This window comes from Terrimicrobium sacchariphilum, from assembly GCF_001613545.1.
Lineage (GTDB): Bacteria > Verrucomicrobiota > Verrucomicrobiia > Chthoniobacterales > Terrimicrobiaceae > Terrimicrobium > Terrimicrobium sacchariphilum.
The window spans coordinates 1489987-1547657 of sequence record NZ_BDCO01000002.1; the positions used below are offsets into that span (position 1 = coordinate 1489987).

Annotated in this window: 53 protein-coding genes (1 of these 53 running past the window's edge); 26 read left to right on the top strand and 27 right to left on the bottom strand. The window is 60.2% G+C overall.

Annotated elements, in window-relative coordinates; genetic code table 11:
* Positions 1-471, top strand: the 3' portion of a protein-coding gene (locus TSACC_RS07055; RefSeq protein WP_075078665.1) for an Hsp70 family protein. 1167 nt of this gene lie to the left of the window's left edge; 471 of the gene's 1638 nt are visible here — the last part of the coding sequence; the start codon falls outside the window, past its left edge; the stop codon is at positions 469-471.
* Here TSACC_RS07055 and TSACC_RS07060 read toward each other — a convergent pair.
* On the bottom strand, positions 468-1496 hold the full coding sequence (locus TSACC_RS07060; RefSeq protein WP_075078666.1) for a serine hydrolase domain-containing protein: 1029 nt from the start codon (positions 1494-1496) through the stop codon (positions 468-470). The two genes, TSACC_RS07055 and TSACC_RS07060, sit on opposite strands and share 4 nt — an antisense overlap.
* Before the next feature lie 9 nt (positions 1497-1505).
* Entirely contained in the window at positions 1506-3623 is a 2118-nt protein-coding gene (locus TSACC_RS07065; protein ID WP_237763912.1) for a right-handed parallel beta-helix repeat-containing protein, read from the bottom strand.
* Between the two features lie 218 nt (positions 3624-3841).
* Here TSACC_RS07065 and tal point away from each other — a divergent pair, with 218 nt between their 5' ends.
* The 4 genes from tal to TSACC_RS07085 all read left to right on the top strand — a co-directional run bounded on the left by tal (position 3842) and on the right by TSACC_RS07085 (position 8140).
* A complete protein-coding gene (gene tal / locus TSACC_RS07070; protein WP_075078668.1) occupies positions 3842-4819 on the top strand; it encodes a transaldolase in 978 nt (325 codons plus the stop codon).
* Entirely contained in the window at positions 4816-5436 is a 621-nt protein-coding gene (locus tag TSACC_RS07075) for a hypothetical protein (protein ID WP_075078669.1), read from the top strand. The genes tal and TSACC_RS07075 overlap by 4 nt, the downstream gene beginning before the upstream one ends.
* A 28-nt stretch (positions 5437-5464) precedes the next feature.
* On the top strand, positions 5465-7510 hold the full coding sequence (locus TSACC_RS07080; protein ID WP_075078670.1) for a CPBP family glutamic-type intramembrane protease: 2046 nt from the start codon (positions 5465-5467) through the stop codon (positions 7508-7510).
* A 90-nt stretch (positions 7511-7600) separates the two neighbouring features.
* Positions 7601-8140, top strand: a complete 540-nt coding sequence (locus tag TSACC_RS07085; RefSeq protein WP_075078671.1) for a carbohydrate binding domain-containing protein — start codon at positions 7601-7603, stop codon at positions 8138-8140.
* Positions 8141-8360: 220 nt separating this feature from the next.
* Here the strand turns inward: TSACC_RS07085 and TSACC_RS07090 are convergent, their stop codons facing one another.
* The 5 genes from TSACC_RS07090 to TSACC_RS07110 all read right to left on the bottom strand — a co-directional run bounded on the left by TSACC_RS07090 (position 8361) and on the right by TSACC_RS07110 (position 15250).
* The gene (locus TSACC_RS07090; RefSeq protein ID WP_084400267.1) at positions 8361-9461 is read right to left on the bottom strand and encodes a hydroxyacid dehydrogenase; all 1101 of its coding nucleotides are present in this window, start codon (positions 9459-9461) and stop codon (positions 8361-8363) included.
* Between the two features lie 143 nt (positions 9462-9604).
* Positions 9605-10630: a LacI family DNA-binding transcriptional regulator gene (locus tag TSACC_RS07095; protein WP_075078672.1), complete on the bottom strand. Its 1026-nt coding sequence runs from the start codon at positions 10628-10630 to the stop codon at positions 9605-9607.
* An 80-nt stretch (positions 10631-10710) separates the two neighbouring features.
* Positions 10711-12372: a glycosyl hydrolase family 28-related protein gene (locus tag TSACC_RS07100; RefSeq protein ID WP_202815920.1), complete on the bottom strand. Its 1662-nt coding sequence runs from the start codon at positions 12370-12372 to the stop codon at positions 10711-10713.
* Positions 12373-12392: 20 nt separating this feature from the next.
* Positions 12393-14321 (bottom strand): GH92 family glycosyl hydrolase, encoded by a 1929-nt coding sequence (locus TSACC_RS07105; RefSeq protein ID WP_075078673.1) that lies wholly within the window; start codon positions 14319-14321, stop codon positions 12393-12395.
* Complete coding sequence (locus TSACC_RS07110) at positions 14321-15250, bottom strand: polysaccharide deacetylase family protein (RefSeq protein ID WP_075078674.1); 930 nt, start codon at positions 15248-15250, stop codon at positions 14321-14323. The genes TSACC_RS07105 and TSACC_RS07110 overlap by 1 nt, the downstream gene beginning before the upstream one ends.
* Before the next feature lie 125 nt (positions 15251-15375).
* Here TSACC_RS07110 and TSACC_RS07115 point away from each other — a divergent pair, with 125 nt between their 5' ends.
* Entirely contained in the window at positions 15376-16752 is a 1377-nt protein-coding gene (locus tag TSACC_RS07115; protein WP_075078675.1) for an acetylxylan esterase, read from the top strand.
* Positions 16753-16845: 93 nt separating this feature from the next.
* Here TSACC_RS07115 and TSACC_RS07120 read toward each other — a convergent pair whose 3' ends face one another.
* The 6 genes from TSACC_RS07120 to TSACC_RS07145 are packed head-to-tail and all read right to left on the bottom strand — an operon-like array spanning position 16846 to position 23505.
* Positions 16846-17586 carry a hypothetical protein gene (locus tag TSACC_RS07120; RefSeq protein WP_075078676.1) on the bottom strand — a complete coding sequence of 247 codons (741 nt, stop codon included), beginning with the start codon at positions 17584-17586 and terminating at the stop codon, positions 16846-16848.
* A gap of 13 nt (positions 17587-17599) precedes the next feature.
* Positions 17600-18271: a hypothetical protein gene (locus TSACC_RS07125; protein WP_075078677.1), complete on the bottom strand. Its 672-nt coding sequence runs from the start codon at positions 18269-18271 to the stop codon at positions 17600-17602.
* Positions 18268-21636: a hypothetical protein gene (locus TSACC_RS07130; protein ID WP_075078678.1), complete on the bottom strand. Its 3369-nt coding sequence runs from the start codon at positions 21634-21636 to the stop codon at positions 18268-18270. Before TSACC_RS07130 ends, TSACC_RS07125 begins: the two co-directional genes overlap by 4 nt.
* Entirely contained in the window at positions 21620-22387 is a 768-nt protein-coding gene (locus tag TSACC_RS07135; protein ID WP_084400270.1) for a prepilin-type N-terminal cleavage/methylation domain-containing protein, read from the bottom strand. The genes TSACC_RS07130 and TSACC_RS07135 overlap by 17 nt, the downstream gene beginning before the upstream one ends.
* Entirely contained in the window at positions 22356-22841 is a 486-nt protein-coding gene (locus TSACC_RS07140; RefSeq protein WP_075078680.1) for a hypothetical protein, read from the bottom strand. Before TSACC_RS07140 ends, TSACC_RS07135 begins: the two co-directional genes overlap by 32 nt.
* Positions 22804-23505 (bottom strand): pilus assembly FimT family protein, encoded by a 702-nt coding sequence (locus TSACC_RS07145; protein WP_075078681.1) that lies wholly within the window; start codon positions 23503-23505, stop codon positions 22804-22806. Before TSACC_RS07145 ends, TSACC_RS07140 begins: the two co-directional genes overlap by 38 nt.
* Before the next feature lie 307 nt (positions 23506-23812).
* Between TSACC_RS07145 and TSACC_RS07150 the strand changes: the two genes are divergently transcribed.
* Positions 23813-25183 carry an acetylxylan esterase gene (locus TSACC_RS07150; RefSeq protein WP_169809567.1) on the top strand — a complete coding sequence of 457 codons (1371 nt, stop codon included), beginning with the start codon at positions 23813-23815 and terminating at the stop codon, positions 25181-25183.
* A 7-nt stretch (positions 25184-25190) separates the two neighbouring features.
* On the opposite strand, the gene modB is transcribed toward TSACC_RS07150, so the two are convergent.
* From modB to TSACC_RS07175, 5 genes are read right to left on the bottom strand one after another with little or no spacing between them, the layout of a single operon-like run.
* Complete coding sequence (gene modB / locus TSACC_RS07155; protein WP_075078683.1) at positions 25191-25856, bottom strand: molybdate ABC transporter permease subunit; 666 nt, start codon at positions 25854-25856, stop codon at positions 25191-25193.
* Positions 25856-26626 carry a molybdate ABC transporter substrate-binding protein gene (gene modA / locus TSACC_RS07160; protein WP_075078684.1) on the bottom strand — a complete coding sequence of 257 codons (771 nt, stop codon included), beginning with the start codon at positions 26624-26626 and terminating at the stop codon, positions 25856-25858. Before modA ends, modB begins: the two co-directional genes overlap by 1 nt.
* A gap of 4 nt (positions 26627-26630) precedes the next feature.
* Entirely contained in the window at positions 26631-27524 is an 894-nt protein-coding gene (locus tag TSACC_RS07165) for an ABC transporter substrate-binding protein (protein ID WP_237763913.1), read from the bottom strand.
* Complete coding sequence (locus tag TSACC_RS07170) at positions 27506-29032, bottom strand: prepilin-type N-terminal cleavage/methylation domain-containing protein (RefSeq protein WP_075078686.1); 1527 nt, start codon at positions 29030-29032, stop codon at positions 27506-27508. The genes TSACC_RS07165 and TSACC_RS07170 overlap by 19 nt, the downstream gene beginning before the upstream one ends.
* Positions 29029-29928, bottom strand: coding sequence for a PEP-CTERM sorting domain-containing protein (locus TSACC_RS07175; protein WP_202815921.1), 900 nt, complete (start codon positions 29926-29928; stop codon positions 29029-29031). Before TSACC_RS07175 ends, TSACC_RS07170 begins: the two co-directional genes overlap by 4 nt.
* Positions 29929-30219: 291 nt before the next feature.
* Between TSACC_RS07175 and TSACC_RS07180 the strand changes: the two genes are divergently transcribed.
* The 12 genes from TSACC_RS07180 to TSACC_RS07235 all read left to right on the top strand — a co-directional run bounded on the left by TSACC_RS07180 (position 30220) and on the right by TSACC_RS07235 (position 44628).
* On the top strand, positions 30220-31368 hold the full coding sequence (locus TSACC_RS07180) for an XRE family transcriptional regulator (RefSeq protein WP_084400274.1): 1149 nt from the start codon (positions 30220-30222) through the stop codon (positions 31366-31368).
* A 219-nt stretch (positions 31369-31587) separates the two neighbouring features.
* Complete coding sequence (locus TSACC_RS07185) at positions 31588-33168, top strand: sigma-54 interaction domain-containing protein (protein ID WP_075080607.1); 1581 nt, start codon at positions 31588-31590, stop codon at positions 33166-33168.
* 13 nt (positions 33169-33181) lie between these two features.
* On the top strand, positions 33182-33979 hold the full coding sequence (locus TSACC_RS07190) for an NAD(+)--dinitrogen-reductase ADP-D-ribosyltransferase (protein ID WP_075078687.1): 798 nt from the start codon (positions 33182-33184) through the stop codon (positions 33977-33979).
* Complete coding sequence (locus TSACC_RS07195) at positions 33979-34920, top strand: ADP-ribosylglycohydrolase family protein (protein ID WP_075078688.1); 942 nt, start codon at positions 33979-33981, stop codon at positions 34918-34920. The genes TSACC_RS07190 and TSACC_RS07195 overlap by 1 nt, the downstream gene beginning before the upstream one ends.
* A gap of 215 nt (positions 34921-35135) precedes the next feature.
* Positions 35136-35960: a nitrogenase iron protein gene (nifH, locus tag TSACC_RS07200; protein WP_075078689.1), complete on the top strand. Its 825-nt coding sequence runs from the start codon at positions 35136-35138 to the stop codon at positions 35958-35960.
* A 9-nt stretch (positions 35961-35969) separates the two neighbouring features.
* Positions 35970-37637, top strand: coding sequence for a nitrogenase molybdenum-iron protein alpha chain (gene nifD, locus TSACC_RS07205; RefSeq protein WP_084400275.1), 1668 nt, complete (start codon positions 35970-35972; stop codon positions 37635-37637).
* Between the two features lie 36 nt (positions 37638-37673).
* A complete protein-coding gene (nifK, locus tag TSACC_RS07210) occupies positions 37674-39047 on the top strand; it encodes a nitrogenase molybdenum-iron protein subunit beta (protein WP_075078690.1) in 1374 nt (457 codons plus the stop codon).
* 35 nt (positions 39048-39082) lie between these two features.
* Complete coding sequence (gene nifE / locus TSACC_RS07215) at positions 39083-40459, top strand: nitrogenase iron-molybdenum cofactor biosynthesis protein NifE (RefSeq protein ID WP_075078691.1); 1377 nt, start codon at positions 39083-39085, stop codon at positions 40457-40459.
* On the top strand, positions 40456-41844 hold the full coding sequence (locus tag TSACC_RS07220) for a nitrogenase component 1 (RefSeq protein ID WP_075078692.1): 1389 nt from the start codon (positions 40456-40458) through the stop codon (positions 41842-41844). The genes nifE and TSACC_RS07220 overlap by 4 nt, the downstream gene beginning before the upstream one ends.
* On the top strand, positions 41841-43133 hold the full coding sequence (gene nifB / locus TSACC_RS07225; RefSeq protein WP_075078693.1) for a nitrogenase cofactor biosynthesis protein NifB: 1293 nt from the start codon (positions 41841-41843) through the stop codon (positions 43131-43133). Before TSACC_RS07220 ends, nifB begins: the two co-directional genes overlap by 4 nt.
* Before the next feature lie 15 nt (positions 43134-43148).
* Entirely contained in the window at positions 43149-43454 is a 306-nt protein-coding gene (locus TSACC_RS07230; protein WP_075078694.1) for a (2Fe-2S) ferredoxin domain-containing protein, read from the top strand.
* A 7-nt stretch (positions 43455-43461) separates the two neighbouring features.
* Complete coding sequence (locus tag TSACC_RS07235) at positions 43462-44628, top strand: hydroxymethylglutaryl-CoA lyase-like TIM-barrel protein (RefSeq protein ID WP_075078695.1); 1167 nt, start codon at positions 43462-43464, stop codon at positions 44626-44628.
* An 11-nt stretch (positions 44629-44639) separates the two neighbouring features.
* On the opposite strand, the gene TSACC_RS07240 is transcribed toward TSACC_RS07235, so the two are convergent.
* A complete protein-coding gene (locus tag TSACC_RS07240) occupies positions 44640-44867 on the bottom strand; it encodes a hypothetical protein (RefSeq protein WP_153811320.1) in 228 nt (75 codons plus the stop codon).
* Positions 44868-44921: 54 nt separating this feature from the next.
* Between TSACC_RS07240 and TSACC_RS07245 the strand changes: the two genes are divergently transcribed.
* Both TSACC_RS07245 and TSACC_RS07250 read left to right on the top strand, forming a co-directional pair.
* The gene (locus TSACC_RS07245; RefSeq protein WP_075078697.1) at positions 44922-45374 is read left to right on the top strand and encodes a hypothetical protein; all 453 of its coding nucleotides are present in this window, start codon (positions 44922-44924) and stop codon (positions 45372-45374) included.
* Between the two features lie 35 nt (positions 45375-45409).
* Positions 45410-45583, top strand: coding sequence for a ferredoxin family protein (locus TSACC_RS07250; protein ID WP_075078698.1), 174 nt, complete (start codon positions 45410-45412; stop codon positions 45581-45583).
* Here the strand turns inward: TSACC_RS07250 and TSACC_RS07255 are convergent.
* Both TSACC_RS07255 and TSACC_RS07260 read right to left on the bottom strand, forming a co-directional pair.
* Positions 45580-45879, bottom strand: coding sequence for a hypothetical protein (locus tag TSACC_RS07255; protein WP_075078699.1), 300 nt, complete (start codon positions 45877-45879; stop codon positions 45580-45582). The two genes, TSACC_RS07250 and TSACC_RS07255, sit on opposite strands and share 4 nt — an antisense overlap.
* Positions 45880-45889: 10 nt before the next feature.
* The gene (locus tag TSACC_RS07260) at positions 45890-46843 is read right to left on the bottom strand and encodes a polyphosphate kinase 2 family protein (RefSeq protein ID WP_075078700.1); all 954 of its coding nucleotides are present in this window, start codon (positions 46841-46843) and stop codon (positions 45890-45892) included.
* Positions 46844-47122: 279 nt separating this feature from the next.
* Between TSACC_RS07260 and TSACC_RS07265 the strand changes: the two genes are divergently transcribed.
* The 4 genes from TSACC_RS07265 (at position 47123) to TSACC_RS07280 (ending at position 51764) form a co-directional block, all read left to right on the top strand.
* Positions 47123-48436: a vWA domain-containing protein gene (locus TSACC_RS07265; RefSeq protein ID WP_153811321.1), complete on the top strand. Its 1314-nt coding sequence runs from the start codon at positions 47123-47125 to the stop codon at positions 48434-48436.
* Between the two features lie 121 nt (positions 48437-48557).
* Positions 48558-50339: a sensor histidine kinase gene (locus TSACC_RS07270; RefSeq protein WP_075078702.1), complete on the top strand. Its 1782-nt coding sequence runs from the start codon at positions 48558-48560 to the stop codon at positions 50337-50339.
* Positions 50336-51028, top strand: coding sequence for a response regulator transcription factor (locus tag TSACC_RS07275; protein WP_075078703.1), 693 nt, complete (start codon positions 50336-50338; stop codon positions 51026-51028). The genes TSACC_RS07270 and TSACC_RS07275 overlap by 4 nt, the downstream gene beginning before the upstream one ends.
* Positions 51029-51131: 103 nt before the next feature.
* Positions 51132-51764, top strand: a complete 633-nt coding sequence (locus TSACC_RS07280) for a hypothetical protein (protein WP_075078704.1) — start codon at positions 51132-51134, stop codon at positions 51762-51764.
* A 378-nt stretch (positions 51765-52142) separates the two neighbouring features.
* Here TSACC_RS07280 and TSACC_RS07285 read toward each other — a convergent pair whose 3' ends face one another.
* The 6 genes from TSACC_RS07285 to TSACC_RS22670 all read right to left on the bottom strand — a co-directional run bounded on the left by TSACC_RS07285 (position 52143) and on the right by TSACC_RS22670 (position 56761).
* Positions 52143-53897: a flotillin family protein gene (locus TSACC_RS07285; protein ID WP_075078705.1), complete on the bottom strand. Its 1755-nt coding sequence runs from the start codon at positions 53895-53897 to the stop codon at positions 52143-52145.
* A gap of 39 nt (positions 53898-53936) precedes the next feature.
* Positions 53937-54617 (bottom strand): YqiJ family protein, encoded by a 681-nt coding sequence (locus tag TSACC_RS07290; RefSeq protein WP_075078706.1) that lies wholly within the window; start codon positions 54615-54617, stop codon positions 53937-53939.
* A complete protein-coding gene (locus TSACC_RS07295) occupies positions 54614-55285 on the bottom strand; it encodes a PspA/IM30 family protein (RefSeq protein WP_075078707.1) in 672 nt (223 codons plus the stop codon). Before TSACC_RS07295 ends, TSACC_RS07290 begins: the two co-directional genes overlap by 4 nt.
* Positions 55286-55290: 5 nt before the next feature.
* On the bottom strand, positions 55291-55791 hold the full coding sequence (locus tag TSACC_RS07300) for a hypothetical protein (RefSeq protein WP_153811322.1): 501 nt from the start codon (positions 55789-55791) through the stop codon (positions 55291-55293).
* A 355-nt stretch (positions 55792-56146) separates the two neighbouring features.
* Positions 56147-56284: a hypothetical protein gene (locus tag TSACC_RS22365; protein ID WP_237763914.1), complete on the bottom strand. Its 138-nt coding sequence runs from the start codon at positions 56282-56284 to the stop codon at positions 56147-56149.
* A 261-nt stretch (positions 56285-56545) separates the two neighbouring features.
* Positions 56546-56761, bottom strand: a complete 216-nt coding sequence (locus TSACC_RS22670) for a helix-turn-helix domain-containing protein (RefSeq protein WP_084400593.1) — start codon at positions 56759-56761, stop codon at positions 56546-56548.
* A 162-nt stretch (positions 56762-56923) separates the two neighbouring features.
* On the opposite strand from TSACC_RS22670, the gene TSACC_RS07315 reads away from it, so the two are divergent.
* The gene (locus tag TSACC_RS07315; RefSeq protein WP_153811323.1) at positions 56924-57499 is read left to right on the top strand and encodes a hypothetical protein; all 576 of its coding nucleotides are present in this window, start codon (positions 56924-56926) and stop codon (positions 57497-57499) included.
* The last annotated feature ends 172 nt before the right edge of the window (positions 57500-57671 follow it).

Here is a 57671-nt window from a genome sequence, read left to right on the forward strand (position 1 = left end):
AAGCTCGGTGAGTTTGTCGTCTCATTTGCCCCCGCTCCACGCGGTCAGGCCAGGGTGGGAGTACAGTTTGAAATCGACGCGAATGGGCTGCTCCAGGTCCTCGCCCGCGATATCGCCACCGGAGTCGATACCAAGGTCGCGATCGAGAGCGCGGTCGAGGTGAGCGACGAAGCGGTGGAAAAGATGCTGGAGGATTCCCTCGAGCACGCCTTTGAGGACATGGATGAGCGGGTCTTTACCGAGGCGACGATCAAGGCCGACGAGATGCTGCCCGCTGTCGACAAGGCTCTGGCGGCGCTCGGTGACAAGGTGCCGGAAAGCGACCGCGCCGCGATCCTGGCCGCCGCCGGGGCGGTGCGCAGCGCAAAGGCGGAAAAGTCGCTTTCCAAGCTGAAGGCCGCCCTGGCCGATCTCGACAGGCTGACTGAGCCGCTGGCCGCCCAGTTGATTGAACTGGCGATGGGCAGCTAGTTCTTCGCCGTCTTTCCCGAGGGGCGGAAGTAAGCGGCGAGAAACTCTGGATCGCGGAAGCCGGATTCCCGACCCTGACGTACGATGATCAGGCTTTGCGAGGGAACGATGTAGACCCTCTGCCCGTAGGAACCCACCATCGCGAGGAGGTCTGTCGGAGCCTCCCGGGAAAGACAGGTGCGATTCCATTCCTGACGGCCCAATCCCGCCGAGATGGCCTCCTCCACATCTCGGGAGACGGCATCCTTGACGGCTGCCAGCGAGTTGTTCCAAAGACCTCCGCCATAAGCGGGATTGGCGTCGGAACCTTGTACCGCCTCGCGGAAAACCGGAGACGAGAAGATCGGGAAAATCCAGCGCCAGCCTTCCTTGCGCACGACCTGTCCGACGGCAAGGAGTTGAGTGGCGCAGGCATGAGCGCCGGCAGAAAAATAAGGAGTTCCTTCCCTGTCCCGTCGCCATCCCGCGATGGGAATGCCGAGCGGTTGCAGCAGGACGGAGTTGATCCAGGGAAGCGGAGGCTGCTTCAGCTTGCGGGCCAGGACAAGCTCTAGAGCTTCGTAGTGAGCAGGGCCATAAGCGAAGGTTGTGCCTGGTTTTGCTACCGAGGATAGCCTGGCGACGGCAGTCTGCTTGTCCTTGAGGTTCGGGCGGTAGAAGGTTTCATAACCGGGGTTCAGGCCCGAGGTTTGGTCGAGGAGTTGCCGGATCGTGATGTCGCGTTTCCGGGGATCATTTTTCCATTCCGTGATGGCATCGCTGGCGCGTTCGTCGAGCTTGAGCCAGCCCTTGGTGATGGCGGCCATCGTCCCCATGGCGCAGAGAGTCTTGGTGATACTGTAGACGTTGGGCGGTTGCACGCCGGTCGAGGTCCTTCCCCGGCTTACGAGCGTCCTGCCGTCCTGCCAGACCAAAAGTGCCGTCTCGCCATGTCGGGCGGAGTAGGCGGCGGCAGAGTGGGGGTCAGCCTGAGCTACCGCTGCTGAAAACAGCGAAATGATGATAAGGACTCCGATCGGCTTCACCCGAGGAGTTTACTTATGTGAGTGATGTGCGCGACGGGAAATTGCGCCTCCCTCGATGCGCGGGGCGGCTTCCTTGAGCCGACGGTAGGCGAAGGATTCCCGCCAGAGTCCCCATTTGGTGAGGTAGGGCTTCTCGCAATGCACGCACACCATCGTGCGGTCCAAGCCGTGGACCCACGGATTTTCCTTGGAGCATGAAGGGCAGAAAGAGGAAAACGCCGGCATGCGGTCGGTTGCATTCCGGAGCAGTTTATCCATGGGCAGGTCCAGGTCCTGCGCTTCCATCTCGCAGTCGAAACGCTCCAGCCGGCCGCAGCGCTCGAGATAAAGCCGACGTGCACGCTGGTACAGGGACAGGACACCCTCAACCGAGGTGAATCGCCGATCCATACGGTCCGAATAGAAATGAAACGCCAGCAACAAGGTGAGCGCGGCGTCTGAACTCAGCGTAATCCCGTCGCGAATGCAGGCCTGGGTGAAGAGGTTGGTGAGCTCGACGGGGCCGTAGGAGGCGAAATTGATGATATTGGAGAACGCGAGCTGGATAGCCGGACTCAGACGGAGCACACGCCGGATTTCCTCTCGTTCGCCCTCCATGATCACGAGACGCTCCGGGTCACGGGTGAGATTCTCGATGAGAGTCCGTACGGCAGCCGTGGTTGCGGTGGTGAAACCGGTTGCTTCGCGGGCGCTAAGAAACAAAGCGCCTTCCTTGGGTAGTTGATCGATGCCTTCCTCCAGTAGCTGGTCGATCGTGACGCGATGAAGCTCCGGGCTGTGGATGATGCTGAAGACATGCAGCGCCTGGGCCAGCATGGCTCCGGCGCTCTCCTCACCCACGGACTTCGGGCCGATAAGAGCGGCGTGAAAGCTCTGGGTCGTCATCGGGAAACCTCGCAACCCGCGCCGGTAGGCGGCATGAGCCTGGCGAATGATCCTCTCGAGCTCGGCCCGGACGTTCTCGTGGCTCACGGTCTGATTCAGAGCCTCCATGAGCGCGTCCATCGCAGATCCAGCGCGTTTTTCCACCGTGTCGGGATCGGTTACACTGGAGTCGATGAGTTTGCACTCCTCCAGGATCAGGTCATTCGACCTGAGGATGGCGGTAGGCGGTTGGCCGGTGAAAGAACTCAGCTTGATGACGCCTCGGCAATCCGAAGCCGAGAGAGCCGCACCGGTGATCGACTGGAGGGAAAGATCCGTCGCCTCGATATGGCTCATCTGCGCATCCACGGCGATTTCCGAAGCAGACTCCAGGCGGGATCGAAAGAATTCGAGACGAGCTTGATTCGCCGTAAGCGCAATGGTGGCCTCGGGGCGAACGAGGGAGTGCTCCATGAGAAGCGAGCCACCGGTGATGTTGATCTGTCCGCAACGTGCCGAGGACTGCTTGTCGAAAGAGCAGGAGCGGAGATGCAATTTGCTCGATGCGAGGCCTGCGGAGATGATGCTCGCGGCGTGGTGCTCGGAAAAGTGGGTGCTGAGCAGACGCACCTCGGGGCAGTCCTGAAGGTAAAGCCCGACGCTGTTGCCGCGGAGGGAGAGACCCTCGGCGTAGACCGTCGAGGCTTCTGCGAAGATGCCCGCACCGAGTTCATCTGCACCCGGTTTTGCGGCACATTGCTCAATGCGGCTGGCGTAAAGGGCGCAGGTGGAGCCATGGCGTACAGCCACGCCCGCGTGGCAGCCCGAGACCGCAGTGCGGAAGAGCTCAGAGGTCGAGCGGTCGGTAATGCACAGGCCCTCCTCGGCTTTTCGGATATGGCAGACGGTGAAGTAGGCCTGCCCCCCTTCACAAACGCGGACTCCGCCCTCGATCAGGCACTCCTCAAAGATGACAATGCCCTTGCGGATCTCGATGGCCGGGGCGTCGTCGTTACCGCGAATCTTCAAGCCTGTAAAAATGACAAAATCGCCGGTAATGACCATGGGGCCACGCAGGCTCGCGCCATTTTCGATGGCTTGGAAGCGCAGCGACTTGTCCACCTCGGTCAGCTCATACTCGCCCGCAGGCACGAGTATCCCGTCATCCGGGGAGCTTTTCTTGATCGCCGCTGGAATGGTCTTGGAATCAAACATCCCACCTGCAGGGTCGACAGAGATGTCGCGAGCGCGCGGAGAACGCACATGCCGCGAGATGACTCCGGACAAAGCCTGAGGACGAAGTGAGAAGGGGGATGGAGATGGCATCGGTTCGCTGAGAGTCTACTCGGTATGCCCCGCGAAAAGAAAACAATCCCTCAAGCCATTCTATCTTTCGAGCAAATTTTTCCCAAAAAAGCGTGGCGATTTCGCAGTTGCTTTTCCCCGGTCAAGGCGACACCGTGTCAGAACCTTAAATCGTAATGAGCGCCTCTCTCGCCGCCTCCACTCAACTCGACGAACTCAAGAAGTTTACAACAGTTGTCGCCGACACCGGGGATTTTGAATCCATCAAGAAGTATTCACCCCAGGACGCCACGACGAACCCGACCCTGATTTTCAAGGCGGTGCAGCAGGCCGAGTACAAGCCCCTGCTCGAAAAGGCCATCGCTGACAACAAGGGTTCCTCGCTCAGCGGTGATGCACTGGCCAAGAAGATCATCGACGATCTGCTCATTGCCTTCGGGACGAAGATCCTTGAGATCGTGCCGGGCCGCGTGTCGACCGAGGTGGACGCCCGTCTTTCCTTTGATGTCGAAGCGACGGTGGAGAAGGCCCGTTACCTGATCGGACTCTATGAAAAAGCCGGTATCGCCCGTGAGCGCATCCTGATCAAGATTGCCTCCACTTGGGAAGGTGCCCGTGCTGCCGAAGTCTGCGAAAAGGAAGGCATCCACTGCAATCTGACCCTGCTTTTCTCGCTGCCGCAGGCCATCGCCTGTGCCGAGGCTGGCGTAACGCTGATCTCGCCCTTCGTTGGCCGCATTTACGACTACTACAAGGCCCACACCGGCAAGGAATACGTCGGAGCCGAGGACCCCGGCGTGCAGTCCGTCCAGCGCGTCTACAATTACTATAAGAAGTTTGGCTACAAGACCCAGGTGATGGGCGCCAGCTTCCGCAATATCGGGGAGATCCTCGAACTCGCGGGCTGCGACCTCCTTACGATCAGCCCCGACCTGCTCGAGAAGCTGCAGAACTCGACTGATCCGGTGGCGCGCAAGCTCAGCCCGGAGGAAGCCAAGGCATCCGACATCGAAAAGATCGACGTGACGGAAAAAGTCTTCCGCTGGCTCCTCAACGAGGACCCGATGGCAACCGACAAGCTCTCCGACGGCATTCGCAAGTTTGCCGCTGATATCGTCAAACTCGAGGAAATCATTCTGAAATCGGTGGTATGAAAATTCGTATCCTGACCCTTCTCGCGGCGCTGGCTCTTGGGCTGATGCCGCAGGCCAAAGCCGTCACGGCGGCGGTGGAACATCCCGGCTCGGTACCCATCCTGCTGGGGATCGAGAAGGTGCGTGACGAGTTGAAGCTCAACTCGCTGCAACGGGCTGTCCTCGACTCCCTGCGTGCCGAGTACAAGAATGCCGCACGTCAGATCGTGGCGGCGAATCCCACGACACCGGAGCAGCGCCTTGAGGCAGAGAAGAAGCTTCTCGCCTTGAATGATCGCTACAACGAGCGGGCGCTCTCGACCCTGAACACGACCCAGCGGGCGAAGTTCATGAAGATCGAGCGCAAGGTGCTGGGAGCACTTGTTCTCTACACTCCGTCGGTGCAGAAGGAACTCGCCCTTGCGCCAAAGCAGATTCAAGCCATCGAGAAAATCCGGCAGTCCGGTCTCAAGCAGGTGGGCAAGATCAACCGCAAATTTGAGGCGGGCAAAATCGGATATCAGGAACGTCTCGATCTTCTTCGCGCTCGCAAGATGGCCTCCTCCGAGGCCTTGCTCAAGGTGCTGACTCCGACTCAAAAGGCGGAGTTTGCGAAGATCACTTCGCAGCAAAGCTAGTTTCCCGAAGAAGGCCGTCCCCCCTTTCATGCCGGCCTTCATAGCATTACGCGCCACGGTGAGATTTCTCGCCGTGGCGCTTTTTGCATGTGCGACCACTGCGTTTTCCGCGGATCTCCCGCCGGCAGAGTCCCTGGATGGGCCGACTCCCGCTTACCGGCGAAGCCTGGAAATCACCAACGAGACTCGCGAGGAACTGGCGGCCGGGAATATTGATCGGCTGGAGGCTATTGCCGCTCAATTGCGGGCCAGCAAAGAACGCCTCGACGGGGGAGGGTGGCTGCTTTCCTCCTACTATTGGGTGCTTGCGAAGATGCCCGACGAGGAGCAGGACCAGGCCGGGCGTATCGCCTTCCTGGAGAAATGGGTGGCCGAGCGCCCGCAGAGCATCACAGCGAGAGTCGCCCTGGCCTGGGCGCTCACGAGGTACGCCTGGAAGGCGCGAGGGAGCGGGACAAATGACACGGTGTCCGATGAAGGCTGGCGGCTCTTTGGCGAGCGACTCGACCAGGCGCGAGTTGTCCTGGATGAAGCAAAGAAGCTTAAGGAACAATGCCCGGGCTGGTACGAGGCGGCCCAATCCGTCGCCTTGGGACAAGGTTGGGATCCTGACGAATACTTTGCCTTGGTCGACGAGGCCATCGGTCGGGAGCCGACCTATGGCGCGTACTACTCCAATGCCTGCTACTGGATGCTGCCGCGCTGGCATGGAGAAGAAGGTGAGTTTGAAGCCTGGATCACCGGGCTGGCCGACAAATCCCCGGAGGGGGAACGCGATCGCCGTTACGCCGCCCTGGTCTGGTCCGCAGACCTCATGGCGAAAAACCGGGATATGGTTTTTGCAGAAGGGCGCCTGGATTGGGAGAGGACGAAGAAAGGATTTCAGGAGTGGATCGCTCGCGAACCAGACAATCTCATGGTTCGTTTCGTCTTCACGCGTCTCGCCGTGCTGGCCGATGATCGCGAGACGGCGCGGGAGCAGTTTGATTTCACGGGAGGTCGCTATTTTCCGAGAATCTGGACACCTGCGAGTTTCGAGGCCGCCCGGCGCTACGCCTACGAAGGCGGGCCAAACCCGCTTATCCCCAAGAAGACGGTCGAACGAAAGGGGCCGCGGTTTGATTTTGAAACGATCCGTAACATCCGGATCGGCGTCCACGTGTTGCTGGCGCTCGCCGGCGGATTCCTCGCGGGTTTCATCCTGCTGATCATTGCCTGGCAGCGCAAAGAGGTCTGGGCCGGAGTCATTGCGGTTTTTGTCGCGGTCTTTGCCTCGCTGCCCTTCGGGACGATCGGATCATTGGCGGCAGGGGTTGGTCTTTGGGTTTATCTCCGCTGCCGACCTGCAAGGACTTTGGATGAGGGGGGACGATTTTCTCCCTGGATGACACTGGCCGGAGTGATCTGTCTCGCGGTTGCTTATCTCGGGATGCAAGTAATGGCGGTTATCCCGGCCATGATTCCGTACCTGTTGGAAATGGGGCCGAGTCAGCAGGCGGCCGCAGTGGAACGCCTCATGGCCAATGGTCAGGCGGAGCGCATTGCGATCAGTGCCGCGTGGTTGGTCGTGCTGGGTGCTGTGGCGGTCTGTGGCTCCCGGGTCCGGATCGCAAAGCGATTGGGGCTGAGTCGTCCCGGTCTCAAGGCCTCCCTGCTCTGGACGCCGGTGTTTCTGATCGTCATCGCCGCGATGGGATATGCTGTCGACAGGGTGCTGGACGCCCGGTCGATGGAAGCCCTTAAGCTGATGCAGATGGGGCGGCACAGTCCGGCGACTTTTATTCTGAGCCTGTGCCTTTTTGCTCCGTTGGCCGAGGAGTTGATCTTTCGCGGTTATGCCTACTCAGGGTGGATTCGCTCGATGGGGTGGTGGCTCACGGCCCTGGTTTCGTCGCTCATCTTTGCCCTTCTCCATATTCAATATGGGTGGGTGGGGTTGGTTTATGTGTTTGTATTGGGTATGCTGCTCGCCTTGCTCCGTCGGCTCTCAGGCAGTGTGATTCCCTGCATCGTCCTGCACTCGGCAGCCAATGCCGTGTTTGTCATCAGCAGTTTTGTTTCACCGCTCGGGTGAGGTTTCGCCGCAAGTTTTGCCGCGATGGCTGTCGATAGTTAGAATGGTATTTCCGTTCCCGGTTCAGCCGGACGATCTTAGGTTGCGCTCATGAAATCCTCTCAGAAAAGCATCGTCGCAGGCATGATATTGGCAGGAGTGTTCTCCATTCCCGCCTGGGCGGAAGAACTGACCTTTGTAAACCCGGGCTTCGAGCAAGGTGCGGAGGGCTGGCGCGCATCCAAGGAAGACACGGCAAACAACCTGAGTTCCGTGCAGGCGGATGCGGCGCATAGCGGCCAGTTTGGCCTGCGAGTGGAGCAGGGAGATGGCGGGCCGGGATCGTGGCTGGAGAGTTCCAAGTTTGAGATGCAGCCCGGGAAGTCCTACAAGCTGACCTTTTGGGCGCGCAGCCTCAACCAGAGCGGCGCTGGCGTATGGCTGATGTTTAAAGACGCGGAAGGCAAAAAGATCGATGTGCCCGCCGAGATGTCAGCCAAGCAGGTCACCCAGAGCGCTAGTGCGTGGACCGAGTACACCATGGACTTCACCGCTCCGCAGGGCGCCGAGTCGGTGAGCTTCGCGATACACTGCTATTCCCAACGTCCCTGTCTGGCCGATTTTGACGACTTTTCGCTTACGGCGAACTAGAGTGAATCAAATCGTCTTTGGTTAAAGCGCGCCGAGCGCCTCTGCTGGAGAGCCGTTATTTGACAGGTCGGAAAAGTGAAAAGCCGCCGGACAGCAAAGTCGGCGGCTTTTTTTACGCATTGGATTAGGCAGCGTAAATCGGGGCTATGGTACGAAAACTCCGCAGTCTGTGGCGGTCGCCTTGAGTTCCATCTCCGCGGCGTGGGAGAGGCCGGCTTTCCTAGGTTGAGCGATCGTAGGAGGCAAGGGAGACGATGCCGTCGAGAGTTTCACCGTTCAGGAAGCGGCGGAGGTTTGCCGTGGCAAACGCGCCATAGGTCCATTGGCTGTCGGAAGTCGGCGCTCCGATGTGCGGGGACAGAAGGGCTTTTTCCTGATGCCAGAGGGGATACTCGGGCGAGATGGGTTCCTGGGTGAACACGTCGAGGGCAGCATGGAGCCGACCAGACTGAACCTCGGCAATGAGGGCAGCCTCATCGAGGATGATTCCTCGGGCGATATTTACGACTAGCGCCTGATCGGGGAGCCTGGAAAGAAGCTCCCGGGTGACGCTGCGTTCCGAAGAGGGATTCAGAGCCTCGCACTCAAAGAAGACCTCGCTCTGTGGCACGAGTTCCTCCAACGACTGGCAAGGCTTGACGCCGAGGCTTTCCATCAGGCTCGGCGGGACTCCTTCCGAATACGCGGAAATCTTCACCTGAAACGGTTTGAGCAATTTCACGAGCGCCTGCGCGATCTGACCGAAGCCATGGATGCCGATCCGGCGGCCAAAGAGGGTGCGTGTACGGAGGGAGTCAACGAAGTCCCAGTACGGGACATGATGCTTGTCTGCGATCTGCTGGCGCCACTGTCCGATATTGCGCAAAGAGGCGAGGGCGAGGAGCAGGGCTTGCTCGGCGACCTGACCTCCGGCCAGTGGCCCCCAGTTGGTCACGACTCCGCCCCGCTCGAAAAAAGAGCGCGGGACCATTCGCCGTACGGTGCCGGTGATGTGGCAGATATACTTGAGAGAAGACTCCGGGTCGCTGGCGATCTCCTCGGGGATGACCGGCGTCGACCAGCAGGTGAGAATAACTGTCGGTTGAAAATCCTTCAGGATCTTCAACCACTCACTGGGATCGAGTTTGCAGGCCTCGACCTGCTTCGTGGCTGGATACAGGTCTACGGGCAGGTCGCCATCCGGAAAGAACTTCTGGATCTCACCGTCGATCAGGCAGATGAGCAACCGCTGCGTCTGAGTCGATCCATTGCGCGAAGGCCATGTTTCAAATTCGGTTTTTGGCTCCGCGTGCTGAAGGGTGGTTTTGGTGGATGTCGTCATGGTTTCCGGAGCCTCGACCGCTTCCGTTGGCGCTCGGTCGATTGCCTTGAATTTCCCCTAATTTAAAATCACCCGATTCCCGAGCAAACGACATCCTTGCTCGTATTATAGAATGGCTCTGGATGGGCCTCGGTGGATGGGGTCTAGCGGCGTTTGTCGGGCAGGGAGGGGGCATCCCTCCACGTGCTGTCGACCAAAATATAGAGAGGCACCGAGGGGATGCCGCGTTCATTGCGGTGGATCATTCCGACAAGGAAATCCACTGCCGTACGGCCGATCATGGGACCGTTCTGATAAACCCCGGCGAGGTCTCCCTCGGGGGTCGTCATCAGAGAGGCGTGACCGCAGGTTTCTGCGGGCAGGTCGAGTGCGGCCAGAACGCGGGACATCTCGCCATCGAGACTCAAAACGGCATCGGGTTTATGTTTTTCGTACCAGCGACCAAACTCCTTGAGGAACTTGACCCGTTTGATGTCCGCCACATCATCGTAGATGAACATTGGGACGCTATACTTCTCATTGTACCTGCGTTGCTCGGCGAGATAGCCGGAGGAGAAGTTACGATCCGTGCGGACGTCGGTGGACTGGACCGTGGCAAACCCGATGCGCCGGTATCCGCGTGCCCGCATGGCCCGGATGGCGATATGGACGGACCGATATTGCGCATTGGTGACGACATGCAGACGGGGGCGCGCGAGACTGTAGCCGAAGGATATCGCGGAAAAGTTCTCCCAGTCGAAATTGATATGTGCGAGGCGACCGGGCTGGGGTGGCAGGAAGATGCCGGTGATATTGCGCGCCTTCAGCACGCGGGAGATACGGGGCAGGGGCATATCTGCCACGCGAAACTCCTCGAGGACGTAGCCCAGCTCGGCGCAGCGGGAAATCGCTCCAGCTTTGTAACCCAGGTTATCCGGCTCCGTCTTGGTTATGGTATTGAGCCAGGCGAGCGTCCCCTGGTAGCGGGAAACCTTGGCGCTCTTGCGGTAGGCCGTAAGGGCCGAAAGCATGGGATCCGGGGAGTACCCCATCTCCTCGGCCATCTGGCGGATGCGGATACGCGTCTCCTCGGGCAGTCGCGGGCTGTCTCTGAGGGCCAGCGAGACCGTGGTGATGTGGACGCCCGCCCGGGCGGCGATGTCCTTTTGCGAGACGCGTTCGAAGCTCATGCCGGGTGTCGTGAAAGGTGACTCTCGGAATCTTCTACATCCAGGAGCGCCCCCGCGCTAAACATAAAGTTAGCGAGTGGTCACTGTGGCTTGGTCGTTGCGAGACGGCGCCTGAGTTGATCCTCGTAGAGGGACTGGGGCAGGAGGGCTTCTCCCCGGCCCACACCTTCGCAAAAGTCGTCTGTCTCGACATCGTGGCACGGTCCCTGAGTGCCGATGACGTAGCCCTGTCCCCACTGATGGGAAATAATGAGAAATTGAGGGTTTTTTGTCGCATGCCCCGCATACTCGCCGACCTCCGGCTGGTAGCGGAGGCCCTTGGTATTCCAAAAAACCGACTCCGAGGTGGTCTCGCCGTGGGTCGGAGGAGCGAAGCGCTTGACCGCAGCAAAGTAGTCTCCATCAGCGACGGCATTGTCGATGAGGTTGACCCGCGAAAGGTACATATGGAAGTCGCTGGGGAGGCGGCCATCAATGGCGTGAAAATTGAGTAAAACATTACCAGTCGATCCCATCTCGCCAAACGAGAAATTATGCCTCCCGCCCTTGCCGGTGCAGTTCTTCAGGAGGCATTCGTTTCCGTACAAGGTGTACATGTAGCCGTTGCCGCCTTCGCCGCGATATTGGGGATAGGCGAAGAAGCAGTCTTCTACTGTGACATTGCGTGTGCGCATGAGCCGTACCCCATGGGAGAGCAGGTGGATGTTGGCATTGTTGCCCGGCGGACAGTAAGAGCTAATGCCCCGAGCCCAGCAGTTTTCCGCCCCGTCAAAGATCAGCGCCGCAGCGCGGAAGATCTCATAGGCGGTCGTGCCCTCGGTCATGTTCTTCTTATCATCGTCATCCAGTCCCCCGCCTGGATGCTGTTTCATCCCGATGGAGAGGTATTCCACGCCGGATTCCTGTACGGGTTTCGCCTTTTTGAGGATGGCTACCCTGGCGTTGTCGGCTGCATAGATAAACCCGCGCAGCGGCACGTCTACCGTGATCGTCCTGGCGGAGGGATCGATGGCCGTGATGCGACGGGCGTAGGTGGGGGCTGGCAGATAAGAGTCGGTTGGTTTCCACACGCCGGTCATACCGAGCTGATCGATCATGCGCTGGGTCATGTCGGATCTGATCACGACGTAGTCGCCCACCGCCATGTCGGCGAGGTCCGCCACAGGGATGACCGTCGTAGGTTTCAACAGGTCCTGGGTGATTGGTACGGTGGGGTACCCCTTGGACCCCCACCAGAGGCCATTCTTGGCACCGATGGTGATGACGCTCTTGTTGCGCATCTGGACAGAGTCGTTAAAGAGGAAGGTCTTGTCCTTTCCCTCACCCCGGAGGACCACACTGTCGCCGGAGATCAGCAGTGCATTTTTGCCCTCCGCGGATGGGGCGACCTTGTAGGTGCCCGCGGGCAGAAAGACCACTCCGCCGCCTGCATCGCCAGCCGCATCGATGGCCGCCTGGATCGCGGCGGTGGCATCGGTCTGGCCCGTCTTGTCGGCCAAGTACGGTGCTGAGGTAACGTCGATGACATTGTCCTTGCGATCGGGGATGGGCTGTTCTCCGCGTTGATATCCTGCGTAGGAGAAATCATGCAGATACCCGCCATCGGGTGCCTCGTAGCCCGGTTTCCAGTCCTCCGGGTAGAGTGCGGAGCGCCAGTTGTCGGCTGCAGACATGAGGGACGGAGAGAGGGCGACTGCGGCGATGCAGGTGACGGCGAATTTGCCGGGGGAGTACAGTGACATATGCGGTAGAGGGCGGAGGTTTAAGGAAGCAGATCGCGGCGCACCGAGGCGCGGGTATGTGGCGGCTGAAATGAGACCAGTCCGGGGCGGCCGGGGCAGTGGGGAAACAGGCCGAGATTGGCCCAGATGTACCAGGCGCTCATCTCGCCATTATCCTCGTCGCCCGGCAGCTTCTCTGGCCCATATAGTTCGTCGCAGACCTTGCGTACCCAATGCGAGGTCTTTTCGGGCTGCCCGAGCAGCGCATAAAGAAACAGGTAGCCGTGGACGGGCTGGTTGGAGTGCGCGTATTGACCGAAACCCGCCATCGCCATCTCCGTCATTTCGTGGATTTCAAAGCCGTAATGGCCGACCTGAAACAGTGGCGGGGTGGAGAGCATCGCGTCGAGCTTGGCTTCCAGGGCGGCTTCTCCGCCAAACAACGAGGCCAGACCGGGGATGTCGTGTGGGACATGGAAGGAGTGCTGCCACGGGCCGCCCTCGATGAAGCCGCCTCCCCAGCGAAACTCCCCGAAGGGCCTTAACCAGGAGCCGTCGCTGTTGCGTTCCCGCATGAACCCGACCGAAGGATCGAACACGTTTCGATAATTGCCAATGCGGGTGGACAGAAGCTCGGCCTCGCGGGTTCTGCCGAGGTGCCGAGCGACCTGCATCACGCAAAAGTCACCATAGGCATAATCCAGCGTCGCGGAAACCGAGTACCGGTGCCTGTCGGCTGGCAGATAACCAAGCTGGATAAAGTCCTCCAGTCCCTGGCGGCCAAAGCGTCCATCGCTGCTCTGCTCCGTGGCATTGCGCCAGAGAAAAGGGAATACGGCCTCCACGTCCCAGCCTGTGATGCCGCGGGCTACGGCATCCGCCGCCACGGCGTCGAAGTGCGTCCCGATCATGCAGTCCTTCAGCCCCGGGCTGGGCCACTTGGGCGTCCATCCCGCCTGCTTGCAGGCGTTGAGCCAGCCTTGAAGGATGGTCGTGAGCTGGTCGGGGAAGGCGTGAGCGAGGAGGGGGTAGACTGTGCGGTAGGTGTCCCAGAACCCATTATCCGTGCACAGTGGTCCCGTATGGACTGCGCCATCATACGGGCTGTAGTGGATGTCATTTCCGGACGGGTCCTTCTCCGTGAGCAGGCGCGGAAAGAGAAGGGTCCGGTAAAGGCAGGAGTAAAAGGTGCGACGGCGGGAGTCCTCCGGATCGGGGAAATCGAGGCGACCCAGCAGGGCATCCCAGGTCTGGGCTGCGGAGCCTTCAATCTCGGAAAACGAGTGCCCATCGAGCTGGGAGGCGAGAGCGTATCGGGCGATGGTGCCATCGATGAACGACGCGGCCAGGCGAAGTTCCACCCGGCGAGTTCCCGGGGCGAATTCCCAGCATGTCCCGTTGGGAAGACTGTGGACATGACGTGGACGATCGCTAAAGCGACCGCAGAAGGAGAGTCCGAACCCCTCGGGTACGCCTCCGCTGTTATCCGTGGTGCGCCCATGCACGAGGGTATCGGAGGTTTCCACCGAAAACTCCTGGCGGAAGGACAACCGGATCTTTAGCGGAGCCTCCGACCGGGTTTCAAAAACGAGCAACAGTCCTGCGGGGGCAGGTGCGAGAGAGATGTCGATCCCCTGGCCCGGGAGCTGAAGTCGCGTGACATGGGGGCGGCACTCCACGATGCGATAGGCGGAGGATTGCAGGGCGGGCGTTTCGGCGATCGGACCATGGAAAGCCGAGACCAACAGCGCCCCATAATCCAGCATCCATGGGCTGGGCTGATGCGTCAGCCGGATGCCCCAGAGTTTGCGGTCGCCAGGGTGAAAGAACCATGGATCCTCGCGAGTCTGGAGGCTCCAGTGATGCAGGCCAAACGGGAGAGACGTGATGGGGAGTGTATTGCCGGTCGAGAAATTCTTGTCCGACGTGGTACCCTGGAGCGGGTTGACGAGATCTACGAGCGATGTCATTACGGGTGGGCGGGATCGATGGTGACGTCTCCGGCATTGGGGATGGCGTCGTACATTATCCATCCATCGACGATCGGAACGTATTGACTGCGTGAGGCCTGGGTCACGAGAGCCTGCGTCCAGTCGTGGGGCGCGGCTGTTTCCAGAGTGAGCGGGATATCGTAGAATACGGGATCAGCCTGGCAGGAGAGGGAAATACGGATCTCGTCCTCGCCATCGGCCTGTACCGTGAATGTCGAAGCGTCGCGTTCCGTCTCATACTGATGCCATGAGACCGGGTCCGTGATCCAGTAGTCGCCGCGGTGGGCCTCGAGCTTATCGAGCAGGGCGATGAACCATTCCCATGGGGTGGAGTGCCAGTCTCCGCCCACTCCATGAAAGACATAATACTCCATGCCTCCGCTCGCGAGCGCTGTGTCCACCAGGGAGAGGATTTCCTCCAGACCTCCTGGAAATTGAAACGGGTATCCTTTGAAGGGTGGGCGGTTGACGAGGTGATGCTTTGCGAGAGCGCGCTCGACCTCTTCCTCAGTGACTGTCCACGGCACTCCGCCCGGTTTCCCAAAAGACAGGAGACGGGGCCACGGCCGATCGGGATAACAGCGCGCTATCACCTCGCCGCAACGCGTGAGTTCGTCATCGAGCTGATCAAAGCTCGTCGCGCCGACATGGCTGAAGGTATGGTTGGCATACTCGATCCCCGGCGATGGATGCAGCCACATTTCCTCGTGGGTTTTCCAAGGCTCATTTGCGGGATTCACGTAGATCGTGCCTGCCATTCCCCTGCGGCAGAGTTCCGGGATGGCGCCCAGCAGCTGACTTGCGGCATTGTCGTCAAACTGGAGCTGAAACACGGCTTTCTTTCCATTGGGCCATCGGGAGATACGCGTGTCGCCGGGCGAGAAGCCGATCGTTGCAGGGAGAGTCATACGAGAGAAAGAGTAGGATGCTTCTTACTCTAGCGCGCCTTTTATTCTCGTGTATCCGGATGTCATCCTATAAATAGAATTGGCGGCAGGTTGAGGCCTCGCAAGGTATGACTAATGGTTTCCTCATGCGAATCCTCCCCTTTGGGCGGTCCTTTGGACTGCCGATTCTAGCCTTTGCGTCGTTGTGCTTCCTCGGCGTCGATCGTCTCTCCGCCACGTCCTCCTGGGATGGGAAATCTCCCGCTGAATACGTGGTCACAGTCGAGACAGAAAAGCCGGACGCTCTTTACAAGAAAGGCGAGGACGTGACCTTCAAGATCACCCTGGAGCAAAACAAGCAGCCTGTTCCCGAGGGCAAGGTGTATTGGAAGATTTCCAAGGATAATGCCGATCCGGTCCAGAATGGAACGGCGGATATCAAGGACGGCGTGGCCACCGTGAGCGGGAAGCTCGACGAACCCGGATTCCTGCGCTGCGATGTCAACTTTGCCTCACCCTCGCAGGGAAATCTCACCGCGGCCGCCGCGGCGGGTATTGATGTGACGGAGATCCGCCCCACGCTGCCTGTGCCGGATGACTTCGTCGCCTTTTGGGAAGGAAAGAAAAAGGAACTCGCGGCCCTGCCGATGGATCCGAAGATGACCGAGGTGCCTGCCCCGGCGGATCGACCGGGCACCCGCGTGTTTGACGTGCAGCTCGCCTGCACCGGGGGCGCTCCGGTTTCCGGATATTATTCCATGCCCACCGATGCCAAGCCGAAGAGCGCCCCGGCGCTGTTGATCGTGGATGGTGCAGGTGTGCGCAACTCCGATTTCCTCGGCCCCATCCGCTATGCCCAGAAGGGCTTCATCGCCATGACGATCAACGCCCATGGCCTTCCCAACGGCAAGCCCAAGGAGTTTTACTCCGCGCTCGATAGCGGTGAGCTGAAGGACTATCGCGTGCGCGGCCGAGATAATCGGGATAACTTCTACTTCGTCGGGATGTATCTCCGCGTCCTGCGCGCCTTGCAGTTCCTCCAGGCTCAGCCGGAGTGGGACGGCCACACGCTCATGATCATGGGCGGCAGCCAGGGTGGAGGGCAGGCGATTGCCGGGGCCGCTCTCGAGCCCAAGGTCACCTACACCTTCACGGCGATTCCCGGCCTGTGCGACTTTGCCGGAGTGACTGCCGGACGCATCGGGGGCTGGCCCAAGCCCATTCCGAAAGGCCCGGATGGCAAGCCCGACCCGGTCGTGGTCGAGGCGACTCGCTATGCCGATGGAACCAATATGGCCACGATGATCAAGTCGCCGATCCATTTCTATATCGGCTTCGTTGACCTGATCACTCCGCCCACTTGCGAGTATGCCGCGTACAACGTGATTCCCGGCCCGAAGTCCGTGGAAAACCGTCCGTCGAATGGACATGGTCACGATGATCCCAAGTTCTGGAACATGGTGTCCGAGACTCTGATCAACAAGGCGAAGGAGCAGCAGAATGGCGCTCCCGCCACGCCCTGAGAATATTGCGCAATTCCGACATATAAAGCAAAAGCCCCGGTTGAAAGACCGGGGCTTTTTGTCTGGCAGGACGTTTACTCTTCAGGACAAGAGTCAGGGCGTTTTGGTAATGACGACGTCGTCGATGTTGATGCTGTCGGTGCGTCCACCGAGACCGAGAACAAAGGCGTTGAAAGTCGTGGCGCTGGAATTCGCATCAACGCCCTGGGCGGATGGAACATTGTCGAGGGACCAGGCGATATGAACCCCGTCCGCCGCCTTTTCCAACGTGAAAGTGATGATGTGAGCCTCGGTACCAAAGGGTTTGGCGGTCCCGCCGAAGGCGACGATCGGCACCGGATCGGAGCCGCCCAGCATGGTCTTTTCACTCGTATTGGGGTCAAAGGAAATCGACGGTCCCTTTCCCGTGGCTGGGTCGATTGTCATCATATAACCCGAGCCATTGATCGTCTTTCCCTCATCCTCCACATTGTAGAGACCGAAGCGGAGGCCGGAGATGGCCGGCCCCTGCTCGGTGGGAAAACGGCAGCGGAACTTGACCTCGATCTTGTCGCCGACGTTCTCTAGCGAAACGGGTTCAAAGGTCGTGTAAACCGAGGCGTTTGGCGGGAAATGGATCTGCATGCTCTGGCCTGCGCCAAGTGCGGGATCAGCCACCAGATCCACGCCGACCGCAGATCGCCCTCCCTGCCAGTTACCTGAGGATTCGACGGTTCCCGCTTTTTCCGATCCGGTGGCGTTGGCCTTGCTAAAGTCGTCTTGAAATACGGTGTTGGCCTGAAGCGCTGCGGAGCAGGTGAACAGCGCCGTAACACCGAAGAGGGATGGTTTCATGGAGAGAGGGGTGCTATTGGCGCTTCGCGTCGGCGTCGATGCGATTCACGCGCTGCATGAGGCGGGCGAACCTGTCGTAGCGGCTTTGCATTGCCTCGGGAAGAGCCAGGGGAGCGGTGGGCGGGGCAGCGAAAGTGTAGCGCGTGTAGCTTGTGCCGTCATTGAGGGCGAAGGGCAGTTTGGACGTGATGTCGATCCACGCTTCTTTGCCGGACTGCGTGAAATAATAGTAGGTGCCCTTTTCCACCGTGCGTGTGCCGGCGTAGTTCGACAGGCTCAGCCAGGAAAAGCCGGGAAACGCATTGAGAGACGAGGGTTCAAAACCGACGTTGTCCATGAGGTCGCTGATGGCCACACGGCCATTCTCGCCTGTCGTGAAGAACAGGGTTCCCAGCATCCAGAGTTCCAGACTCTCGCCATTGGGGAAGGTTGACCGCTGGCGGCGGACTTCCTTGGTGCGCGTGGTCTGGATGATCGAGGGCTTGGGTGATTCCCCAGAGGCAGGGGGCCTGGAGTCGGTCTTTCCCTGGGTTGTGACGACAGTCCAGTCGGCGAACTCCGGGATCGGCGCGATGAATGGACTCGCGGGTGGTGGGACATCGATTCTGGCCTGCGCATGCCCGGGATGAGCAATAAGGCAGGATGCCAGGCTACAAAGAGTCAGAATACGGAATCCAAAGTTCATTGATTAACCAACTCGAGTTGTTGATCGACGATTTCTCCGGTGAAGCGATCGATGGCGAGATGAAGCCAGAAGTGACGCTCACCCTCCACCGTAAACTGGTCCAGCGAGGTCGCATTCGGCCCGTAACGACCAGCCTGGGCAAAGATGTCGATGAGGAGATTCCAGGTGCGGACCTGGGTGACATCGGCCAGAGCCCGGGTGACGCCCTCGCGGCGGGCTTTAACCTTCTGCTCGTCGTTGGTGGAGAAATTGGCCGCGCCGAGCGACGCCACGATCTGGCTCACGATCTGGTCTTTGCTGTAGATCGCATTTGTCGCGGTCGACGCCACGATGCTGGACGCGATGACATCGGCCTTGGCAAATGAAGAGAGGGTATTGATGTCGGGGATGGTGTTTTTCAACAAAGAGGAAAAGACCGCCGGATTGCGCGAGTTGATGCTCACCTTTCCGACCGAGTAGGAGTTGGTCGTATTATCCACCGTGAAGAAATCAAGCAGGCTGGCATCCGCGCTCTTGTCGGAGAAGAAGTCGAGAGAGCGCCAGGCGTAATCCCGCGAGACATATCCCAGCTCCGCGACGCTGTAGTAGGGGCGGTTGAGGATGAATGGGCGGTCGGCCGTGCGGTCGGCCGAGGCGGCCCAGGGATCGCCCACCCAGCCATTGCCGTAAGCATTTTCGGTGAAGAGACCGCTGTCGGCGAGGCGCTGAACTCCGTCGGGGTCCTTGTAGCTGGCGAGGACCGGCTCGGTGCTTACCGCGGTGTTGACGTAATTTGTATTGTTGTTCCGGGCAATACCGGAGGGAAGCCACTGCCAGCCTACGGAGAAGATCTCCGGCGACTCCTGCGCGCCCTTCCAACCGTTGGGCATCCAGTATGGATCTGTCACAGAGGATTGGAGCGATCCCCGCAGATACGCATCCCAGGCCGCCTTGCTGTCTGTCGACGTCTGGTGTTGGGTAAAGTTGAAGCGGATGGAGCGAGGGTCCTGAGCGTAATAGGAGTACCTTCGATAGTAGAAGATATTGTTATTCCCGTCGGCGACGCCTGTATCCGGAGGGCTGAAGGGGACCGGGTCGGCGGCAGCGGCATTCGTCACTCCACTGACTCGGACGAAGCCGGGCCCCATGTATGCCGCGTATTGCAGGAAGGCCTTGGAATACTGTGTGGCGGGGTCATTCAGGCCGGCTTGATAGTTGTAGGCCACCCAGGCGCCGTTGGAGTTGAGATATTCGAGCCGGACGTTGAAAGGATCGGTTTTGTCAAACGACGGGCGAAACTGCAGGTTTTGCCATAAGCCAGCGTTAGGGTCCCCGACCGGCATGGTACGGGTGGGGTCGTAGGTAAAGTCGCGCAGCTTGAGGCCGCTATAGGTATTCCCGCGGACAGAGGGCATGCTTTGCCAGTCGGAGGCGGTTTTCAAATCCTGAGGATAGGTGACGTGGGGGTCGCGGAATCCGTATACTCCGTTCGTGCCGGAATCTTCCAGCTCCACAGTCGAGTCAAAGTAATTCGTATAGCCGGGCATGGCGGACCCGGCCGTGGTGGGCGTGGGATCGATCATGGTCGACATGTTGCCGTATTTGTTGCCGACAAGGGCCGAGCCCTGAACAACGATGCGCACCCGCGGACGGGAGGTTGTGTTGGTCGTGGCCTGATGAGGATTCCACAAGCTCAGCAGCAGGTAGTTGCCCATTACTCCCTGGGAGGCCTTGCCGCCGTAGATGGTGAAAAGGTTGAGATAGGGGAGATCATCCACACCGGCTGCCTGCCAGGGCGCTCCCGACTGGGTATACTCGACCACGACAGGGGCCGCGGAGCTTTCGTAGGAGGAAATGATGGATGCGCCAATACGGAAGATGTTGAAGGTCTTGAATGCCTGGTGCTTCGTGTAGAAGGCACGAGTGACCGTCGGGTTGCTGTCCAGACCGAGGGAACCCGTGAGGATCGCCGCCTGGAGGAGTTCAAAGAAGTTTGGCTCCCGGGGGGTGCTTTCCGCAGCGATCTGAGCCAGTGTCTTGATGGTGGTTTGTTCGGCAGTTCCGGTGGGACCCACGTATTTCCAGACCCCGGTGGTCTGGTCCCAGAGAAGGCCAAAGGCTGCTTGGATGCTTTGCGGTGTTCCGCCATTGGCGGGACCGTTGGGGGTGACCCACCTCAGACGATCCAGTGGGAAGCGGCGGGAGACCACTGGGTCGCCGGGCACGACATTGTAGGTGAACTTTGTTCCGTCCAGCTTGTACGAGGAGATGGTTCCTGTTTTGTCGAAGCGGACGAGAGGCGCAAAAGTATTGGTGGACGATGCGGTATTGGCCAGCAGCCCGTAGTTGATGGTACTGCCGGTCGGGGTGGTCGGGCGCCAGGACGGGGCGTTGAGTTCGCGACTGAAGACTGTGAGGTTCGTCAGGGAGTTGGTCGACAGCCCGGCGACATTGGCTTTGGCGGCGCGGATCAGATCCTGACGGCTGAGAAATGTCGTGTCTCCGGGATAGACGGAACCCGCGGAGTTGGTGCTGCGAAAGTTTGTGATCAGCGAGAGGTAGGTGCTGCCGCTGAGCGAGGACTCGGCATTTCTCCACTTCACGAGGGCATCGGCGTCGATGCCGAGCGCGCTCAGGTCCACACCCGCCAGAGTACCCTTGATTTTTTGCACATCGGCAGGGGTGAGCTTTCCACCGGGATATCCGGCAACGGTCACGTCGATCAGACCACCGACATCGTAGATGGCGTAGGCGAACCGACCGATGGCGTAGTTGGTATTGGCCTGGCTCGGCGAGTTAAGTGCTGTGGCTCCGCTGAAGGTGCCGGCATTGGTGACTCCGCCGCGCGTGACGATCACCCAGCGGGGGGTGTCGTTATCCGTGGGGTAGCTCCCGAGGTAAGGGGCCTCCCAGCGGGCGCGTGCGACATAACGGCCATCAGCGGATTTTGTCGTGGAGCTGATGGACGAGGCGGTGAGGCCTTTCGCCGCGCCGTTCGTATAGGCCGAGGTGGTCGTGCTGACGCGCACGAGATTGGGCATGCTGGCGTTGGTGCCGACACGGCGGGGCTCGATGTTGCTCGCCGTGACATTGGTGAAGAGCGGCTTGTTGGTTGTCGAGGGTGGTTGACTGGGAAGGACCAGGCTCGGGGGCGCGTCGGCGGACATTTCGTTGATGAGGTCGGCCGTGATGAGGCTCAGAGCACCCCGGGCGATCTCATCGGCATTGATTGACTGGCTGTAACTGGTCGAGGCCGTTCGCTCCAGGCGCATCGCAGTGACAAACGCGATCAGAATCAATGCGACAACGACGACCATCGACAGGACAACGACAAGGGCGATGCCCCGCTGGCGCAGGCGGGAGGGGGAACTACCGGAGAGGTACATAACGCTCGAAGATTTTGATTCCGCGTCCCAGATCACGGGGATAGCTGTCCCAAGGCAGCTGGGAATCCATGTAGTGCTGCCAGTCGGCGCGAATGCTGTTCGTTCCGGAGACCTTGTCGTGGAGATCGGACTGGAGCTTCTGAAGCTGGGCGGCGGAGAGCTTTTCGAGGGTTCTCTGGTCGACCACGGCCAGGCCTACCGCAAAACCACGCAGACCATTGGTGACATTGTAGGTGGAGCTGAGCGACCCGTTGGTCCCGAGGAAGAGGACGCGGAATCCCAAGACTCCCGAAACCGTGTCGCGTGCGACCGCATTAGCCGTCTCGGGAAGAGAATTGGTATTGCCGAAGGTAATGCCGGCGGTGTTGGCGAATGTGACTGCATAATCCGCCCGCTGCAAGGTCGTGTCGGGCTGGAGACTGTAGGTCACCAGCGAGATGTCGCGCAGATTGGTTGCGCCCTTGGCGAACCCGGCGCGCTGGGTGTAAAGCGCGATATCGGAGTTGGGAAAGGAGCAGATGTCGCTGCGATAGACCCCCTTGCGGAGATCCTCGGAAAGGAGATCCAGGAGGACGCGCGACTTGGAGAAATTATCGACTCGCGCCTGGCCGCCGAGCCAGGTCGTATTCACGGTCGAGAACAACTGCCCCAGCATCAATGTCATCAAGGCCAGCACCGCGACGGCCACCAGCAACTCGATGAGGCTGAATCCTGCTGGACTAGCGGAGCGGCAGGTAGGTGAGCGTTTCATAACTGCCTTGGGAGTTGGCGCGGGCGGCCTGGGGCGGCCAGCTTAACGATAGGAAGATCTGGGAAGCGTAGGGTCCGGTGGTGGTGTTTGTACCGGCGGAACAGGTGATGCGATAGAGCGCATCTGCAACGTTGCTGGTGATGCGCCCGTCTTCTCCGACGTAGACATTGGATGAGGCAAAGGCGTTTCCGTAGGATTGTGACAACGCCGAGGCCGGAATGGCAAAATTGGTATTGGTCAGGGACGAGGCTCGCTGGGCAATGAGGAGCGACGCCATGTTGGCGGCTTGCAGCCGGGCCTCGGACTCCCGGGCCGAGGTGAGGCCGACCTGGAAGAGGCCGATCATCGCGACCAGGACAAAGGCGCAAATCCCGAGCGCGAGGACGACCTCGACAAGGGAAAATGCGGCATCAGTGTCACGGACGATAGACGCGTGTTTGTCCGGTGAGGCCATTGATCCGAAGGACGGCAATGTTGTTTTGATCAGCGACTGATCCTCGCATCGAGCGGACTCCCATCTCGATGATGTCGATCGGGCTGTCTGCCACCCTGGCTTCCCCATCTGGCAAAAATTGGATGACGCGATCGAAGCTCACATTGCTCGAGGTCCCCGGCAGGCGCACGGAGAAGGTTACGCTGCCATCGGCCGGGCTGTTGTCCGAGCCGATCAGCGGCTGAGCCGGCAGGTCGGAGATATTCTGGCGCGTGAAAGTGCCCGCCTCCTCGAGACGCACCTGCTTGAGCGTCTTTGGACGAATGAGGAGAGAAATGGTGTCGCTTGGCACCGTACCCTGAGCCGCCCAGGGAGAGGAGGGTTGCATCCCAGTCTTCGATGCCAGGAGGGCGACGTCGATGGAGGGTTCCCGGGGATCGTCGTTGTTTTCCCGCATGGCCACCCAGACGTACGTGCGCTGGGCCACGGCATATTGGCGTGCCTGGGAGAGCAGTCCGGCGAGTTCGCTCAATGATCCGTTCAGGTTGTTGGAACGACTCAGCGAGGAAATGGCGGGCAGGCTGGCTCCGGCAAGGATGGCCACGATCGCCATCACGGTGAGCAACTCGATCAGCGTGAATGCCGCGCGTTTGCTTGTGGTCGACGTTGTGGGGAAACGGTTCATCGGTGATTGATTTTCAGGGGGTGACATCTGCGGAATCATCCGGGTCTGTCGTTTTGCTTTGTATATACACTAGGACCCGACTTTCGCGTTTCCATTCTTCTTAAATTCTAACGATAGAGCAGAGGGGAGATTCGTTTTTGAATGTACAGCACGGGGGGAGGAGAGGCCTGAGAGATCACGCCTTTGCAGCGGATTCAACTGAGCTTCATGGGGGAGGGCTGGGTATACTATAGGGAGAATGTTCTTCCTATGGAAGGGGCTGTTTAAAGATACCTACGATGAAGCGGTTAACAATCTCCCTAATTTCATGAAATCCCTCCGTTGTTGCGCAACTATTGCGTTGATTCTGATGTCCGGTCTGGCGGCCTCTCCCGAGGCACGAGCGGATGACGCAGTAGCTCTCTCGATCATGCCCGACCATAAAGACGGACTGTATTCCTCGGGGGATACCGTCACGTGGACGATCGACCTGGCCGATCCGAAAGCCGACCGGACAAAGGTCGGTTTGCTCGATTACACGGTTAAAAAAGACGGAGACGGGGTGGTGACAAAGGGACAGATCGACCTGAGTAACGGACCTGCCACGGTCACGGGAAGCAGGACGGAGCCGGGTGCGTTGGTGCTCAACGTGACGAAACCGGGGGGCAATGGACTGCCGATCGGTGTCGGCGGAGGAATGTTCGATTGGCAAAAGGTGAGGCTTTCCCAGCCCGCCCCGGCGGATTTTGATCAATTCTGGGGAGACAAACTGAAAGAACTCGCCGCGGTGCCGGTGAATCCGGTGCTGCAAAAAGTGGACGTGCCCAACGCGGCGGGGACCGACTACTACAAGGTCACACTCGACAACATCCGGGGCACGCACGTCCAAGGGCAACTGGCCCGGCCGACGGCTGGGGAGAAATTTCCCGCGGTCCTAATCCTGCAATTCGCCGGAGTCTACCCCCTCAAGAAGGACGAGGTGACCAACAGGGCGGCCAAGGGCTGGCTCGCGCTCAACATCAGCGCCCACGACCTCCCGATCGACGAGCCCGAGGACTTTTACAAACAGAAGAAGGACGGAGATCTGAAAAACTACGTCTACCTGGGTAGCGAGGATCGCGAGCAGTCCTATTTTCTCCGCATGCTGCTTGGCTGTGTCCGTGCGGCGGAGTATCTCGCCTCGCGTCCCGATTGGGATGGAAAGACGCTCATTGTGACGGGAACCTCGCAGGGTGGGTTACAGGGCTTTGCCACCGCGGCACTGTTCCCCAAAGCCTCCGGGTTGATGGTCAACGTGCCGGCCGGTTGCGACGTCTATGGGCCAAAGGCTAATCCCGCCCGTGCCTTTGGCTGGCCGTACTGGCTTTCCAACTGGGGGCCGCGCGATCGCGATTTGAACAAGGTGAGCACGACCGCGGGATATTTTGACGCAGCCTATTTCGCCGAGCGGGTGAAATGCCCTTCTCTTGTCTCGGTGGGACTGATCGACGACACGTCGCGTCCATTTGGTGTCATTGCCGCGTTCAACGCAATCCAGGCTCCCAAGGAACTCATCCTCATGACGCGATCCAATCACCACGGCACGGGAGGAGCCCAGGGGCTTTACTTTGTGGAGAACGCGAACTGGCTGGCGGCCCTCCAGCAGGGCAGGCCGCTTCCGATTGCCGCAGAAGGGTTCCTGATCGATCCGTTTAAGTAAGGACGGATTACCTGCGTAACGGCACTCTGGCAGATTGAGGGAGTCGGACAATGAAAAGGACGGCAACCGAGATCATCAGGGTCACGAGGGCGAGAAGGCCTGCCTGATAGATCTCGCCGCTCTCGACGTGAAAGAAGATCGCGAGCGGAATTGTCTGGGTGCGACCGGGAATGCTGCCTGCGAGCATGAGGGTCGCGCCAAACTCCCCCAGCGCCCGGACGAAGCTCAGGATGGTGCCGACCAGAATGCCTGGCCACGCGAGGGCGAGCATCACGCGCCAGAGGAGTTGCCATTCGTTCATGCCATAGAGCCGCCCCACGTCGAGGAGTTCCGTGTCGATTTGCTGAAAGGCGGCGTAGGCCGACTGGTACATCAGTGGAAAAGACGCCACCACGGCGGTAATGACCGTGGCCTGCCAGGAGAAGATCACGTCGATGCCGATATCGGACAGCAATGTGCCGACGGGCGAGTTGCGACCGAAGAAGAGAAGCAAGGCGAGGCCGATCACTGTGGGCGGAAGCGCCAGCGGAAGGAGCAGCATGGCATCCACGAGGCCGACCCAATGACCTCGCGCCCCGAACCTCCAGCGTGCAGCAAGGATGCCGAGTATGAAAGTGATGACCGTCGCGGTCACAGTCGTCTTCAGGCTCAACCAGATCGGCGTGGTATCCATCAGGGCTTGGCTAGTACCTCAAAACCTCGCTTGGCAAAAAGCTCGGAAGCTTGAGGGGATTTCAGGAAATCGAGATAGGTCCGGGCGGCGGCAGGCTGACGAGCGGCTTTGATGATGGCGGCAGGGTAAACGACTGGATCGTGGGAACCGGCGGGCGCCTCGGCGAGGATGGCGACCTTGCCGGATTGCTTCGCGTCCGTCATGTAAACCACGCCTGCGTCGACATTCCCCGTTTCTGCATATGTCAGGACCATTCGGACATCCTTGGCAAAAATCAGCCTCGGCTTCACAACGTCCGCGATTTTGTAGAAGGCAAATATCTGCTGGGCGTACTGCCCGGCAGGCACGCTGCCGGGTTCGCCAATGGCGATGCGTTTTACCGAGGCATCGGCCAGCGCGGCAAAGTCAGCGGGGGCTGTGGCCCCTGGAGGACCGACCAGCACGACCTTGTTGCCGAGGAGATTGAAGACCGACCCCTCCAGGAGCAATCCCTTGGAGGCAAGAGCGTCCATCTGCCGGGTCGCGGCGGAAATGAAGACGTCGACGGGCGCGCCCTGCTCGATCTGCTGCTGGAGGGCTCCGGAGCCAGCGAGATTCAGGTCGATGGCGATGCCGGGATTTTTTTCGGCGAAGGCGGCGTTCACGTCGGCCAGGGCTTCTTTCAAACTGGCCGCAGCGGAAACCACAATGGTCTGGCCCGAGACTGGCGTGAGCGCGATGAGCAGGGTGAGGGCGCTGCCGAGGAGCAGCTTGGCGAGGTGGCGATGCATGGGTTTATCCTTTTGGGTGTTCGAAAGATACGGGCTCAATGGGGTAGAAGATGGGCGCGTTGCCGCCTTGGCGTTCTGAGAATCGGCTGAGTGTGAGTTGACCAGAGGGAGAGGTGAGGAACTCCGAGAGTCTTCTGGCGCCCTCGGGGTTGCGGCCGAGCCTGCGGGCGAGATTTGCCTCGATGACAACATACGGTCTCCGCATTTCCGGGTCTCCCTCCACCATGATCTCCATGCCTGCGTTTGGAATTTTTCCGCTGAGCATGGGAATGCGTCCGACGATCACGTAGGCATGACGCTCCGCCGCAAACTCCACCACGCGTTGCGGTACCGGGCTGTCGTCGCGGATGATCCAGTCGCCCTCAGGGCGAATCTCGGCGAGCTTCCACAGGCGGGCGCCTACCGTCTGGCTGCCCACGTTCCGGGCCTCGACAAAGGGAGCCTTGGCCGCAGCGATCCGGGTCACGGCTTCTGCTCCGCTCTTGAGGCCGCGAATCTTCGCCGGATCATCGGGAGGGCCGACTATGACCAACTCGTTGCGCGCCCAGGGTTTCATGGAAACACCGAGGCCATCAGCGACAAGGTTGGTGGCCACATCGCTGGAGTGAAGAGTGATGAGGTCGATGCCTCCTTTGCGAAACGCCTTGTCGATAATCTCCTTTGGGCCCGTGCTTACGACTTCCACGGGGATGCCTGTCTGTCGCGTGAACTCCGCAGTGACTTCCTCCCACATGCCTGTGGTCATGAAGCCGCCGATGATGGCGACTTTTACCGGTGCGTTGGATGCAGTGGGCGTGCGCTGGCACGAGGCGAAAAGAAGCAGGATCGATGCCGCCAGAAAGACAGCAGACAACGAGCGATATCGACGATGGGAAATGATCATAGGTTGGGCTTCCATGTATCGCCGGGGATTTCGGTCTTCCATCGGACATCGGGCTGGGAAAGATCCCCCGTGCCACAGCCGAGATACGTTCCGGTGAACCGCTGGACGTGACCATCGAGGAAGACGACATTCGCGCCACCCGAGTGTCGGGGAACGACCGAATATTCGCTGCGCGAGGGAACCGTGGAGGCATAGCCGCCGGGCGAATCGGCCAGAAAGGCGAGACTCGACGGGCGGGGCAACTGAACGACACGGCTCGCGTCCCGCTGGTCCCAGCGGGAGAGATACATGTTCATTCCATAGCTGATGAAGTGCACGCAGTCCTCGGGAATCTTCGCTCCAGGGCAGAGAAATATGCTGCGGAGTCCTGGCCTGGGAGCCTGCCCATGGGCGTAAAGCTCCTTGTATGGACTCATCTCCAGGTAGGGCGGAAGACAGTTGAACCAATCTTCATCGCGGTCGATTACTGTCACAGGGCGCACTCCCTGGCCCCGCCGGGGTAGGAAACCGTCGTGGTCCTGGATGTAGAGTTGCAATGCCACGCCCCACTGCTGGAGGTGGCCGACACACTCCGCGCCTCGCGCTTTTTCTATCCCGGTATTGACCCAGTTGGTGGTGACACTGGCTGCAATGGCGACGAGGCTGATGGCGACGAGAACCTCAGGCAGAGTGAATGCCGCACGGCGTATCCGCCTTCCGACGATAATCAGGCCACCCAGCGCGGCGAAGCCGAGGACCGATGGCTCCGGTATGGCGGTGATGATGATCTTTGGTTCGTTATCATGCCCGTAGCGGCTGGAGCTGAAGAGGTAGTCAATATTGTCGTCTCCGGCGTACATCAAAAAAGAGATAGCGCCCCCGGCGGTCACGTCGGAGACGAGGTTGTCCGTTAGGGGCAGATTCCAGGTGAGGCGAATGCCGTTTCCCGGGGGATCGTATGTGTATGAACCCAGCACCTCGTGCTCGCTCGTCAGCAGCGTGGAGAGGGAGTCATAAGTGACACCGTCCTGCGTCGGACTGCTGGGACTTCCGGAACCTTGCTCCCAGTCGTCATCGGAAAGCCATTCGATGACAAACTTCCCTCCCTGGATCATGCCAAAGATCGGGTTGTTGGGGATCGACCCGGCTTCGGCCCAGTTGCTGGCAAAGCTCAATGATATGGAAGTAACAAACCAGTGCCCCGCGCCATAGGTGGCATCGAAAAGCGTGATCGCCCCGGCGGAGCTGAACATGATCACGCTTTGAAACTCGCCCTTTCTGATCGTACGACCGGAGGCAGGATCAACGTAAGAAGAGTTGCCCGATGCGATTACGAGCGTTCCGGCATCACCGTAGTTCCAATCGGTCAGGTCGTGATCGACATTGTCTCCTCCAGTATTCGGATTATCCGGCGAGCCAGTGGCAAGGAAGGCGTCATTACTTGAGATGACCGAGTAGACCGTAGGCTCGACCGCACGTGATAGCACGGTCAGGCCTGCGAAACCGGCCAGCAGGAAAAGCCTGATCCAGCCGGCGGCCTTCATTGGGCGGAGGTGTCTGGGCCGGCGGCGATGCTCCGGCGGCTCCGCCAGAGCAGGACGCCCGATCCTGCACCGAGCAGAATCAGCGTACTGGCTCCGGGCTCGGGAACCGATACCACATCAAAAGTCAGCGTAGGAAGAGATGTGCCTCCACCGGTAAAAATGGTGATACCCATCGTATCACTCGTGGACATGAGGTAGAGCGAGATATTGGAATCTCCCGAGGAACTGGCGGTTAGGATGTCGCCGAGGAACGAGGCGTTGCTCCCGAGGTCGTAGCTGAGGGTAGACTGGCGGGTGCCGCTTGAATCCGTACTCCACTTGCCGGATGTGAGGTCGGCCGCCGTTCCCGTGTACCCCGGAGTCGTCCAATCGTAGTATTCCGAGGCAAGCAGCGCCTGTCCGCCGGACCAGTTTGAGAGTCCTGCGGCATTCGTCGCATACGCAGGGTTCGTGTTCGGGGTGGTTGAATTGACTTTATCAAGATCGATCTGCGCCCAGGAATCATTCGCAACCCAATAGATGTCAAATGTGCCAGCTCCGGAGTTGAACCGGGTATTGTTGGAATAGAGCGTGTATTGGAAAGACAGCTTCACATTGGAGACCGCCCAGTTTCCCGGGCCGTAGACGCTATTGAGCGAGTCGACAAATGAACCAATGTTGAACTTGAATGCGACATTGGCGGCGAGCGCAGATCCGCCTCCAGACTTGAGGCTCGCGGAGCCTTGCACTCCCTCGGCTCCACCGGCCCAGGAAGTGCCGTTACTCATGATCATGCAACTTGTTTCCTTTGCTGCGGGGGAATTTCCCGACCCGCTGACGATGCTGAAGCTTCCCGAGGTGAGAACCGTTGCACCAGCGGCGAGCGGAAGACCGATCGTCGCGATGAGAATTGCCATTCGGCGGGCGACGTTCCGTGCAAAAAGAATTGACCGACATCCTCCGGCCGTCTGGCCGGACCCTGCATGTTTTAGGTTGTTTGGCAGCATTTAAGCGCTCTGGGAGAAACTGCTGTATTGCAGCGCATTCCAGTGCGCGGAACCTCCGCGCCTACCCAAAACAACCCGGCAGCCCTTCTTGCGCTTTCCGGAAAAGAAGAAAATCTAATAGATGAAAATATGTAAACAATTTTTTACAAAAACTACTTTTAGTGAATCTATATCAGTCAATATTAGTGAAATGCGTCAACGGTGCTTGACGCGGTGGACGGCATCCGGGAGCATTTTCTCATGCTAGACGGGCTCGATGGAGCGGGAGAACGCATCGTTCAGTTGCGGGCGAGGCGAAATCTGACCCAGGCGGGGCTGGCTCGCGCTGCGGGAATCACCCGGCAGTCGCTGAACCAGATCGAGCGCAATCAGGTGATCCCTCGAGTCGACACGGCGCTGCGTTTGGCGCGTGCTCTCGAGTGCCCGATCGAGAGCCTGTTCGGGCCTCGCGAGGAACCCGCCGTGCTCCCGGTGCATCTGGTAGGCAATACTCCGCAAGAGGGCATGCGGCTCGATCTCGCTCAACTGGACGGGCGCTGGATCGCCGGGGAGTCCGACCTCCTGGCCAAGATGGGGGCAGGACTGGCGATGGCGGATGCCGTGTTCCGTCACACCCCGACCGGACCGTCGGCAGAGACGAGTCTGGACTTGTCCGATCTCGCCGAAAATCTCTTCGTGGCGGGCTGCGATCCCGCATTGGCGCTGCTTTGCGAGTCGGCTTCCCGACATTCCATCAAGGGGCGTTGTGTGTGGATTCCCTGCGGTAGCGCCGTGGCTCTGCGCCGCCTGGCGGAGGGCGAGGTGCATCTGGCCGGAATTCATTTCGGCGAGGACGATGAGGCCAATCTCGAAGGCGTGAAGCGCCTCGGGCTTCTCAAGAGCTGTCTCGTCATGCGCTTCACACGATGGGAGCAGGGCTGGATGGTCGGACGTGATTTCTCCTTCCAGGGTTTTGCCGATCTGCCGGGGGGACGCATCCGCCTGGCCAATCGGGAGAAAGGCTCGGGATGCCGGAACCAGTTGGAGGAAATGATGCAACTGAGCGGAGTCGTCGCCAACGAGATTGCGGGATACGATTCCGTGACCGTGAGCCATTCGGATTGCGCCCGGCGAATCGCGGCGGGCCTCGCCGATGTGGGGCTGGGGTGCGAATCCATTGCGAGGGTCTACGGGCTGCGATTTATCCCGCTCTCGCAGGTGGCATTTGACCTCGTCATCCGGCGCGATCAACTCGGCAAGCCCCTTCTCGAGGCGCTCATCGATCATCTCGCCATTGGCAAGTTTGTCCGCTCGATCTCGCAAATCCCTGGCTATGAAACAGGTGAGACCGGGCGCGTGCTTACTCCATGAGTCGCTTTCCTGGCTGGTGAAGTTTTTTCGCGAGAGTTGAATTTACTCATCCTTCGGTCGATTTTCAGAAAGTTCCCGAGGAGAGCGGGCGGTGGCGGTTGGCTCATGGCGCGAATCATGCTTAGCTAGTTCACCGTGAAGAAGGATATCGGGCCGGATCGCCCGATCATTGATTACAACGATATTGCCGACGGCTGTCCGGGCTGCGACTTCGCGCAGATGCCCCCCTCGAATGCCGATCTGGCAAACCTGCCAGCTCCTTTGTGTCGTGTCATTCAGGAGCTCAAAATCCTTTTCGACATCGCCCGGACGCTGCAGGAGGGCGGGGAGTTGCAGGATGTCATGAGCGGTTTGCTGCATGAGATTTCCGAGGTGATCGGATTGCACAACGGCACCCTGCGGATTCTAAACCGCGCGATCAACGAGACTCAGGTCGAGGCGGTCCAGGAGGTTCCGCGAGGCATTGCGACCAATGAGTTCGAGCGGTTTAACCAGATCGCTGCTCGCGTGATTGAAAAGGGCGAGGCCGAGGTCATTCCCGACATCGGGCGACCGATGCATGTCGTCCACGGCACGGCCATTCAGACGGTGGACTGGCGGGTGCTGGCGGCGGGGAAGGGAGCTTTTCTCTGCGTGCCCGTGGCGAGGACAAATGAAATCCTCGGCACGCTCAGTGTGATCAGCCACAGCAAGACGGTCGTGTCGCTCCAGGCCGACCTGCGTCTTCTCACCCTGATCGCGCAGATGATCGCGCAGGCCGTGAAACAGCGGCAGCGGGCGCACGAGCAGATCGACTATTTCCGGCAGGAGAACGAGCGGCTTCAGGAGCAGCTCAAGCGGCACTTCCGCCCCGGCAACATGATCGGCAACTCGAGCGTGATGCAGACCGTTTACCACTCGATCGAGCAGGTGGCGGCAAGCAACACGACCGTGCTGATCCGCGGGGAAAGCGGCGTGGGCAAGGAACTCGTCGCCCATGCCGTGCATGAACGCAGTCCGCGCGCGGGGAAGCCGTTTGTGAAGATCAACTGCGCCGCCCTGCCCGAGAGCATCGTGGAGAGCGAGCTTTTCGGCCACGAGCGCGGCGCCTTTACCGGAGCGATCGCGATGCGCAAGGGGCGCTTTGAGCTGGCTCACCGGGGCACCATCTTTCTCGACGAGGTCGGCGAACTGCCGCTCCAGACCCAGGCCAAGCTGCTGCGCATCCTGCAGGAAAAGGAGTTTGAGCGGGTTGGGGGAACTGAGACGCTGCGATGTGATGTGCGCGTGATCGCGGCGACGAATCGCTCGCTGGAGGAGTTTGTTGAACAGGGAAAGTTTCGCGAGGATTTGTATTACCGCCTCAACGTCTTTCCGGTTTACGTCCCTGCCCTGCGGGAACGGAAGACGGACATCCTGCAACTCGCGGATTTCTTCGTGGAAAAATACAGCGTCGCCAATGGCAAGGACATCAAGCGGATCTCCACCGCCGCCATCGACATGCTGATGAGTTATCACTGGCCGGGCAATGTGCGCGAGCTGGAGAACTGCATCGAGCGAGCCACGCTGCTGGCCACCGAGGATGTCATCCACGGCTGGCACCTGCCGCCGACCTTGCAAATGCCGGAGTCCAGCCAGCCGATCCAGGAGTCGAAGATCAAGGCGGCGATCCACGGCGTGGAGCGGGAATTTCTGGTCGATGCGCTCAAGACGCACAAGGGGAACATGGCCGCGGTGGCCCGGCATCTCGGCCTGACCGAGCGGGTCGTCGGATTGCGGGTGAAGAAGTACGGTATCGACGCGCGAAGTTTTCGACCCTGACCCCCCCCGAGTTGTGTCCGTTCCCTCCCACCTCAACGTCTTCTCTCTCTGCAACCGTCCGCCCTGGGCCATCGCCTCAGTCGACTTTCAGGATGATCCCACCGCCTTGCACATCGGTCGGGTGCGCGAGGACAACAAGCGGCTCTTTGCCCTCCTCGACGCCGAACCACGCGCGACGCGAAGAGGGGAGATTTTTCACGAGTACATCTCCGTGCAGTTCGCGCTGCACCAGTGGGAACATTACGAGAAGGCCGCGCGGAGCAGTCTGCGAAACAGCTACGTGCGCTATCTGCGCGGATGGTCGGTGGATTCCAACTCGCTCGAGGGTGCGGTGCTGAAAGGCTGGGTGCATAGCCGGCTGGGCATCCCGCCGACCTTTCATAACGGCCCGCTGGCCGATGATGCGGAACTGCTGACGGCCTACTCCTATGACCGCATCAAGGGCAGCGCGCGCACCAATGCCATTGACTCGCAGCTCGATCTGCTCTTTGAGTTCTGCCAATACGAGCTCGCGCGGCGTCACCCCGGTGAGCGCTGGATCACCCTCTATCGCGGTACCTACGATGCGGCGGGGTACCAGGAAATGCCTGATCCCGTTCCTGGTGAGCCGGTGGTGCGCATGAACAACATCTCGTCGTTCACCTCCGATCGAGAGTGCGCGTGGGAATTCGGGTCGACCGTCTGGGAGGCGCGTATTCCCATGGCCAAGGTCTTCTTTTTCAGCGACCTGCTGCCCGACAGCATCCTGCGCGGCGAGCAGGAGTATCTGGTGATCGGAGGCGAGTATCGCGTGCGGAGGCTGCTCTACTGATGAAGCGGAAACTGCTGGCCAAGATAGAGGGCGGACTGTGGGGGCTGCTGGTGGGCGATGCAGTGGGCGTGCCGTATGAGTTTCACCCGGCGCGGGAACTGCCGCCGCGCGAGCAGATCGATATGTTTCCGCCGCCGGGGTTTTCACGCAGCTATGCGCATGTGCCGTGCGGCACGTGGTCCGACGATGGCGCCCAGGCGCTTTGCCTCACGGAGTCTCTCATCGAGCGCCGTGAGTGGGACCCGTACAATTTTTCCCGCAAGCTCCTCGCCTGGGCCAGCCGCGGCTATCTCGCGGCGGACGGGAAGGTTTTCGACATCGGCATCCAGACGGGCGAGGCGCTCCGTCGCCTCTCCGCGGGCGCGACGCCCTATGAGTCGGGCCTGGCCGGGGAGCGCAATAACGGCAATGGTGGCCTGATGCGGTCGCTCCCGCTCGCTCTCCTGCTGGAGGGCTCCGACGCGCGGCTCGTGGCCGTGGCGCATGAACAGTGCGCGATCACTCACGCGCATCCGCGTTCGCAGGTTTGCTGCGCGCTGTATTGCCTCTGGGCGCGGCGGGAGCTCGATGGCGTCGACGGCGCATGGGAGCGGGCGACGGCTGATCTGGAGGCGCTTTACGCAAACAGCCCTGTCCATCTCCGGGAGCTGCGAGAGGTGGTATTGCCCACTGCGGAGCAAACACCTGGCGGCACGGGCTACGTGGTCGACGCGCTGCACTCCGCTCGCGCGGCTTGTGCAGAGACTTCCTACCGAAATGTCGTAATCGCCGCCGTAGCCCTCGGCAACGACACCGACACCACCGCCTGCCTCGCCGGAGGCATTGCCGGAATCCGCTTTGGTAGGACCGGCATCCCGCCGGAATGGCGCGAAAACCTCCGTGGGCGGCATATCCTCGACGAGGTGCTCGTTCGGCTGAGGAAACTTCCTACATTCGCGTAGTCCCATAACGGGTGTTCCTACATTTTGGTAGGAAACGCAAATCACCGTCAGCGAAGCGCAAGCGAGCGATAGTCTCCCTAAGTGATTCATTAGCAATATCCCCGCGTGCGTGGACGGGCAGCGCTGCGCCGGTCGGAAATCTTGGCACAGCGCGTGATTAAGAGAATGCAAAGCCGGGCGCGAGTCCGGACCAACCAAAACTCAAAATCACTAAAATGCGGAAGATTGCTATTTACGGGAAGGGTGGAATCGGGAAGTCGACGACCACTCAGAACACAGTGGCCGGTCTCGTCGAGATGGGCCGCAAAGTCATGGTCGTGGGATGCGATCCCAAGGCCGACTCAACCCGCCTCCTGCTCGGCGGCCTCGCCCAGCGCAGCGTGCTCGACACCTTGCGCGAAGAGGGTGAGGACGTTGACCTTGAGGACATCCGTTCGCAGGGTTTCTGTAACGCCCTGTGCGTGGAGTCCGGTGGTCCGGAGCCGGGAGTCGGTTGTGCCGGTCGCGGCATCATCACCTCGATCAACATGCTCGAGCAGCTCGGCGCGTACGAGGACAAGGTCGGTCTCGACTATGTCTTTTACGACGTGCTGGGTGACGTCGTGTGCGGCGGATTTGCCATGCCGATCCGCGAGGGCAAGGCCGAGGAAATCTACATCGTCTGCTCCGGCGAGATGATGGCCATGTACGCGGCCAACAACATCTGCAAGGGCATCGTGAAGTTCGCCCAGACCGGCGTCGTCCGTCTCGGCGGCCTCATCTGCAACAGCCGTAACGTGGACCGCGAGCGCGATCTCATCGAGGCCTTTGCCGAAAAGCTGGGCACCCAGATGATCCACTTCGTGCCGCGCGACAACGACGTGCAGCGCGCCGAGATCAACCGCAAGACGGTGATCGAGTGGAACGCCGAGGCTCCGCAGGCCGACGAATATCGCGCCCTGGCCAAGGCCATCGAAAACAACAAGAAGCTCGTCATTCCGAAGCCGCTGCCCATCGAGGCTCTCGAAGCCCTGCTCATGGAATACGGCCTCTTTAACTAATCTCTCATCATGTCGACCGAAGCAACGATCCCGACAGGAACCATCGAAGAAGTCGAGGGCGTAACGCCTGACGCTCTGCGCGAGCAGATGCTCAAGGGCCTGCCCTCGAAGACCCTGCGCAAACGCGCAAAGCAGATCGTGCCGAACGATCCCGAGACGCCGCCGGAAATCGGTGCGAACTCCCGCACCATCCCGGGCATCATCACCCAGCGCGGGTGTACGTATGCGGGCTGCCGGGGCGTTGTCATCGGTCCCATCCACGACATCCTGCACATCACCCACGGCCCCGTGGGCTGCGGGTACTACTCGTGGATGACGCGGCGCAACCTGGCCCGCGTGCCGGAGGGTCAGACGAACTACATGCAATACTGCATGACCACGGACATGCAGGAGGACCACATCGTCTTCGGCGGCGAGAAGCGCCTGGCCGAGGCGATCCGCGAGGCCTACCGGCTCTTCAAGCCCAAGGCCATCTCGGTCTACGCCACGTGCCCGGTCGGCCTCATCGGCGATGACATTCACAGTGTCTGCCGCCAGGCCAAGGAAGAGCTCGGCATCAATGTCTTTGGCTTCTCCTGCGAAGGGTACAAGGGGGTCAGTCAATCCGCCGGCCACCACATCGCGAACAACGGTGTGTTCAAGCACATGATCGGCCTCGACGACACGCCGAACGACGCCAAGTACAAGATCAACATCCTTGGCGAGTACAACATCGGCGGTGATGCCTGGGCGATCGATGAGCTGCTCAAGAAGTGCGGCATCACGATCCTCGCCACCCTCAGCGGCGGCGTGTCCTACGACGAAATCATCAACTGCCACCAGGCGGATCTCAACGTGGTCATGTGCCACCGTTCGATCAACTACATGGCGGAGATGATGGAGACGAAGTTCGGCATCCCGTGGTTCAAGGTGAACTTCATCGGCGCCGACTCGACCGCCAAGTCGCTTCGCAAGATCGCGAAGTACTTTGACGACAAGGAACTCATGGACAGGGTCGAGGAGGTCATCGCGGCGGAACTCGCCGTGCTGCGCCCGATCCAGGCCGAGATCAAGGCCAAGCACCAGGGCAAGAAGGCCGCCATCTTTGTCGGAGGTTCTCGCGCCCACCACTACCAGGATCTCTTTGGCGATATCGGCATCGAGACGGTCTCCGCGGGTTATGAGTTCGCTCACCGTGATGACTACGAGGGTCGCGACGTGCTGCCCAACATCAAGATCGACGCCGACAGCCGCAACATCGAGGAACTGGACGTCGAGCCCGATGAAACCCGCTTCCGCCCGCGCATTTCGCCCGAGGCGAAGCAAAAGCTCATCGACGCCGGTTTCGCCTTCTCCGATTACCTCGGAATGATGCGCGAGATGAAGAAGCGCGCGCTCGTCATCGACGACATCAGCCATCACGAGCTGGAGCACCTGATCAAGACCTGGAAGCCCGACATCATCGGCTCCGGCATCAAGGACAAGTTCATCATTGAAAAGATGGGCGTGCCCTGCAAGCAGCTCCACTCCTACGACTACGGTGGACCTTACGCGTCCTTCGCGGGTGCGATCAACTTTTACAAGGAGATCGACCGCATGCTCTCGACCAAGGTGTGGAGCTACGTCGTGCCGCCCTGGGTCAAGGATCGCAAGGCCGCAGCCCCGGAGGCTCCGGCAGAGGAACAAAAGGCCGCCTGACCGGCATCAGCTCAACACTCAAGGAAACCTAATTCCATGTTAGACTTAGCCACACCCACTATCAGCGAGCGCAGCGCGCTGAAGATCAACCCGGCCAAGACATGCCAGCCCATCGGCGCCATGTATGCGGCCCTGGGCATTCATAGCTGCATGCCGCACAGCCACGGTTCGCAGGGATGCTGCGCCTATCATCGCAGTCATCTCACGCGTCACTTCAAGGAGCCGGTGGCGGCAACCACCAGCTCCTTCACGGAGGGCGCATCCGTCTTTGGCGGCATGGCGAACCTCCAGCAGGCCCTCATCAACATCTTCTCGATCTACAATCCGGAAGTCGTGGCGGTGCACACCACCTGCCTCTCCGAGGTCATCGGAGACGACATCCCGACCATCATCAAGAAGGCTCGCGAGGAAGGCAAGATCCCCGAGGGCAAGACCGTCATCCACGCCAACACCCCGAGCTTCGTCGGTTCCAACGTGACCGGCTACTCGAACATGTGCGTGGGCATCGTGAACTACCTCGCCGAGAAATCCGGCGAGAGCACGGAAGCGATCAACATCTTCCCCGGCTGGCTCGACCCCAGCGACATGCGCGAGCTGAAGAGGGTCGCCGAGGAGCTCGGGGTGAAGTACACGCTCTGCCCGGATACCTCCGACGTCCTCGATCTGCCCCAGACCGGCGTCTACGAGATGTATCCGAAAGGCGGCACTCCGGTGGAAGCGATCAAGCGCATGGGCGACGCCATCAAGACGGTGGCGCTCGGCGAGTTCACCGCTCATCCTGCCGCGCAGAAGCTCAACGACAAGTGCGGAGTGCCTTTTGAGGCGCTCGACGCCCCGATCGGCCTGACCAATACCGACCTCTACATCGACGCCCTGCGCCGCATCGCCGAGGTGGACGTGCCGGCCTCGATCGACGCGGAGCGCGGCCGCCTCCTGGATGTGATCCAGGATATCGGTCAATACTTCCACGAGGTGCCGGTCGCCATCTTCGGCGATCCCGACCACGTGGTGGCCATGACGCGCTTCGCCATCGAGCTCGGGCTCAAGCCGAAGTACGTCTTCTCCGGTGCGACCGGCCGCGCCTTTGAGAATCGCGTGAATGCGATCCTCGATGGACGTTTCCCCGACGCCATCGTGAAGCAGCAGGGAGACCTCTTTGAGTTGCACGAGCGCATCAAGGCTGATCCAGTGAAGCTCATCCTGGGCAACACCTACGGCAAGCACATCGGGCGCGCCGAGAATATCCCGCTCGTTCGCTTCGGATTCCCGATCCTGGATCGTGTGGGCCACCGGCTCTTCCCGACCGTGGGCTACCGCGGCGCCATGCACCTCGTGGAAAAGATCAGCGACGCACTGCTCGACCAGCGCGACCGCACCTGTCCCGAGGAGTGGTTCGAACTCGTCCAATAACAACCATCTGAAGGAGAACCAACCCGCCTGCTGCCATGCCGCACGACGACATCGAGATTCTCGAAGAACGCCGCAATCAGGTCTTCCGCAAGGGAGAGGGCACGGCTGAGATCGCCTGTGGCAAGCGCAGCGCGGCGGGTTCGGTGAGCCAGCGCGCCTGCGTCTTCTGCGGGTCGCGCGTGGTTCTTTATCCCATCGCGGACGCCCTGCATGTCGTTCACGGCCCCATCGGGTGCGCGGCGTACACATGGGACATTCGCGGGGCCCACTCCAGCGGGCCCCAGCTTCATCGCAATAGCTTCTCGACCGATCTCCAGGAGAAAGACGTGATCTTCGGAGGGGAAAAGAAGCTCGCAGCCGCTCTCCGTGAACTGATCGCCGCGTGTTCTCCCAAGGCGGCGTTCGTTTACTCCACGTGCATCACCGGGCTGATCGGTGATGACGTGGACGCGGTGTGCAAAACCATTTCCAAGGAGACCGGCATTCCGGTCATTCCCGTCGAGAGCCCTGGCTTCAGCGGAACCAAGAAGGACGGTTACCGCGCCGCCTGTGAGGCCATTTACAAACTCATCGGCACCGGGGACATCAGCGGCATCTCGCCGCACAGCATCAACCTTCTCGGGGAATTCAACATCGCTGGCGAGACCTGGATCATGAAGGACTACTTTCGCCGCATCGGCATCCAGGTCGTCTCCTGCATCTCGGGCGACGGGCGGGTCGACGAGATCCGCCGCTGCCATGGCGCGAAGCTCAATCTCGTCCAGTGCTCCGGCTCGATGACCCACCTGGCCAAGCGGCTCAATGACGAGTACGGCATCCCTTTTCAACGCATCTCATTTTTTGGCATCGAGGACACGGCTGCCGCGATCTATGGCGCGGCCGGGGTTTTTGGCGATCCGGAGATCGAAAGCCGCGCCCGCGACCTGGTGAAACAGGAGTTGCTGAAAATCCAGCCCGAGCTGCGGCGGTATCGCAAGATCCTCAAGGGCAAAAAGGCCGCCATCTATGTCGGCGGCGCCTTCAAGGCGTTTTCTCTCGTCCGTGCCCTCCGCACTCTCGGCATGCGCACGGTGCTGGTCGGTTCGCAGACGGGCAACCCGCAGGATTACGAACAGCTCAAGGAGCTTTGCGACCCCGGTACGGTGATCGTGGATGATTCCAATCCGCTGGAACTGGCCAAGTTTTGCCTGGAGAAAGACGTCGATCTCTTCATCGGCGGTGTGAAGGAGCGCCCGATCGCCTACAAGCTCGGTATCGGCTTCTGCGACCACAACCACGAGCGCAAGGAGGCGCTGGCCGGATTTGAAGGTATGCTAAACTTTGCCAAGGAGGTGCACGCCTCCGTCATGAGCCCGGTGTGGAACTACGTGCCGCGCCGCGCCAATCGCAAACAGGAAAGGATGGCGGCATGATCGAGGAATTCTCACTCGCCGAGGAACCGCAGTCCCGCGATCTCTCGCACTGCACTGCCGCCACGCGCAATGCCTGCAAACTTTGCACGCCGCTCGGCGCATGCCTGGTCTTTCGCGGTATCCAGGGAGCGATTCCCTTTCTGCATGGATCGCAGGGCTGCTCGACCTACATCCGGCGCTATCTCATCAGCCATTTCCGTGAGCCGATGGACATCGCGGCGTCGAATTTCAACGAGGACTCGGCGGTTTTCGGCGGGGCGAAGAATCTGCACGCGGGACTCAAGAACGTGTCGCGTCAATACAAACCCGCCATGATCGGCGTGGCCACGACCTGCCTGAGCGAGACGATCGGAGAGGACATGGCGGCGCTGCTCCTGGATTGCCGCCGCGCCATTCCGGACCTGCCGCCGGTCGTGCATGTCTCGACCGCCAGCTACCGCGGGTCGCACATTGATGGATTTCACGATGCCGTCACGGCATTGATCGACCAGCTCGTATTGCCTCCCGATCCGCATGGGGGTGTGAACCTGCTGCCTGGCATGCTCTCCACCGCGGATCTGAGACATCTGCGCGAGCTGGTCGAGGCTTTTGGATTGCCTGTCACGATGCTGCCGGACTACAGCGACACGCTGGACGGCCCGACGTGGATGGATTATGAGGCGCTGCCGGAGGGCGGCACAAGCGTCGAGGCGATTCGCCGGATGTCCGGCGCACGCGCAACGCTGGAGTTTGGGGACACGCTTCGTTTTACTCGGCGCACGGCCGCGACGAATCTGGCGGAGCGATTCGGCGTTGTGCGTGAAAATCTCGGCACGCCCATCGGATTGCGGGCCACGGAGGCGATGATCCAGGCTCTGGAGCGCATCTCGGGCCGGCCCTGTCCGACCGCCATCACAGCCGAGCGTGGTCGGTTGCTGGATTCCATGGTCGACGCGCACAAGGTAGTCTTTGGCAAGCGCGCCGTGGTTTACGGCGAGGCGGATCTGGTGATCGGTCTCACGTCCTTTCTTTGCGAAATCGGCGTCGAGCCGGTGCTCTGCGCGAGCGGCGGCAAGTCGGAACATTTCCCGACCGCTCTCCGTGTCGCGGTGCCGGAACTGCCCTCGACCTGCGTCGTGCGCGACAATATGGATTTCGTCGATATCGATGCGGTGGGCAAGGAGCTCAAGCCCGACATCCTCATCGGCAACAGCAAGGGATACGGCATGGCGCGTGCCCTTGATATCCCGCTCGTGCGCGCCGGATTTCCCATCCACGACCGGCTCGGCGGTCAGCGTGTGCTGCATGTCGGCTATCGCGGTGCCCAGCAATTCTACGACCAGATCGTCAACACATTCCTCGCCCGCAAGCAGGAAAAATCAACCGTCGGGTACTCCTATCTATGAGCGCACAAGTCGATACCGCGTGTTTCAACCTCGATCAGCATCCCTGCTACAGCATCGGGGGCAGCCATCAGTACGCCCGCATTCATCTGCCCATCGCCCCGCGTTGCAACATCCAGTGCAACTACTGCAATCGCAAATACGATTGCGTGAATGAAAGCCGCCCCGGGGTGACCAGTCGCGTGCTCTCGCCCGTGCAGGCGCTCGCCTACCTGGAGGAGATGATGGAAAAGATCCCCTCCATCCGCGTGGTGGGTATTGCAGGTCCGGGCGACCCGTTTGCGAATCCCTACGAGACGATGGAAACGCTGCGCCTCGTGCGCAATCGCTATCCCGACATGATGCTCTGCCTCGCCAGCAACGGCCTGCACATCGGCCCGCATATCGACGAACTCGTCGAGCTTCAGGTCAGCCATGTCACGATCACGATGAACGCGGTCGATCCGGCGGTAGGCGGACTCGTTTACGCCTGGGCGCGTGACGAGGGAAAGATTCTCAAGAATGCCGATGCCGCAGCCACGCTGATCGAGCGTCAACTCGATGCGGTGAAGCGCCTCGCCGCCGCGGGAATACTCGTCAAGGTGAACTCCATCGTCGTTCCCGGCGTGAATGACCGCCACATCCCGGAGATCGCGAAGGTCGTGAAGGGACTCGGCGCCACGGTGATGAATTGCATCCCGCTCTGTCCCGTGCAGGACACGCCGTACGAGAATCTCTACGAACCCGATGGCATCATGATGGCGCGTGTGCGCCTCCAGTGCTGCGAGCATGTCTCGCAGATGAGCCACTGCGCCCGCTGCCGCGCCGACGCGGTCGGGCTGCTCGGCGAGGATCAGTCCGTCGAGTTTGCCGGAACCCTGGAAAGCTTCACCGAGATGAATACACCCATCGACAAAACGCGGCCCTATATCGCCGTCGCGACCCAGGAGGGAATGCTGGTCAATCTCCACCTGGGCGAGGCGAACAATGTGATCGTCTACTCGCACGAGCCGGAGACGGATGAATACGAGATCGTCGACGTGCGCGCTCTGCCCGGAACGGGTGGGGGAGACGACCGGTGGAAGGAACTTGCCAATACCTTGCGCGATTGCCGCGCTCTCCTGGTCAGCGCCTGCGGGCCACGACCCAAGCAGATCATCGAGGGCTTCGGCCTCGTGATCGTGGAAATGGAAGGCCTGGTCGAGGAGGGGCTGGAGGCACTTTTCCATGACGAGGAAATCCCCGCCTCGCTCCAGCGCCGCTTCACGAGCTGCGGCAATGGCTGCTCGGGCGGAGGCAACGGCTGTTCCTAATCGCAAATTTTACCAATGAATACACCCAATCATCACCTGCTGGTCTGCGGCAGCTTCCGGGCGAATGGAGAACGCCAGGGCGTCTGCTTCAAGAAGGACTCCATGTCGCTCCTGAGCTATCTCCAGAACGAGATCCAGGATCGCATGATGGACGGCGTCGAGGTCTGCGTGACCGGCTGCCTGAACATGTGCACGAAGGGTCCCGTGATTATTGACTACCCCTCGGGAAATACCTACACGGGCATCACCGAGGAGGCGATCGACGCCATTCTCGACGCCTTTGAGGAGGGCAGCGTCGCCACCGACTATCTCGCCTCGTAATCTCATCATGCGCGATCTGACTCTCAGTGAGGAGATCGCTGGCGCGCGCGCCTGGTTCGTCGATACGACGCTGCGCGACGGCGAGCAATCCGCCGGGCTCACTCTCAGCTCGGCGGAGCGGTGTCAGATCGCGCGCAAGCTCTGGGAAACCGGAGTGCGCGAGCTTGAGGTGGGTATTCCCGCCTCCGGCGATGAGGCGGTTTCCCGGATCAACCATGTGCGTGATGCCGTGCCTGACGCCTGGCTGCTGGCATGGTGCCGGGCGCGTCGCGAGGACATCGCCGCCGCCCGGCTGTGTGCGGTCGATGGCGTCAACCTTTCCTTCCCGCTCTCTGATTGCCACTTGCGTATCTGGGGGAAATCCCGCGCCTGGGTCTTGCGTACGCTCACCGAGCTCAGCGAGGAGGCGGCATCGCATTTTTCCTATGTCGCCATCGGCGGACAGGACGCATCCCGGGCTGATCCGGTGTTTTTGTCGGAGTTTTGTCACGCGGTGGCGGAGCTTCCCGTGCTGCGCCTCCGGCTGGCGGATACGGTGGGCATTCTTACCCCGGATCGCACCGCCCGCATGGTGCGGCTGGCTGCGGGCGCCCTACGGGGCAAGCCGATCGAGATACACGCTCATAATGACCTGGGCATGGCCACGGCCAACACCATCGCCGCGTGGCAGGCCGGAGCCAAGTGCCTGAGCACGACTATCAATGGCGTGGGCGAACGTGCCGGCAATGCCGCGTTTGAGGAGGTTGTCATGGGCCTTCATGCCGCGCTGGATGTGGAAGCAGGTATTCGACGGTATGAACTCGTCCCCCTTTGCCGCATGCTGGAGACTTTTGCCCGGCGCTACGTTCCACCGACAAAACCCGTCAGTGGACGCGAAATCCATGTCCACGAGAGCGGGCTGCACATTCTCGGGCTTCAGCGCGAGACGCTTAGCTATCAGGCCTACTCCGCAGGAGAGACAGGATGCGCCGAGATTTTCCTGATCGGCCCGCAAACGGGACCACGCGCCGTCGCGCGCGTTCTCGGCCTGGATGATACGGAGGCCGCACGTGTTTATCCCACGCTATGCGCCGCCGCCTCCCTGCTGGGGCGGTCGCTGACGATCGACGAGGCTCTTTCCTTTCTCGCGACTTCCGACAGCGGGCAGGCTGCGGCCCCCGCGCTGCGCCGATGAGAGAGGCTTTTCTAGTTCGACTGCTGATCGAGGAAAAGCTGCGAGCACAGGCGGGCCTCCTCCTCGGTCACGAGAAATTCCTCGGTCACGAGGCGGCGGGTACCGTCGATATCGACGTTGACAAAGGTCAGGCTCGCACGCCCTTTCCCTTCATCTTCCTGCGTTCTGTCGTAGGCGGAAAGATTTCCGACCTCAAAGCCCTCCTCAAAAAGATAGCGCAGGCGAGCCAGCATTTTCATCCCCGGACACCTAGCAGAAACCACGCACCTCATAAATAAGAAAGCTCCCGAACCATGGCGTTCTACCTTGCTCAATCTCAACAAACCCCTGATGGAATCTGGAAGTTCGGCGAAATTACCAAAATTTCGCTGGGCGGAAAAAGCGGCCCGCTCGCGAAATATATAAGCGCTCTTCCCAAGGAGGATAACCTGCCCTGGCGCGTCGATGCGCCAAATTTTGCCCAGTCCCACCTCGCGGCCGGCGCAGACTCTCAGATGCTCTGGATCACGGACCCCACCGAGCCGCCCCTGCGGGTGCTGTGCATCTGCGGTTCCAGCAGTTCCGGAACGACGGATCTCAACTTCAATATGGAAGTCCTGAAGGAAAGCGCTGGCGGGTATGCCCGGACCGGAGCCGAGATCAGCGAGGCGCTGCGCCTGAATGGCGGGCACTCCAGCCCCAGCGCCGTGTGGACCTGGGCGCCGCCGCCGATGGCGATCGGCGCGGCCGTCCTCGGCGGTCGCTGATAACCTTCATCCCAACCGATATACCCTAAAAATCCATGGCCTACCAAATCGACCCTCAAAAATGTGAAACCTGCGGCGCTTGTGTTGAAGCCTGCCCCAACGACGCGATCAAAATCAAAGGCCTCACCGCCGTGATCGATGCCAATCTCTGTATCGACTGCGGCAGCTGTGAGACCACCTGCAACTCCGGAGCGATCAGCGCTTCCTAGCTGCTCCGCAAGGGCGGGATGTTCCACGCCAGCCAGAGCATCAGAAAATAACATAGCGTCCACCCTGCGACGTTGAACCAGTAGCCAAATGGCTCGGGCAGACGGTCGCAGGGTGCGATCTTGTAGTTGCCCGGCGTGGCTCCCGTAGCCAGGGAGCGGGCAATGCAGTAACTGCATCCCGAGCCCGCCACGGCGGCGACGAAGAGAAAGAACGGGTGACGATCCTGTATGATGCCGCGCGCGATGACGCCCGCGAGTATGAGGATGGCGGGTACCGTGAGGAGAACGACTCGCACGAATCTTTGTTTAGGCCGGGCTCGTCTCTGAAGGATGCAGCGCCTCCTCGACGATATCCGCCTGCTTGATCTCCTCCTTGCTGTCCTTGCGCGCGCTCAGTTTCTCCCACGCCGCCTTGCCGATGCGCTCCTCTTCCTTCTGTTGCGCCTGGTGAAACTTCTCCGTCACCTCGTTGATATCCACGCTCGGAGCAGGAAATTTCATGTTCAGCGACTTGAGCTTCTCGGTGACGATCTTTGCCACAGCAAGATTACGGAACCATTTGTTGTTGGCCGGGATGACGTACCATGGAGCGTAGTCGGTGCTCGTCTTGCGCAGCGCCTCCTCATAGGCCTTGGTGTAGTCGTCCCAGTGCTCGCGCTCGGAATAGTCGCTCTCGCTGATCTTCCAATGACGCGCCGGGTCCTGCAGCCGCTGGCGAAAGCGCAGCAACTGCTCCTCTGAGCTGATGTGGAGGAAAAACTTCAGGATATGGGTACCGCTCTCGACGAGATTGCGCTCGAAGTTGTTGATGATGTCGTAGCGCTGTTTCCAGACGGGCTTAGGGACCAGGTTATGCACGCGCACCACGAGCACGTCCTCATAGTGGGATCGGTTGAAGACCACCACCTCGCCCTTGCCGGGGGTCTGCTTTGCAATGCGCCAGAGAAAGTCGTGGGCGAGCTCTTCTTTCGAGGGGGCCTTGAATCCATGCACGCGCGCGCCCTGGGGATTCATCGAGCCGAGCACGTGATTGATCGTGCCGTCCTTGCCCGCCGCGTCGAGCGCTTGCAGGCAGATGAGCAGGGAATGCTTGCCCTCCGCATAGAGGAGGTATTGCAGATCGCGCAATTCCTTGTTCAGCTTTTCAACCATCTTGACGGCGGATTTCTTGCCCGCGTGCTCAGCGGTGAAGTTGGGGTCGATCTTTTTGAGCCGGACATCGCTGCCCGGTTTGACGCGGAAAAGTTTGCAGTATTTCATGGAGGAGTGGGTGGTTTGCTATGCGCCGCTTTCCGGGCTTTCGCCGACCGGGGACGAGCGCAGGAGAATTTCGTACGCAGAAGTGACGTAAATCGAATGATCGGGGAGGGGTTTCACGACGGAAACGAGTGCGTTTCTTCATCAAACAGCATTCCGCCCTACGCTCAAGAAGCAAAGTAACATGCCGCGGATCCGGGAAAGAGCCACTTTTACAAATCTTTTACATCTTCCTTACTCGGTCATGACATCTCGACGGCTGGAAGCGGGCAGAGTTGCGGGGTGAAAACGCTCCTATCCACTATGATGGCCTCGGCGCTTGTGTTCTCAGCGGCCGCCCAGGCGCCTTCCGCCGTAACCTTGACGGTCACCCCTGAGAAAAAAGTCATTCCCTCGGATGGAAATCGCGACGCCATCGTCGAGATCGCCGTTCAGGCCAGGGAAGCAAACGTAAAACGCACCGCTCCCATCAACCTCGCCGTCGTCCTGGATCGATCCGGGTCCATGGCTGGGCCGAAGCTGGAGAAAGCCCGGCAGGCCGCGGCGGTCGCACTCGACCAGCTCGGGCCCGATGACTACTTTTCGCTGGTCGTTTACGATGACGCTGCGGAGGTGCTCATCGCCGCGCAGAAAGCGACGGACAAGGACACCCTGAAGGCGCGAATCCAAGGCATCAGCGACGGTGGGAGTACGGCGCTCTATGCGGGTGTCGAAACGGGCGCGGCACAGATCCGGAAGTATCTCGACAAGGAAAAGGTCAACCGCGTGATCCTGCTTTCCGACGGCATGGCCAACGTCGGGCCATCCAGCCCCTCGGCGCTGGCCCGGTTGGGAAAAGAACTGCGCGACGAAGGCATGGGTGTTTCCACCGTCGGTCTCGGAGAAGACTACAATGAAGACCTCATGACGGCTCTCGCTGAAGCCAGCCATGCCAACTACTACTACGTGCAGAACGTCGAGAAGCTCCCTGGGATTTTCTCGGAGGAACTCGGCACGGTCAAAAGCGTCGTAGCCCGCAATGCCCGTATCACCATCACACTGCCCGACGGCGTGAAGCCCAAGGGAATCCTGGGAGAGGACGCGGTCAAGTTCGAGGGCCAGAGCGTGACCATTCCGCTGTCGGATCTCTATGGATCGCAGACGCGCCGGTTTCTCGTGGTCTGCGAAGCGCCGAAGGGTGAAGCGGAACTGCCCCTCGCCAGGGTCTTGCTGACTTACGAAGACGTGGCATCGGGACGGGCCTTGTCCGACACCCAGGTCGCCTCCGTCACGCGCAGTCCGGATGCAAAGGTGGTCGAAGCCTCGATACAGGTCAAGGTCGCCACAGAGGTCGCAGTCACGCAAAATCGCCTGACCAAGGCGGCGGCGGTCAAACTGGCCGACGAGGGGCGGGCCAAGGATGCCGCCGACCTGCTGATCAGCCAAGCCAATGCGAATGCGGCGCTGCCCTCGACTGTGCAGAATTCCGTGATCCAGAGTGAGGATTCCGTGCTGCGCACCAAGGCAAAGGAACTCCTTTCCTCCGGCTGGCTGAGCCGCAGCAGCCGCAAGGAAATCCAGTATCAGAACTACCAGGACAAGAATCAGAAACGCTAAGGCGGGAGAAATTCCCTCGATGGAGCGGGCTCTCGGAATTCGGGGCCCGCTTCCACTCATGCCCGCCTTTTCCTTGCTCCCGGCTCTTGAGACTTTTATTGGCTGTTGAAACTGTACGTCGGTGTTTCGCTCCGCCCTCATTTTTCTCGTCGCCATCTTCCTGCCGAGCCTCGTGCTGGGCTGGCTCGCCTTGCGTGCGGCCGGTGAGCAAAACGTCCTGATCGAGCGTCAGGCTGCCGATCTTCACCAGGCCCAGACCGATGCCATCGCTGCGGATTTGCGACAGGCGGTCGAGCAGCAGCAGGGCGCCTTTGTCGAGCAGGTTCGCCAACTGGTCGCTGCGCATGGGGCGGAGGCTGTTGCGGAAAACTTTGGTTCGCGGCTGGGAGAGGGAGGGTGGTTCGGCGGGATCCCCTTCGCGATTTCGCCCGGCGGAGCGCTGGCCTATCCCTCAATCAGCCAGGCGCGGCAGGAGGCGGGCATGGCGGCGTTCCTGGCTGGGAATAGCTCCTTTCTGAGCAACGCTGCTCCGGCCGAAATTTATCAGCTTCCGCAGAGCGCTGCTCCCGCGGCGAAAAACGCCCAGTCCAAGTCCCTGCTTTCTTCCGTGGACTGGGTCGCCAGCAGAAGCTCGAAGCCAAAAGAGACCCCCACGCAGCAGGCCGCGACGCGCAACATCTCGCCCCAGAAAGGGTATGAATCTTCCGACGCAGCGGCATCCTCCAGGATCGCTCCCGAGCTTTCCAACTTTCAGACCGCCATCGCAGGAGCTCCGCAGGGCATCATGGCCCGCTTCGTGCAGGACGAATTACAGGTGCTCTTTTGGACCAAGCCTGAGGCCCGGTCCGAATGGGTGTTTGGGGTGATGCTTACGGCCCGGCAGTTGCAGGAAATGATCGCACCAGCTTTCGATCACCTTGACCCGTCGGGTGAGCATCTCGCCGTTCTCAATGACCGCAGCCGCCCTGTTTTACGACTGCCCGGAGATTTCTCCGCCGAGTGGAAACATCCCTTTGTCGCCACGGAAATCGGCGAGGTGCTGCCACATTGGGAGGTCGCTTTGTATCTGGCTAATCCCGGGGCGCTGACAAAGTCTGCCCGGCTGGTCTCCATTACGCTCGTACTCCTTATCATGCTCGCCCTTGGGGCGATCCTGGCCGGAGCCTATTTTGTTTCTGTCGACATCCGACGTCAGTTGGCGATCGCCCAGAAAAAGACCGACTTTGTTTCCAATGTCTCGCATGAGCTCAAGACGCCCCTGACATCCATCCGGATGTTTGCCGAGCTTCTGGTTGAGGGCAAGGTCACTGAGCCTGAGAAGCAAAGCCGTTACCTTCGCATCATCGCGACCGAGAGCGAACGGCTGACCCGGCTGGTCAACAATGTCCTCGACTTTGCCCGCATGGAGCGCAAGCGCAAGGTCTACGCTATGCATGCGGTCGACCTGCACGAGATTATTGCGCGGCTTTGGGAGGTGGAAAGCACTCGTCTGCGAGAGGCTGGATTCTCCGTGACCTGGGATGCAGCGACCGGTCCGTATCCTGTCGTCTGCGATGCCGATGCCATCACCCAGGTGCTGGTGAATCTCTTCTCCAATGCAGAAAAGTATGCGGCCGATGGTCGGGAAATCACTCTCGCCACGCGCTTGGAACCCCGGGACTTCATTGCCGAGGTGAAAGACCGCGGTCCCGGTATCCCACGGGCCGAGGAGGAGAAAATTTTCGAGGCGTTCCATCGAGTGGACGATTCGCTCACCAGCGGCATCCAGGGTTCCGGCCTCGGGCTGACCCTGGCCCGGCGCATCATTTGTGACCATGGAGGAGATCTGCGTGTCCTGCCCCGCGAGGGTGGAGGGTGTGTCTTCACCGTTCGCCTGCCTCGCAAACCATTCGATCACTCATGAGCCGCAAGATTCTCATCGCTGAAGATGATCCCCATATCCGTATGGGGCTCGTCGAAGCCCTTTCGACAGAAGGATACTCTGTCATCGAGTGCCGCGACGGTGTTGAGGCACTGTCGCAAATCCGAAACGCTCAACCCGATCTCGTTCTCCTCGATATCATGATGCCGCGCAAAAGCGGTTTTGACGTTTGCCGAGAACTGCGTGCGGCGAAAAACAGGGTGCCCATCCTCATGCTCACGGCCAAGGGGCAGGAGACCGACAAGGTGGTGGGCCTGGAGCTAGGCGCGGATGATTATGTAACCAAGCCTTTCAGCCTTCGCGAGCTCATCGCCCGTGTTCATGCGCTACTGCGTCGCGCTTGTCAGGACTCGGCCCAGATATCTCGTCCCAATATGATTCGTTTTGGCAAGGTCGAGATTGATTGTCCGGCCTTGCGTGGTCGTCACGATGGAAAGCCCTTCGAGCTTACGCCGCGCGAATTAGCCGTCCTCATTTTGCTCGATCGGGAGCGCGGCCATGCCGTGTCTCGGGACACTCTTCTCAATGAAGTCTGGGGCATCGAATACTATGGTACCACGCGTTCCCTTGACCAGGTCATCGTCAAGATCCGCCAGAAGATCGAAGACGAACCATCGACTCCGCGCCATCTTCTCACGGTTCATGGCTATGGCTATCGTCTGGAATCCTGAGCTTGGGCTTGTTACGGAGATTGGATTCGCACCGATACAATAAGGTTGATTTACCAATGATTCTTGTCTTTCCGACGGGAAAATGAAGCATCGTTCGAACATTATGAAAAACGGGTTCTCCCTCGGGCTCGTGGCGTCGTTGATGATGACTGCCTGCTTGATGACCATTTCACCGTGCTCTGCCAGGACATGGACCGGGCAGGGCGGTCAGCCAATTGAGGCGGAGTATATGAGTGCCACGGAGGACACGGTGACGATCCGCCGCGCGGATGGTCAGGCATTTCGTCTCAAGCTCGTCGAGTGCAGCCAGGAAGACCGTGATTTCGTCGCGCAAAAACAGGCCGAGGTGGTCGCAGCCAACACCATCCGCGCCATAGTGCGCGGAGACGTGATTTGGAAACTGCCCTCCTGGCGAAGCATGGGATGGCAGACCACGCAAAACTCCGAGCTCTGGACATACGACGACAAGACGGCCAAGCCGGTTGCAAAGGTCGCAGATCTTCCAGTGACCTATGACTCGAACTTCCGGAAGAATGAGCTGAACGGAAAGTTCAGCACCTCGGCGCCGGTAAGCCTCGTTAAGACGGACCGCTTTATCATTCGCGGGGTGTTTCGCGGCTCGGTGAATCAGGATGAAAAAAGCGTAGAGCAATACTGCGCTCCCTTCTCGCTCCCACCGGCGGACAAAAATGGGGTGATCGAATTGCACACAGTACGGTTTACCCGCCTGAAATAGCTTTTTGCAGTCGGCCAGATTTTGCAGCCGTCGTGGGCGGCGTTTACGTAAATGGACGTAAGGTCATTTTCGTATTGTCCGGATACCCAGGCTTGCCAGCGAGGCGGGACGATTGGCCCGGGAAACGCGAGCTGTGATGAAACGGGTGACAAGGCGGCTCGCGGAATCCAATGGAGAGTCTCACTGGAACCTCGCCGGGCGCGGCGGATTGAGGTCAAACGGTGAACGGCAGGAAATGAAAAGCGTGGCGACGAGTCTCCTCGCGCCACGCTTCTCTGCTGCCTAAATAGTTAACGTCCTAAGCTATCTCCCGTGTGGGACTTGCAAAGGCGGATGCCTAATGCGAGTGCTCCCACATGAGAGGATTCATGGCAATACTTAATTGTTGCCGGTCTGCTGCGGCGCCTCGCCGTTGCCGTGCTCGACGGGGCGGAAGGCGGATTTCACCGCCTGCGTCAGTCCGTTCACGCTCGCGCCATCGATGCCGACTTCCTTGAGCAGCGTGTCGACGAGCGGAGCCTGGGTGCGGTAGCGCAGGGCGCTCGATACCACCTGGTCGGCGAGATTGCCGCCATCGGCGGAAACCGTCGCGCCATTGGCCGGAGCACCTTCGCCATTCAAGCCGCCCACCTGCACGATCTTGATGCCGTCGATGCGTTCCATCGGCTTCACGCTCTCGCGGATGATCTGCGGGAGGTTGGCCAGGATGGCCTGCTGGATTTTCATTGCGATCACCTCGGCGGAGAGAACGTTCTCAGCCTCGTGCAGGGCACGCGTACCGGCGGCGTCCACCGAGTAACGCTTCTCCGCGGCCTCGGCACGGAGCTTCTCGGCTTCCGCCTCGCCTTGCGCAGCGATGCGGGCGGCCTCGGCGCGATCCTGCGCAGCTTGCTTCTCCGCCTCGGCGGCGACCGTCACGCCGATGGCTTCACGCTCGGCTTGCTTTGCGGCTTCGACGAGTTCGATCTGCTTTTGGCGCTCGGCGATCTCGCGCTCCTTCACGGTGATGACTTCCTCCGCCGCCTTGACTGAAAGAGCCCGGGCGTGAGAGGCGATGGTTTCGGCTTCCGACTGCTGCTTGGACTTGGCCGCGACCGCGATGGCGCGATCCTGCTCGGAGAGCTCGACCGCCTTGGTCTTCTCCACCTCTGCGGTTTCGACGGCTTTGATCTTCTCGATGTCGCGCTGCTTGAGTGTCTGCTCGGTGCGGATGCGCTCCTCGGAGATGGCTCGCTCGGCGAGGATCTGCGCCTGGTCGACGGCCTGTTTCGCGGTGATCTCGGCCTCCTTGGCCTCGCGTTCCTTGGCGGCACGCTCGGCGGCGATTTCCGCAGATTGGGCTGCGCGGCGGATCTCGACCTCGCGGGCCTGCTCCAGGCGAGCGTACTCCGCCTCTCGCGTGATCTCGAGGCTCTGGCGCTCGGCCTCCAGGTTCTTCATCTGGATCTGCACGGCGGTCTCCTGCTCGATGTCGTTGCGCTGCTTGCGACGCGCCTCGATCTCCTGCGTGAGCTTGGTCAGACCCTGGGCGTCAAAGGCATTCTGCGGGTTAAAGAACTGCTGGCTCGTCTGGTCGAGCGAGGTGAGGGACACCGACTCGAGCTCCAGACCGTTCTTGCGCAAATCCTCCGATACGGCCTGCTGCACCCGCTGGACGAAATCCACGCGCTGCTCGTGCAACTCCTCCATGTTCATCGCGGCGGCCACGGCGCGCAGGGCGTCGACGAATTTGCCCTCGACGAGCTCCTTGAGTAGTTGGGGATTCGTCGTGCGGCGGCCCAGCGTCTGTGCGGCATCAGCCACGGCTTCGGCGGTGGGCTTCACGCGGACGTAAAACTCGGCCTGCACGTCAACGCGCATGCGGTCCTTGGTGATGAGCGCCTGCTCATTGGCGCGACGCACCTCGAGGCGCAGCGTGTTCATGTTGACGGGAATCGTCTCATGCAGCACGGGCACCACGATCGCGCCGCCGCTCATGATGACGCGCTGGCCGCCGAAGCCCGTGCGAACGAAGGACGTCTCCTTCGAGGCGCGATGGTATAGCCGGGCCACGATGAGGCCGATGGTAAAGAGCGCCACCAGCACGATGCCGGCGACGACAAGGATGAAAATGATGTTGCTGAACTCGTTCATGAACTTGGGGTGGGTGGTATTGGAGTGTTGGCTGGTTGGTTAATCAACGAGGGCCGAGTTGGGATTGTGAATGGCCCGGTAAATGTTGGCGTGCTTTTCGACGATGAGGACGGTGGAGCCCGATGGGAATTCCTCCCCCTCCACATCGGGCTCCACGAAAATGTAGTGGCTTTGCCTGTGCTGATCCTGGAGGCGTGCTTCCGCCGGGCTTCCCCGGCGTGCTGTGCCGTTGGTGATGACGGCGATACGGCCCACGAAGCTATCCTCCGAGACCGCCGTCGTTTCATCACGCGGCAGGATCTTCGCGAGAAGACCGCCGCCCGTCCGCACGCAGGGGATCGCACCGAGAAAGGCGACGATTCCCGCCACGGGAGCGGGCAAGAGGAACTTCGTCAGGCTCGCCAGCGTGAACTGGAGCGCCAACCCGATCACCCCAAACGCCGTGAGGAAGACGACGAAGAGAATGAGCAGAGGCACCTGTCCGATCCTGAGCCATCCGAGCAGCTTCGAAAGCGGCGACGGCACATCATCCAGCGCATGCGCGTCATGCGGAGCCATGTCTCCCAACTCGTGATTGAGATCCGGCAGGCCGGTCTCGATCAGGTGGGAAAGCCCGGGGCCGAAGATGGAAAAAACCAACTCCAGCGCACCGATGGCGACCATGAGAACGAGCGCGATGGTGAAGGGCGTATTTTCGGAGGCCAGGAGGAAATGGATCATGACGGGGATAGTTTCGCTTTTGCGGCGATAAGTCTTTCTTGAATGCGGTTCTTTCGTGCCAGGTCTTCCAACTCCGCGAGCTTCGCCTCGTTGCCGAGGTTGCCCTTGGGCGGGAGTCCGGTCTGTTTTTCAATGATGCGGTCAAAGGCCGCCTGCGCCTGCTCAGCCCGGCGCTCCCAGCTTCCGCCGGATTCCAGCGTCGGCGTGCTCGCCTGGGCCTTTGCCTCGGCGGCGACGCGGTATTGACGCAAATCCTCCGCCATCTCGCGCTTGCGCGCCTGCAGGGCGGCGATCATGCCTTCCAGCTCGCGGGTCTTGTCCTCGGCATCGGCGATGGTGTTTTCCAGCAGCGGAATCTGCGCCTCGATGTCGATCTGCCGGGCCACGGCGGCCTCGGCCAGATCCTCTCGGTTCTCCTTTAGCGCCAGCTCGATTTTCTCGGCGAGATCCTCGTGCTTGCGGTTTTCCTCCATGAGGCGCTCGCTGGCCAGATGCTTGCGCGCAGCCACGGTGCCGAGTTCGGCCCGCACCTCATCGACAGCACCGTCGATCTCGCGCAGGGCCTGCTCGAGCACGGTTTCCGGAGCCGCGTTCTCGATCGCCTCGACGATCTTGTGCGCTCCGCCGCTAATGATTCGCCCGACTCGGGCAGCGAGGGTTTCTTTCATGGTTTTCAGGGGTTGGGTTGTTGTTTCTTGGCGATCTCCGCCAGTTCCAAAATCATTTTGAGCCGCTTCGTTACGAGCGCCTCGTCATAGCAGGGAGCCTGGCTGGTGACTCCCATCCGTAAAAAGCCTTCCAGGAAGGCCGTGATCCGGTCCGCCAGCCCGGATTCCAACTTGCGCAAGGCATCTTTTCCCACGTTCTCCTCGGGGAGCGTCGTGATGAAGTAGGCCGCCACCTCCGGCAGCCACTCGAGGAAGCGGTCAAACAGCTCCGACCGCATGTTTGTTGCCTTGTTGGCCTCCCGGATGCGCCTCGCCGTCGGGCTTAGCATGTCCCGGAAGAGTTCGGCGCAATCGGAAAAATCCTCCACGCCGTCCATCCGCTTTCGTGTCTCGGAGATGATCGCCCGCAGCTTGTCGCTCGGCGTCGTCGCCCCCGCGATATCCAGTCTCGCCAAAAAGGCCGCCTCCTCTTCCGACAGCCTTACGCTCATCGGAATGCTTTTCATCTTGGTAAGTGTGTTCTTTTCATTGCGAATGAAAACATATGTATACAAATGTTTTCAGGAGTCAACGAAAACTGAACGAGGTGGGCGCGCATTTTTGTACTCGCGCGACGGGAGGAACGAATGATGACGGCAAAAACGAACGTGATATCCTTGGGTTGGTGACGTTGGACTTCGTGAGAAATCTTGAGATTTCAAGGCAAAGTCCGGAGCAAAGAAAAGGCTTCGAAACCCCGCCGCTGGAGAAAAACTTCAGAGCGAGCCGCGAACGTTCGGAATCTGCTTATTGATACGTAAATCTACACCCGAGAGGCGGCCGTCCCCCGACTCGATCTCCAGACCGCTGCTGTGTGTGGTCTCAGCTTCTCCGGGCGCTGACGTCCTTGACCTCGGGCGGGGCGGCAGGCGAGATCCGGTTTACGACATATGCTGCCGAAAGAATAACTATGCCCAGGGCGATTGTTACTCCCAGCACGCCACCGATCCAAGGTTCCATCCATTTTTGAATCTCAACGGACCGTTCGGAGATCCCGGCTGCCAGCCCCGGGAAAAAGAGCAGCAGTGCGAGGATTGTCAGCGAACCGCCCGACATCCACATGCAAATCGTGGTCTGACGCGATAGCCTCTGGAGTAATTCCTGATTGGGGTCTGGCTGGTTGTTCACGGCGAGATGCTTTTGGGAGATAGCTGTTTTGCCGACTCGACGCGAGATTTTAAGTGCGGCACAAAGTGCTCAACATCCTACGGGTCGCGAATGCTAAGAGACGCCCTGGCGGAACCTGCGAGGCGAGTAACCGGTAATCCGCCGAAATGCTGTCGAGAACGCAAACGCGTCCGAATAGCCGACAGCACTCGCGATCGCTTCGACGGAATCGGATGTCTGCTGAAGAAGCGCAGAGGCGCGCTTAATTCGCAGCCGCGCCAGCTGGCGGCTCGGGCTGAGCCCGAGTTCCCGGTGGCACAGTCGCCGCAGGTGCGTGCGCGTCTGGCTGGAATGTCTTGGTCTGACGGCCTGGGATTAAGCTTTGATTGCAGTGCCAGGGAGGTTATTTGAGTCAGCCTGAGGAAAGCAGTATTCTCCATGGACCGGCGCCCTTATTTGATTCTCCTCGCGGAGTTTTTTGAAAAATACGGAGTGGCGGGATTCTGGGCTGCCTTGGTTATTGCGATTGCGCTTGCCGCTTTACTCGCATGGGTGGTTGTTGCGGCAGTCCGGGTCCGCTCGAGGATCTATTTACCGGTCTTCGCGCTCGTCCTGGCAGTAATCGGGGTTTCGACCGCCATGAATTTCTCTGCCTATCGAAACGCTTGGGCGGATCGTAACTTGAGTTCCATTCGGCTCCTGCCGGGTTACACGATTTCACATTTTAACGGCGATTCCTACTGTGGACGGATTTGCCGGCAGAATGACGAGGAATTTGTCATCGGAATCGATATCGGAAGCATGGCGGGATGGTATGCTAATCCGGAGAAACCTCAGCGTTACGATTGGATCATCCGTCAGGAGATTGACAATCGAACGGTGTGGGTCGCTTACAAGAAAAGCCTCGAGAAGGTTGATCCGCTAAGGAATCCTTCGAAAACCGTCGAGAAACAATGGCTCTACGTAACGTTTGTCGATGGACAGGCGAACTTTTTTGCAGAGGTGTTCTCGGAGCGGGATATCGCGGAGATGCTGCTAATGGTGCTTACCCATGTCCCGCCATCCTGATTTTGTCTCCGCTTCAAAAAGTCGATAATATGGGAGATGTGGTGTTTTCGGATGGATGATCCGGCGAGGGGACAGCGATGAGACTGCTGGTTTGAGGGCCGTTCTCCGATCACTTGGGGAGCACTGACTTGTGCACGCGAAGAGAAAGCTCGCCTCCTGAAGGCGGAAAGGA

Coding starts and splice junctions, on each gene's coding strand:
- tal (WP_075078668.1), top strand. CDS start 3,842: ATGAGCGCCTCTCTCGCCGCCTCCACTCAACTCGACGAACTCAAGAAG.
- TSACC_RS07075 (WP_075078669.1), top strand. CDS start 4,816: ATGAAAATTCGTATCCTGACCCTTCTCGCGGCGCTGGCTCTTGGGCTG.
- TSACC_RS07080 (WP_075078670.1), top strand. CDS start 5,465: ATGCCGGCCTTCATAGCATTACGCGCCACGGTGAGATTTCTCGCCGTG.
- TSACC_RS07085 (WP_075078671.1), top strand. CDS start 7,601: ATGAAATCCTCTCAGAAAAGCATCGTCGCAGGCATGATATTGGCAGGA.
- TSACC_RS07090 (WP_084400267.1), bottom strand. CDS start 9,461: ATGACGACATCCACCAAAACCACCCTTCAGCACGCGGAGCCAAAAACC.
- TSACC_RS07095 (WP_075078672.1), bottom strand. CDS start 10,630: ATGAGCTTCGAACGCGTCTCGCAAAAGGACATCGCCGCCCGGGCGGGC.
- TSACC_RS07100 (WP_202815920.1), bottom strand. CDS start 12,372: ATGTCACTGTACTCCCCCGGCAAATTCGCCGTCACCTGCATCGCCGCA.
- TSACC_RS07105 (WP_075078673.1), bottom strand. CDS start 14,321: ATGACATCGCTCGTAGATCTCGTCAACCCGCTCCAGGGTACCACGTCG.
- TSACC_RS07110 (WP_075078674.1), bottom strand. CDS start 15,250: ATGACTCTCCCTGCAACGATCGGCTTCTCGCCCGGCGACACGCGTATC.
- TSACC_RS07115 (WP_075078675.1), top strand. CDS start 15,376: ATGCGAATCCTCCCCTTTGGGCGGTCCTTTGGACTGCCGATTCTAGCC.
- TSACC_RS07120 (WP_075078676.1), bottom strand. CDS start 17,586: ATGAAACCATCCCTCTTCGGTGTTACGGCGCTGTTCACCTGCTCCGCA.
- TSACC_RS07125 (WP_075078677.1), bottom strand. CDS start 18,271: ATGAACTTTGGATTCCGTATTCTGACTCTTTGTAGCCTGGCATCCTGC.
- TSACC_RS07130 (WP_075078678.1), bottom strand. CDS start 21,636: ATGTACCTCTCCGGTAGTTCCCCCTCCCGCCTGCGCCAGCGGGGCATC.
- TSACC_RS07135 (WP_084400270.1), bottom strand. CDS start 22,387: ATGAAACGCTCACCTACCTGCCGCTCCGCTAGTCCAGCAGGATTCAGC.
- TSACC_RS07140 (WP_075078680.1), bottom strand. CDS start 22,841: ATGGCCTCACCGGACAAACACGCGTCTATCGTCCGTGACACTGATGCC.
- TSACC_RS07145 (WP_075078681.1), bottom strand. CDS start 23,505: ATGAACCGTTTCCCCACAACGTCGACCACAAGCAAACGCGCGGCATTC.
- TSACC_RS07150 (WP_169809567.1), top strand. CDS start 23,813: ATGAAATCCCTCCGTTGTTGCGCAACTATTGCGTTGATTCTGATGTCC.
- modB (WP_075078683.1), bottom strand. CDS start 25,856: ATGGATACCACGCCGATCTGGTTGAGCCTGAAGACGACTGTGACCGCG.
- modA (WP_075078684.1), bottom strand. CDS start 26,626: ATGCATCGCCACCTCGCCAAGCTGCTCCTCGGCAGCGCCCTCACCCTG.
- TSACC_RS07165 (WP_237763913.1), bottom strand. CDS start 27,524: ATGGAAGCCCAACCTATGATCATTTCCCATCGTCGATATCGCTCGTTG.
- TSACC_RS07170 (WP_075078686.1), bottom strand. CDS start 29,032: ATGAAGGCCGCCGGCTGGATCAGGCTTTTCCTGCTGGCCGGTTTCGCA.
- TSACC_RS07175 (WP_202815921.1), bottom strand. CDS start 29,928: ATGGCAATTCTCATCGCGACGATCGGTCTTCCGCTCGCCGCTGGTGCA.
- TSACC_RS07185 (WP_075080607.1), top strand. CDS start 31,588: ATGCCCCCCTCGAATGCCGATCTGGCAAACCTGCCAGCTCCTTTGTGT.
- TSACC_RS07195 (WP_075078688.1), top strand. CDS start 33,979: ATGAAGCGGAAACTGCTGGCCAAGATAGAGGGCGGACTGTGGGGGCTG.
- nifH (WP_075078689.1), top strand. CDS start 35,136: ATGCGGAAGATTGCTATTTACGGGAAGGGTGGAATCGGGAAGTCGACG.
- nifD (WP_084400275.1), top strand. CDS start 35,970: ATGTCGACCGAAGCAACGATCCCGACAGGAACCATCGAAGAAGTCGAG.
- nifK (WP_075078690.1), top strand. CDS start 37,674: ATGTTAGACTTAGCCACACCCACTATCAGCGAGCGCAGCGCGCTGAAG.
- nifE (WP_075078691.1), top strand. CDS start 39,083: ATGCCGCACGACGACATCGAGATTCTCGAAGAACGCCGCAATCAGGTC.
- TSACC_RS07220 (WP_075078692.1), top strand. CDS start 40,456: ATGATCGAGGAATTCTCACTCGCCGAGGAACCGCAGTCCCGCGATCTC.
- nifB (WP_075078693.1), top strand. CDS start 41,841: ATGAGCGCACAAGTCGATACCGCGTGTTTCAACCTCGATCAGCATCCC.
- TSACC_RS07230 (WP_075078694.1), top strand. CDS start 43,149: ATGAATACACCCAATCATCACCTGCTGGTCTGCGGCAGCTTCCGGGCG.
- TSACC_RS07235 (WP_075078695.1), top strand. CDS start 43,462: ATGCGCGATCTGACTCTCAGTGAGGAGATCGCTGGCGCGCGCGCCTGG.
- TSACC_RS07240 (WP_153811320.1), bottom strand. CDS start 44,867: ATGAAAATGCTGGCTCGCCTGCGCTATCTTTTTGAGGAGGGCTTTGAG.
- TSACC_RS07245 (WP_075078697.1), top strand. CDS start 44,922: ATGGCGTTCTACCTTGCTCAATCTCAACAAACCCCTGATGGAATCTGG.
- TSACC_RS07250 (WP_075078698.1), top strand. CDS start 45,410: ATGGCCTACCAAATCGACCCTCAAAAATGTGAAACCTGCGGCGCTTGT.
- TSACC_RS07260 (WP_075078700.1), bottom strand. CDS start 46,843: ATGAAATACTGCAAACTTTTCCGCGTCAAACCGGGCAGCGATGTCCGG.
- TSACC_RS07275 (WP_075078703.1), top strand. CDS start 50,336: ATGAGCCGCAAGATTCTCATCGCTGAAGATGATCCCCATATCCGTATG.
- TSACC_RS07280 (WP_075078704.1), top strand. CDS start 51,132: ATGAAAAACGGGTTCTCCCTCGGGCTCGTGGCGTCGTTGATGATGACT.
- TSACC_RS07285 (WP_075078705.1), bottom strand. CDS start 53,897: ATGAACGAGTTCAGCAACATCATTTTCATCCTTGTCGTCGCCGGCATC.
- TSACC_RS07290 (WP_075078706.1), bottom strand. CDS start 54,617: ATGATCCATTTCCTCCTGGCCTCCGAAAATACGCCCTTCACCATCGCG.
- TSACC_RS07295 (WP_075078707.1), bottom strand. CDS start 55,285: ATGAAAGAAACCCTCGCTGCCCGAGTCGGGCGAATCATTAGCGGCGGA.
- TSACC_RS07300 (WP_153811322.1), bottom strand. CDS start 55,791: ATGAAAAGCATTCCGATGAGCGTAAGGCTGTCGGAAGAGGAGGCGGCC.
- TSACC_RS22365 (WP_237763914.1), bottom strand. CDS start 56,284: ATGGAACCTTGGATCGGTGGCGTGCTGGGAGTAACAATCGCCCTGGGC.